Annotated in this window: 57 protein-coding genes, 2 tRNA genes, 1 pseudogene, 1 riboswitch and 1 other annotated feature (1 of these 62 cut by a window edge); of the genes and pseudogenes, 29 read left to right on the top strand and 31 right to left on the bottom strand. The window is 44.7% G+C overall.

Translation table 11 applies throughout. From position 1 onward, the window contains the following. The 4 genes from QZ371_RS04380 to QZ371_RS04365 all read left to right on the top strand — a co-directional run. A protein-coding gene (locus tag QZ371_RS04380; RefSeq protein ID WP_295209959.1) for a histidine phosphatase family protein crosses the window boundary here: on the top strand, positions 1–158 show its end. 511 nt of this gene lie to the left of the window's left edge; the window shows 158 of its 669 coding nt (coding positions 512–669); its start codon lies off the left edge, out of view; its stop codon occupies positions 156–158. A gap of 34 nt (positions 159–192) precedes the next feature. After that, positions 193–1,026 carry a hypothetical protein gene (locus tag QZ371_RS04375; RefSeq protein ID WP_295209956.1) on the top strand — a complete coding sequence of 278 codons (834 nt, stop codon included), beginning with the start codon at positions 193–195 and terminating at the stop codon, positions 1,024–1,026. Further along, the gene (locus tag QZ371_RS04370; protein WP_295209953.1) at positions 1,023–1,859 is read left to right on the top strand and encodes an RluA family pseudouridine synthase; all 837 of its coding nucleotides are present in this window, start codon (positions 1,023–1,025) and stop codon (positions 1,857–1,859) included. The genes QZ371_RS04375 and QZ371_RS04370 overlap by 4 nt, the downstream gene beginning before the upstream one ends. Positions 1,860–2,158: 299 nt before the next feature. After that, positions 2,159–4,063: a GGDEF domain-containing protein gene (locus QZ371_RS04365; protein WP_295209951.1), complete on the top strand. Its 1,905-nt coding sequence runs from the start codon at positions 2,159–2,161 to the stop codon at positions 4,061–4,063. A gap of 71 nt (positions 4,064–4,134) precedes the next feature. On the opposite strand, the gene QZ371_RS04360 is transcribed toward QZ371_RS04365, so the two are convergent. Beyond that, positions 4,135–4,719, bottom strand: coding sequence for a manganese efflux pump MntP family protein (locus QZ371_RS04360; RefSeq protein ID WP_295209949.1), 585 nt, complete (start codon positions 4,717–4,719; stop codon positions 4,135–4,137). Between the two features lie 426 nt (positions 4,720–5,145). Next, a complete protein-coding gene (locus QZ371_RS04355) occupies positions 5,146–7,299 on the bottom strand; it encodes a Tex family protein (RefSeq protein ID WP_295209947.1) in 2,154 nt (717 codons plus the stop codon). Between the two features lie 215 nt (positions 7,300–7,514). Between QZ371_RS04355 and QZ371_RS04350 the strand changes: the two genes are divergently transcribed. Beyond that, a complete protein-coding gene (locus QZ371_RS04350) occupies positions 7,515–10,196 on the top strand; it encodes a cation-translocating P-type ATPase (RefSeq protein ID WP_295209945.1) in 2,682 nt (893 codons plus the stop codon). A 198-nt stretch (positions 10,197–10,394) separates the two neighbouring features. On the opposite strand, the gene QZ371_RS04345 is transcribed toward QZ371_RS04350, so the two are convergent. The 9 genes from QZ371_RS04345 to QZ371_RS04305 form a co-directional block, all read right to left on the bottom strand. Beyond that, positions 10,395–10,583 carry a PspC domain-containing protein gene (locus QZ371_RS04345; protein ID WP_366558691.1) on the bottom strand — a complete coding sequence of 63 codons (189 nt, stop codon included), beginning with the start codon at positions 10,581–10,583 and terminating at the stop codon, positions 10,395–10,397. Positions 10,584–10,623: 40 nt separating this feature from the next. Next, positions 10,624–11,427, bottom strand: coding sequence for a DUF4097 family beta strand repeat-containing protein (locus QZ371_RS04340; RefSeq protein ID WP_295209943.1), 804 nt, complete (start codon positions 11,425–11,427; stop codon positions 10,624–10,626). Further along, entirely contained in the window at positions 11,428–12,057 is a 630-nt protein-coding gene (locus QZ371_RS04335; RefSeq protein ID WP_295209941.1) for a DUF1700 domain-containing protein, read from the bottom strand. Further along, positions 12,054–12,377: a PadR family transcriptional regulator gene (locus tag QZ371_RS04330; protein ID WP_295209939.1), complete on the bottom strand. Its 324-nt coding sequence runs from the start codon at positions 12,375–12,377 to the stop codon at positions 12,054–12,056. Before QZ371_RS04330 ends, QZ371_RS04335 begins: the two co-directional genes overlap by 4 nt. A 361-nt stretch (positions 12,378–12,738) precedes the next feature. Next, complete coding sequence (gene rplL / locus QZ371_RS04325) at positions 12,739–13,110, bottom strand: 50S ribosomal protein L7/L12 (protein WP_295209937.1); 372 nt, start codon at positions 13,108–13,110, stop codon at positions 12,739–12,741. A gap of 81 nt (positions 13,111–13,191) precedes the next feature. Further along, on the bottom strand, positions 13,192–13,701 hold the full coding sequence (rplJ, locus tag QZ371_RS04320; RefSeq protein ID WP_295209935.1) for a 50S ribosomal protein L10: 510 nt from the start codon (positions 13,699–13,701) through the stop codon (positions 13,192–13,194). 41 nt (positions 13,702–13,742) lie between these two features. Continuing rightward, positions 13,743–13,876: a sequence feature (ribosomal protein L10 leader region), on the bottom strand. A 69-nt stretch (positions 13,877–13,945) separates the two neighbouring features. Beyond that, positions 13,946–14,383: a hypothetical protein gene (locus QZ371_RS04315; RefSeq protein ID WP_295209933.1), complete on the bottom strand. Its 438-nt coding sequence runs from the start codon at positions 14,381–14,383 to the stop codon at positions 13,946–13,948. Continuing rightward, entirely contained in the window at positions 14,367–14,930 is a 564-nt protein-coding gene (locus QZ371_RS04310; protein WP_295209932.1) for a sigma-70 family RNA polymerase sigma factor, read from the bottom strand. Before QZ371_RS04310 ends, QZ371_RS04315 begins: the two co-directional genes overlap by 17 nt. A gap of 574 nt (positions 14,931–15,504) precedes the next feature. Beyond that, complete coding sequence (locus QZ371_RS04305) at positions 15,505–15,711, bottom strand: DUF378 domain-containing protein (protein ID WP_295209930.1); 207 nt, start codon at positions 15,709–15,711, stop codon at positions 15,505–15,507. A 398-nt stretch (positions 15,712–16,109) separates the two neighbouring features. Between QZ371_RS04305 and QZ371_RS04300 the strand changes: the two genes are divergently transcribed. From QZ371_RS04300 to QZ371_RS04285, 4 genes are all read left to right on the top strand, one after another. Beyond that, positions 16,110–17,114 (top strand): aldose 1-epimerase, encoded by a 1,005-nt coding sequence (locus QZ371_RS04300; protein WP_295209928.1) that lies wholly within the window; start codon positions 16,110–16,112, stop codon positions 17,112–17,114. Positions 17,115–17,196: 82 nt separating this feature from the next. Beyond that, positions 17,197–19,656, top strand: a complete 2,460-nt coding sequence (locus QZ371_RS04295; RefSeq protein WP_295209926.1) for a glycosyl transferase — start codon at positions 17,197–17,199, stop codon at positions 19,654–19,656. Positions 19,657–19,682: 26 nt separating this feature from the next. After that, positions 19,683–20,195, top strand: coding sequence for a hypothetical protein (locus tag QZ371_RS04290; RefSeq protein ID WP_295209924.1), 513 nt, complete (start codon positions 19,683–19,685; stop codon positions 20,193–20,195). A 174-nt stretch (positions 20,196–20,369) separates the two neighbouring features. Further along, positions 20,370–20,516 (top strand): hypothetical protein, encoded by a 147-nt coding sequence (locus QZ371_RS04285; RefSeq protein WP_288736599.1) that lies wholly within the window; start codon positions 20,370–20,372, stop codon positions 20,514–20,516. 120 nt (positions 20,517–20,636) lie between these two features. On the opposite strand, the gene argF is transcribed toward QZ371_RS04285, so the two are convergent. From argF to QZ371_RS04240, 9 genes are all read right to left on the bottom strand, one after another. Continuing rightward, a complete protein-coding gene (gene argF, locus QZ371_RS04280) occupies positions 20,637–21,551 on the bottom strand; it encodes an ornithine carbamoyltransferase (RefSeq protein ID WP_295209920.1) in 915 nt (304 codons plus the stop codon). Positions 21,552–21,629: 78 nt separating this feature from the next. Then, entirely contained in the window at positions 21,630–22,814 is a 1,185-nt protein-coding gene (locus tag QZ371_RS04275; protein WP_295209918.1) for an aspartate aminotransferase family protein, read from the bottom strand. Positions 22,815–22,855: 41 nt separating this feature from the next. Further along, positions 22,856–23,713 carry an acetylglutamate kinase gene (gene argB / locus QZ371_RS04270; RefSeq protein WP_295209916.1) on the bottom strand — a complete coding sequence of 286 codons (858 nt, stop codon included), beginning with the start codon at positions 23,711–23,713 and terminating at the stop codon, positions 22,856–22,858. A gap of 212 nt (positions 23,714–23,925) precedes the next feature. Further along, positions 23,926–25,200: a bifunctional glutamate N-acetyltransferase/amino-acid acetyltransferase ArgJ gene (gene argJ / locus QZ371_RS04265; protein ID WP_295209914.1), complete on the bottom strand. Its 1,275-nt coding sequence runs from the start codon at positions 25,198–25,200 to the stop codon at positions 23,926–23,928. Between the two features lie 322 nt (positions 25,201–25,522). Beyond that, the gene (gene argC / locus QZ371_RS04260; protein ID WP_295210326.1) at positions 25,523–26,470 is read right to left on the bottom strand and encodes an N-acetyl-gamma-glutamyl-phosphate reductase; all 948 of its coding nucleotides are present in this window, start codon (positions 26,468–26,470) and stop codon (positions 25,523–25,525) included. Between the two features lie 161 nt (positions 26,471–26,631). After that, positions 26,632–27,084, bottom strand: coding sequence for a hypothetical protein (locus tag QZ371_RS04255; RefSeq protein ID WP_295209912.1), 453 nt, complete (start codon positions 27,082–27,084; stop codon positions 26,632–26,634). After that, complete coding sequence (gene argH / locus QZ371_RS04250) at positions 27,065–28,438, bottom strand: argininosuccinate lyase (protein WP_295209910.1); 1,374 nt, start codon at positions 28,436–28,438, stop codon at positions 27,065–27,067. Before argH ends, QZ371_RS04255 begins: the two co-directional genes overlap by 20 nt. A 169-nt stretch (positions 28,439–28,607) precedes the next feature. After that, on the bottom strand, positions 28,608–29,042 hold the full coding sequence (locus QZ371_RS04245; RefSeq protein WP_295209908.1) for a pentapeptide repeat-containing protein: 435 nt from the start codon (positions 29,040–29,042) through the stop codon (positions 28,608–28,610). 42 nt (positions 29,043–29,084) lie between these two features. Next, entirely contained in the window at positions 29,085–30,320 is a 1,236-nt protein-coding gene (locus tag QZ371_RS04240; RefSeq protein WP_295209906.1) for an argininosuccinate synthase, read from the bottom strand. 509 nt (positions 30,321–30,829) lie between these two features. Here QZ371_RS04240 and QZ371_RS04235 point away from each other — a divergent pair. From QZ371_RS04235 to QZ371_RS04220, 4 genes are all read left to right on the top strand, one after another. Further along, on the top strand, positions 30,830–31,369 hold the full coding sequence (locus QZ371_RS04235) for a flavin reductase (protein ID WP_295209904.1): 540 nt from the start codon (positions 30,830–30,832) through the stop codon (positions 31,367–31,369). Between the two features lie 26 nt (positions 31,370–31,395). Further along, positions 31,396–31,593 carry a ferredoxin-thioredoxin reductase catalytic domain-containing protein gene (locus QZ371_RS04230; protein WP_022288146.1) on the top strand — a complete coding sequence of 66 codons (198 nt, stop codon included), beginning with the start codon at positions 31,396–31,398 and terminating at the stop codon, positions 31,591–31,593. Then, positions 31,563–31,934, top strand: coding sequence for a thioredoxin (gene trxA, locus QZ371_RS04225; protein WP_366558690.1), 372 nt, complete (start codon positions 31,563–31,565; stop codon positions 31,932–31,934). Before QZ371_RS04230 ends, trxA begins: the two co-directional genes overlap by 31 nt. 252 nt (positions 31,935–32,186) lie before the next feature. Beyond that, complete coding sequence (locus tag QZ371_RS04220) at positions 32,187–34,001, top strand: beta-L-arabinofuranosidase domain-containing protein (protein WP_295209896.1); 1,815 nt, start codon at positions 32,187–32,189, stop codon at positions 33,999–34,001. Between the two features lie 177 nt (positions 34,002–34,178). Here QZ371_RS04220 and QZ371_RS04215 read toward each other — a convergent pair whose 3' ends face one another. The 4 genes from QZ371_RS04215 to QZ371_RS04200 form a co-directional block, all read right to left on the bottom strand. Next, positions 34,179–35,057, bottom strand: coding sequence for an AraC family transcriptional regulator (locus QZ371_RS04215; RefSeq protein ID WP_295209893.1), 879 nt, complete (start codon positions 35,055–35,057; stop codon positions 34,179–34,181). Positions 35,058–35,083: 26 nt separating this feature from the next. Continuing rightward, entirely contained in the window at positions 35,084–36,034 is a 951-nt protein-coding gene (locus tag QZ371_RS04210) for a hypothetical protein (RefSeq protein ID WP_295209889.1), read from the bottom strand. 40 nt (positions 36,035–36,074) lie between these two features. Continuing rightward, positions 36,075–37,283, bottom strand: a complete 1,209-nt coding sequence (locus QZ371_RS04205) for a cation:proton antiporter (protein WP_295209886.1) — start codon at positions 37,281–37,283, stop codon at positions 36,075–36,077. Between the two features lie 370 nt (positions 37,284–37,653). Beyond that, positions 37,654–37,760: riboswitch (Fluoride riboswitch) on the bottom strand. Between the two features lie 31 nt (positions 37,761–37,791). After that, positions 37,792–38,943, bottom strand: a complete 1,152-nt coding sequence (locus QZ371_RS04200) for an MFS transporter (protein ID WP_295209882.1) — start codon at positions 38,941–38,943, stop codon at positions 37,792–37,794. A 251-nt stretch (positions 38,944–39,194) separates the two neighbouring features. Between QZ371_RS04200 and QZ371_RS04195 the strand changes: the two genes are divergently transcribed. Together QZ371_RS04195 and QZ371_RS04190 are read left to right on the top strand one after the other, a co-directional pair. Continuing rightward, a complete protein-coding gene (locus QZ371_RS04195; protein WP_295209879.1) occupies positions 39,195–39,386 on the top strand; it encodes a helix-turn-helix transcriptional regulator in 192 nt (63 codons plus the stop codon). After that, entirely contained in the window at positions 39,358–39,708 is a 351-nt protein-coding gene (locus tag QZ371_RS04190; RefSeq protein ID WP_295209876.1) for a hypothetical protein, read from the top strand. Before QZ371_RS04195 ends, QZ371_RS04190 begins: the two co-directional genes overlap by 29 nt. A gap of 75 nt (positions 39,709–39,783) precedes the next feature. Here QZ371_RS04190 and ppk1 read toward each other — a convergent pair. Next, positions 39,784–41,916: pseudogene (gene ppk1, locus QZ371_RS04185) on the bottom strand (polyphosphate kinase 1); the annotation flags it as partial. Positions 41,917–42,193: 277 nt separating this feature from the next. On the opposite strand from ppk1, the gene QZ371_RS04180 reads away from it, so the two are divergent. Continuing rightward, positions 42,194–42,270: transfer RNA gene (locus QZ371_RS04180), tRNA-Met, on the top strand. A 21-nt stretch (positions 42,271–42,291) separates the two neighbouring features. Then, positions 42,292–42,366: transfer RNA gene (locus QZ371_RS04175), tRNA-Glu, on the top strand. Between the two features lie 154 nt (positions 42,367–42,520). Here QZ371_RS04175 and QZ371_RS04170 read toward each other — a convergent pair. From QZ371_RS04170 to QZ371_RS04150, 5 genes are all read right to left on the bottom strand, one after another. Next, a complete protein-coding gene (locus QZ371_RS04170) occupies positions 42,521–43,795 on the bottom strand; it encodes a site-specific integrase (RefSeq protein ID WP_118124619.1) in 1,275 nt (424 codons plus the stop codon). 122 nt (positions 43,796–43,917) lie between these two features. Further along, positions 43,918–44,103, bottom strand: a complete 186-nt coding sequence (locus tag QZ371_RS04165; protein WP_038670583.1) for an excisionase family DNA-binding protein — start codon at positions 44,101–44,103, stop codon at positions 43,918–43,920. A 513-nt stretch (positions 44,104–44,616) separates the two neighbouring features. After that, complete coding sequence (locus QZ371_RS04160) at positions 44,617–45,897, bottom strand: AAA family ATPase (RefSeq protein ID WP_242992477.1); 1,281 nt, start codon at positions 45,895–45,897, stop codon at positions 44,617–44,619. Between the two features lie 886 nt (positions 45,898–46,783). Next, entirely contained in the window at positions 46,784–47,656 is an 873-nt protein-coding gene (locus tag QZ371_RS04155; RefSeq protein WP_366558696.1) for an IS3 family transposase, read from the bottom strand. A gap of 44 nt (positions 47,657–47,700) precedes the next feature. Beyond that, entirely contained in the window at positions 47,701–48,039 is a 339-nt protein-coding gene (locus QZ371_RS04150) for a transposase (protein WP_118124621.1), read from the bottom strand. A 127-nt stretch (positions 48,040–48,166) separates the two neighbouring features. Between QZ371_RS04150 and QZ371_RS04145 the strand changes: the two genes are divergently transcribed. The 12 genes from QZ371_RS04145 to QZ371_RS04090 all read left to right on the top strand — a co-directional run bounded on the left by QZ371_RS04145 (position 48,167) and on the right by QZ371_RS04090 (position 57,186). After that, a complete protein-coding gene (locus tag QZ371_RS04145; protein WP_295209865.1) occupies positions 48,167–48,769 on the top strand; it encodes an IS3 family transposase in 603 nt (200 codons plus the stop codon). A 95-nt stretch (positions 48,770–48,864) separates the two neighbouring features. After that, positions 48,865–49,416 carry a histidine phosphatase family protein gene (locus tag QZ371_RS04140; RefSeq protein ID WP_117957788.1) on the top strand — a complete coding sequence of 184 codons (552 nt, stop codon included), beginning with the start codon at positions 48,865–48,867 and terminating at the stop codon, positions 49,414–49,416. Between the two features lie 817 nt (positions 49,417–50,233). Next, a complete protein-coding gene (locus QZ371_RS04135) occupies positions 50,234–50,767 on the top strand; it encodes a sigma-70 family RNA polymerase sigma factor (protein WP_117957789.1) in 534 nt (177 codons plus the stop codon). Then, a complete protein-coding gene (locus QZ371_RS04130) occupies positions 50,760–51,437 on the top strand; it encodes a DUF4367 domain-containing protein (protein WP_117957790.1) in 678 nt (225 codons plus the stop codon). Before QZ371_RS04135 ends, QZ371_RS04130 begins: the two co-directional genes overlap by 8 nt. Positions 51,438–51,532: 95 nt before the next feature. Beyond that, positions 51,533–51,958 (top strand): hypothetical protein, encoded by a 426-nt coding sequence (locus tag QZ371_RS04125; RefSeq protein WP_022127446.1) that lies wholly within the window; start codon positions 51,533–51,535, stop codon positions 51,956–51,958. A 168-nt stretch (positions 51,959–52,126) separates the two neighbouring features. After that, positions 52,127–52,531 (top strand): hypothetical protein, encoded by a 405-nt coding sequence (locus QZ371_RS04120; protein ID WP_022127447.1) that lies wholly within the window; start codon positions 52,127–52,129, stop codon positions 52,529–52,531. A 69-nt stretch (positions 52,532–52,600) separates the two neighbouring features. Beyond that, a complete protein-coding gene (locus QZ371_RS04115; RefSeq protein ID WP_118124625.1) occupies positions 52,601–53,491 on the top strand; it encodes a hypothetical protein in 891 nt (296 codons plus the stop codon). 11 nt (positions 53,492–53,502) lie between these two features. Beyond that, the gene (locus QZ371_RS04110) at positions 53,503–54,258 is read left to right on the top strand and encodes a DUF2705 family protein (RefSeq protein ID WP_022127449.1); all 756 of its coding nucleotides are present in this window, start codon (positions 53,503–53,505) and stop codon (positions 54,256–54,258) included. Between the two features lie 10 nt (positions 54,259–54,268). Beyond that, entirely contained in the window at positions 54,269–54,904 is a 636-nt protein-coding gene (locus QZ371_RS04105) for an ABC transporter ATP-binding protein (protein WP_022127450.1), read from the top strand. Position 54,905: 1 nt separating this feature from the next. Then, on the top strand, positions 54,906–55,634 hold the full coding sequence (locus QZ371_RS04100) for a hypothetical protein (protein WP_117859548.1): 729 nt from the start codon (positions 54,906–54,908) through the stop codon (positions 55,632–55,634). Between the two features lie 945 nt (positions 55,635–56,579). Beyond that, positions 56,580–56,846, top strand: coding sequence for a DUF4314 domain-containing protein (locus QZ371_RS04095; protein ID WP_117896759.1), 267 nt, complete (start codon positions 56,580–56,582; stop codon positions 56,844–56,846). A 67-nt stretch (positions 56,847–56,913) separates the two neighbouring features. After that, positions 56,914–57,186, top strand: coding sequence for a DNA cytosine methyltransferase (locus tag QZ371_RS04090; RefSeq protein WP_117858182.1), 273 nt, complete (start codon positions 56,914–56,916; stop codon positions 57,184–57,186). Between the two features lie 29 nt (positions 57,187–57,215). On the opposite strand, the gene QZ371_RS04085 is transcribed toward QZ371_RS04090, so the two are convergent. Further along, a partial coding sequence (locus QZ371_RS04085) for a DUF3795 domain-containing protein (RefSeq protein WP_295209846.1) occupies positions 57,216–57,517 on the bottom strand: 302 nt, incomplete at its 5' end.

Raw genomic sequence — 57,517 nt, 5'->3', positions numbered from 1 at the left:
ACTATGCCTGCGATTTCGGCGAGGGCTTTGAAGTACTCGTGACGGCTTCAATGTGGCAACGTTCAAACGCTTTCGAGGTCATCGGAACTTATCCGCCGAGATACGAGGAAATGCCCGATTACACTATCGAAGATTACGAACAGGGCGAGAACAAATAAACAAAAAATCAATTTTTAGAAAGAGGGGAAAGCTTTGAACAACAAGGAGATAAGACAGGCTGCGGCGCAGCGTATCGCAAAAAACAGCGGAAACTGCATATCGCTGACGGCGTTTATGTTTGCGGTCTTTGTATTTCTGGGGCTGTGCGAGCTGACCCTTTGGCTTATTTTCAAACAGCTTGGCTGGGGATATGTTTTCACATTTGCAGGACTGAAAAAATACGCAAGCGTGAAAATATTCTGGATAATAAACGCAATGCTCGTTTTGCCCTTTGCGGCCTTTGAGATGTGGACAGTCCGCAGACTGTTCGTCGATATCTCACGAAACGAGAATTACGTCGCCACAAGGCAGTACATAAACGCACATTCATTCACCTATTACCGCAAGACTATTTTCGCTTCTCTTATCATAAATTCGCTGAAATTTTTCTCAGCCGTGCCGCTGATAATATGTATCCACGGCGTTTATTACTGGGGCTATATGTGCAAACTCAGCGAGCTGACCTCTATGGGTCTGCTGTGCTTTATGTTCTCGCTGGGGCTTTCCCTTGTTATGCTGGGGCTGACTGTGCATTACTGGATATCACTTGCCCTTGCACCGTATATAATGACCCTGAACCCAAGGACGAACGTTTTTGACGCCTGCGACCTTTCCGTCAGACTTATGGACGGCCAGCACGGACGATACATTTACTTTATGCTGTCCTTTGCAAAATTTATCCCTGCGATGCTGTTTATCTACCCTGTTTTCGGCATTTATCCATTTTACAAAATGTGCTATGTAGTGCTTATGGAAGATATCCTCGGCGATTATTGGCAGGACAAAATGCCGGGAATGATAAAGCGCTGGAGAAAATACAGCGTATGATACTGACAATAACGACAGCGGAAAACGGCAGGAGCCTTGAAGATATCCTCCGTGGGCGAGGCTTTTCAAAGCGGCTCATAACAAAGCTCAAACGTACTGACAACGGAATGACACGCAGTGGAAAGCTTATTCGCACCATTGATATCGTGACGGCAGGCGAAAAAATCGAGATCCGTGAAGCAGACGGCAAAGCCCTTGAGCCAAACTGCGATCTTCACGCCGATATCCTTTACGAGGATGGGGAATGTGTGGTGTTCTCAAAACCGCCTTTTATGCCCTGTCACCCTTCCATAAAGCACCAAGGTGACACGCTTGGCAACCTCTTTGCAGGGCTTTATCCCGATCTGACTTTCCGCCCTGTCAACAGGCTCGACCGCAACACGAGCGGCTGTGTGCTTGTGGCAAAAAGCCAGCGGAGCGCATTCGCTCTCCAGCAAAGCTTTGAAAAAACCTATCTCGGCATAACAAAGCTCCTTCCCCTCAGCGGCGGACGTATCTGTGTGCCTATCGCAAGGGAGCAGGAATCTATCATAAAGCGCTGCGTGCGTTCCGACGGGCAGTATTCCGCCACGAATTTTCTTGTGAAGCTGAACACTTCAGACTATTCGCTCATAGAATTTTACCTTGAAACAGGGCGAACACATCAGATAAGAGTGCATATGGCGCACATTGGCTATCCCCTTGTGGGCGACGATCTTTACGGCTCTGACTGCACCGCAATAAAAAGGCAAGCGCTCCATTGCGGCGAAGTGAAGTTTGTAAGCCCAGAAAGCGGCACGCTCATAAATGTTAAAGCGCCCTTGCCGCAGGATATGGCGGAGCTTTTACGATGATTCACACAATATAAGCGACCTGAATATAATAAGCAGAGCTGTTTTTGCGGCTCTGCTTTTTTTGTTTGCAAAGAGAACATAGGATTGTGCATAATAAACATATTTTCAAGCTGAAATCGTTGCCATTTTTCTTGACATACTGGAAAGAATGTGGTAAAATCAGATGTAGTGTTTATTTATAACGAACGTATTATTTTCATTTTCTTTATTTATGATTTTGCAATTTTATGATCTTAAGATTTAGCGTGTGGAGCGAAGAATCCAAAAATAGAAACTGTATTTAGAGGGCGCTTGCTGAAATGTTCAACGGAGAAAAAAAGGGACACAAAATAATCGGCATATGCGTCGCAGGTGTTCAGTCTGACTATGTGAAAGATATCACTATGTCAATTTGCAGCCGTGCAAAGGAAAAAGGCTATAACGTCCTTCTTTTCAACGCATTTTCGGATATCTATTACGATACAGCATACACAAGAGGCGAGGCCAGCATTTACGATCTTGTAAGCTATAAAATGCTGGACGCATTGGTGATATTGGCGGAATCTATCAAAAATGAAGGCGTTTCAAATATGATAGTCCGGCGTGCAAGGGAAAACGGCGTGCCTGTTATAAGCGTCGATAAACACCTTGATGGCTGCTGCAATATCGTGTTCAATTATAAGGATACCTTTGAGCAGATCGTGCGGCACGTTATCGAGCACCACGGCTGCCGCAGAGTTAATTTCATTGCAGGCATAAAGGGCAACGACTTTTCAGAAGAGCGTGTGGAAGCTTTCAAGAAAGTGCTCCGTGACAATGATATCGATTTCGAACCGGAAAGGCTCGGCTATGGCGATTTTGGGGATACGCCGACTATCAAGGTGGTGGAGGACTTTTTGCAGAGCGGTCTTGAATTACCCGAGGCTATCATATGTGCAAACGATTCAATGGCGATATCCACTTGCAGCGTGCTGAAAAAGCACGGATACAGAGTGCCCGAGGACATTATAGTAACGGGCTTTGACGGCATTGAGATAGAGCAGTATAACAACCCAAGGCTTACAACGGCGGCTGTCGATATAAGCAAAATGGGCGAGCTTATAATTGCGGCGGTGGAGGATATCCAAAGCGGCTGCCAGCTGCCCGACAGTGTTGAGATACCATATGAAATGCGGATATCCCAGTCCTGCGGCTGCGAGAAAGTTGACCCTAGTCAAGTGGGAGACAAGATAATGGAGCTTTTCCACCTTATAACCGACTCCGACGGCCACGAGACCCATATGTTTTCCTATCTTGCCAAAACTGTGGAATGCCACACCGTCGAGGAAATTGCAAGGGTTATGTCACATTACAGCGATTATTATTGCTGGGTGTGCACAAATTCCGATTTCCTAAAAAGTGAAAAGAGCAAAGAGCGTTATAACGAAAGCTTCACTCGCCAAATGCGTGTTTTTATGCAGAGCTTTGATAATAAATATACCTACGGCGATATATATGATGTAAAAGAGCTTTTGCCCGACCTTGACCAAGTCCTCAGCGAGCACAACAACATTATGTTCTCTCCATTGCACTTTCAAGATGAGGTCATAGGCTATGTTGCGGTGTCCTTCAATTCAGGAGGGTTCCTTTTTCAAAACACACGGCGTTTTATCAACAACACCAATCAGATAATGGAAAGCTTCAAGAACCGCCAGCGGCTCGAAAAGGCAAATAAAGAGCTTGCAAGAGTGCATATGCTCGACCCTATGACGGGGATATTCAACAGGCGTGGTTTTTACAAGCACGCAAAGAAGCTTATGAAAAAGGCAGATAAAGAGGGCATTTTCTCGGTGGTGTTCTCGGTGGATATGGACGATCTCAAAGGCATAAACGACAATTTCGGACACACCGAGGGCGACAGGGCTATCAAAGCGCTCTCGTCAGCCCTTGAAAAGCTCACCGAAGACGGTGGAATATGCTCACGTTTCGGCGGCGATGAATTTGTCGTGATGATGGCGACAGATGACGTTGACAAATGCAAGGAAGAGCTTGAGCAAAAGCTTTCTCACATACTAAAAGACTACAACCGCAGGAGCAAAGCGCCTTATAATGTTGAGGTCAGCATTGGTTGTGCGGCAAGAAAAATGACTCTTCTAAAAGAGCTTGACGAATGTATAAGCTCAGCGGACGGCGAAATGTATTGTCACAAACGTCAGCACAAATCGTCACGCAGAAGCGCTATATAACGATACAACAAAGTAATAAAACAGGCGGAGCATTATTGAACTGCTCCGCCTTTATGTTTGTGAAAATTCGATTATTTAAGTATGCCAACGCCCTCGAGAAGAATTTTCAGACCGATAAGCACGAGAATGATTCCGCCTGCGATCTCAGCCTTGCTTTTATATTTCGCACCGAAGAGGTTGCCTATCACAACGCCTGCGATAGAAATGACAAATGTTGTTATGCCAATCGTTGTTATAGAGAACACGATATTGACATTCAAAAATGCGAAAGTCACGCCAACGGCAAGGGCGTCGATACTGGTAGCAACGGCAAGCATAAAAAGCTCCTTGATATCCAGCTTGTCGGGACAGACTTCTTTTTCATCATCATCTTCATCATCGCCGCCTTTGATTGCTTCCATCACCATTTTTCCGCCGATAAATGCAAGCAAAATGAAAGCTATCCAATGATCGACAGACTCTATATACTGCTCAAACTGGCTGCCCAGCGCCCAGCCGAGGAAGGGCATCAAAGCCTGAAAACCGCCGAAAAATGCAGCGATAATAAATGCGTGCTTGTAATTGATCTTCCTCATATTAAGCCCCTTGCAGACCGATACCGCAAAGGCGTCCATTGAAAGACCTACTCCGATAAGCAAAAGTTCAATAAATCCCATTTTGATTTTCTCTCCTGATCTGTTTTTTCTGGTTTTCTGGTTTGGATCTTTGGTTTTCGGACAAAAAATAAAAGCCCGATACAAAGCTTGACAGCCGTATCTGACTTAGAAAAGTTCTCAGCATACAGCTATCCCGTCAGCCGTATGTGAGTCTTGTTAAGAGCTTATTATGACCCCGACAAGCCAGACCGCATAAACGGTCAGTATGTTGACTTGCCCCACAGTATATCCTGCGCCAACTACTCCCTCACAAAAAGGAATAAAATAATAAAATGCGTATTCTCCGAACGCATCAAAGTAAACTGATTGTACCACAAAAGTTTCCCTGTGTCAACTATATTTTGAGATTTTTACGTTTTGTACAATTTGCAGAAAAAAAGTTCCTCCGACCTTTACGTCAGAGGAACTTTTTCTGTCTTTGATTCTTTAATTGCCCTTTGGCTTTTTCATAGTCAGCGAAATGCGCTTCTTTTTGGTGTCAACATTGAGCACCCAAACCTTTACGACCTCGCCCACCTTAACAGCCTCGAGCGGGTGCTTGATGTATCTGTCGCATATCTGCGAAATGTGTACAAGTCCGTCCTCGTGTACGCCGATATCGACGAATGCACCAAAGTCAATAACATTGCGCACCGTTCCCATAAGTTCCATACCAGGCTTGAGGTCGCTAAGCTCCATTATGTCGCCGCTTCTCATAAGCGGTGGAGGCAGCTCGTCACGAGGGTCACGGCCGGGCTTTTCAAGCTCGCCCACGATATCCGAAAGTGTCGGCGCACCAACGCCTATCTCGGCGGAAAGCTTTTTCAGACCTGTCGCCTTCACCTTTTCGGCGATCTCCTTTACATTGCCCATATCCGCAAGACTAAGTCCGCACTTTTCGATAAGAGCTTTGGCCGCTTTGTATGACTCGGGGTGAACGGCTGTGTTGTCGAGAGGGTTCTTGCCACCTTGAACACGCAAAAATCCTGCGCATTGCTCAAAAGCCTTCGCGCCAAGCTTCGGCACTTTCATAAGCTGTTTTCTCTCGGTAAATGCGCCGTTTTCCTCACGATAAGCAACGATATTCTTCGCCACGGTGGAATTTATTCCCGAAATGTATGAAAGCAGAGAGAATGAAGCCGTGTTAAGATCAACGCCAACAGAGTTAACGCAGTCCTCAACAACGCCCTTGAGGGCTTCGTCCATTCGAGCCTTGGGCATATCGTGCTGATACTGACCAACGCCGATAGCTTTCGGGTCGATCTTTACAAGCTCTGCCAACGGGTCTTGAAGTCGCCTTGCGATAGACACCGCCGAACGAAGTGAAACGTCATAGTCTGGAAACTCTTCCGCCGCAAGCTTTGAAGCGGAATAAACGGAAGCGCCAGCCTCAGATACCACCATATATGAAACCTTCTGCGGAATTTCCTTTATAAGCTCTGCCGTGAACTGCTCGGTCTCTCGTGAAGCCGTGCCGTTGCCGATGGCGATAGTCGTAACGCCGTATTTCTTTATAAAGCCCGATATAATGCGCTTTGCACGCTCCGTGTCCTTTCTTGGGGGAGTGATGTATATTATTGCCGTGTCAAGAACTTTTCCCGTCTCGTCAACAACAGCAGTCTTGCAGCCGTGAGCATATCCGGGGTCAAGACCCAATGTCACCGTGCCCTTAACAGGGGGCTGCATAAGAAGCTGACGGAGGTTTGAAGAGAACACTTTTATCGCACCCTCCTGCGCATTTGAAGAAAGCTCCGCCCTTATCTCTCGCTCGATAGACGGATAGATAAGACGCTTATAGCTGTCAACGCAAGCGGCTTCACAAAGCTTTCCGCAAGGGCTGTCGTTTTTCACATAACGCTTTGTGCAGGCTCTTTCACCTGCCCCCTCCGCAACATCAACGGAAACTTTCAGCACGCCCTCTTTCTCGCCACGGTCGATAGCAAGAACTCTGTGTCCTGCGATCTTCTTTACGCTTTCCGCAAAGTCGTAATAATTCTCATAAACAGTCTCGGCGGTATCGTCTGCCGCCTTTGATGAAATTATGCCTATCTGATTGAACAGCTCACGGATATATTTTCTCAGCCCTGCGTCGTCTGAAACGTCCTCTGCGATGATATCCATTGCCCCCTGCAAAGCAGCTTCTGCGGTGTCAACGCCCTTTTCGCCGTCGATATATTTTTCAGCCTCGGCGTTAGGGTCGGCGTTTTTATCCTGCGCAAGCAAAAATTCCGCCAGCGGCTCAAGTCCCTTTTCTCTTGCGATAGAAGCCCTTGTTTTGCGCTTTGGCTTGTAAGGGCGGTAGATATCCTCCACCTCCACAAGGGTCTTTGCCTTTTCGATAGCCGCCATAATCTCGTCGGTCATTTTCTCCTGCTCGGTGATAGACGATATTATTTCCCCTTTGCGCTTTTCAAGATTTCGCAGATATGTGAGCCTGTCGAAAATTTCTCTCAGCACCTGATCGTCAAGAGAGCCTGTAAGCTCCTTGCGGTAACGAGCGATGAAAGGGATAGTCTTGTCATCGTCGATAAGTGCGACTGTATTGTCGATCTGTTCCTGACGAAGCTTGAATTCCTCCGCCAAAGTTTTGTTAATGTCCATTTTGTATCCTCGTATCCATAAAGTAAAAAATAAAGGCTGAAACGAAAGTGTTTTATCAGCCCTGTGCGATTTTGCCCTTTTATTATACCACATTTTCGCCGAAAGCGCAAGGCGAAAACAGGCGGCATTATTTACCCCTTGTCCGCATATATTTTCATAGGCAATAACCGCAAACCAAATCTACAAATCTACAAAAACAGAAAGGAAGATACATCGTGCTGGAACTTTTGGAAAAGAAACTCCCCGAGGCGGCGGCTTCGCAAAAGGGGCTGACCTCCGCAGAAGCGCAAAAACGCCTTTCCGCCGACGGAGAGAACCGCCTTGCGCAGAAAAAACGCACCTCGCCGCTGAAAATATTTGCAGGTCAGTTTCACGATATAATGGTGATGATACTTCTTGTGGCGACGGTAATATCCGTTGCGCTGGGGCAATACACCGACGCTATACCCATCGTGCTCATCGTTGTGATAAATGCGACCCTTGGGTTTATCCAAGAATATCGCTGCGAAAAGACCCTTGAGAAGCTTGAGAATATGACCGCCCCCACCGCCCGTGTTTATCGTGACGGAAAGCTTGTTAAGATACCGGCGGCGGAAGTCGTTGCAGGGGACGTTTTCTCCGTTGAAGCTGGCGACAGGATACCTTGCGACGGCTACATAAACTCAGCCAAAGCCCTTTTGTGCGATGAATCCGCTCTGACGGGAGAGTCCGTTCCCGTGCAGAAAAAAGCCCGTTCGCAGGAGATAGATTTCACCGCTTTGAACAAAGATTATATGGTCTATATGGGGGCTGTTGTGACAAAGGGCGTGGGCGAAATGACCGCCGTTGCAACAGGTCAGCGCAGTCAAATGGGCAGGGTATCCACAATGCTTGAAGAGATCGCAGAGCCCGAAACGCCTTTGCAGAAAAAGCTTGGTGAGCTTGGCAAGACCTTGGCGATAATTTGCATCGCCGTTTGTATCGTAGTTTTCCTTGCAGGCGTGCTGAGGGGCGAACCTGTCCTTAATATGGCAATGACCGGTATCACCATCGCTATTGCCGCTATCCCCGAAGGTCTGCCTGCGACTGTCACCATCGCCCTTGCCTTGGCGGTGCGAAAAATGCTACGCCGACAAGCGCTTGTCCATAGGCTTCATTCCGTTGAGACCCTTGGCTGCGCAACAGTCATCTGCACCGACAAAACAGGCACGGTGACAATGAACAAAATGACCGTCACGGATATTTACACCTGTTCAGATCAAAGCCGTGAATATGCTCTCGACAGCGAGGGCGTAACGTTTGCAGGCAAACAGCTGAAAGCTTGGGACAGCCCCGACCTTACCGCCATTATGCTATGTGCGGCGGCGTGCAATAATGCAAAGCTTGCCGAGCCGAAACTTTGCCGAAAGCGCAACCGAGATCAAAAGCCCTCAGACATTTGCGCCGACGGCGACCCCACCGAAGCGGCTATCCTTATAGCCTGCGCAAAAAGCGGGATCAACACCGCCCAGCTTGGCTACAAGCGCATTGACGAACTGCCCTTTGACAGCGATTCAAGGTCGATGACTGTTATATGTGCAGACGAGCAGGGTGAGCGAACTGCGTTCAAAAAAGGCGCATTTGACGTTATCATCAAAGAGTGCGGCTATATCCTCACCTCAGAGGGGTATATCCCCCTCAGCGGAACAAAGCGTCTTGCGGTATCGTCAAAGAGCGATGAATACGCCGCAAAAGGCTTGCGTGTTATCGCATTTTCGCAGAAAACTGAGAAGACTAACAACAAATGGGTGTTCCTCGGGCTAATGGCGATGAAAGACCCACCGAGGGCGGAAGCCAAAAAAGCCGTTGCGGAATGTGAGCGTGCAGGCATTAAGACCGTTATGATAACAGGCGACCACAAACTTACAGCGGTGGCTATCGCAAAGGAAGTGGGCATAATGAAAGAGGGTGCAGTTGCGCTGACAGGCGATGAGCTTGACAGAATGGACGACAGCCAGCTTGACAATGTTATCGAGAACTGCCGTGTTTTCGCAAGAGTGACCCCTGCCCACAAGCTTCGTATCGTCAAGGCTTTCAAAGCCCGTGGAAACGTATGCGCAATGACAGGGGACGGCGTTAATGACGCACCTGCGGTTAAAGAAGCCGATATCGGCGTATCAATGGGCATATCGGGAACGGAAGTAACAAAGCAGGCCGCCGACGTCATACTTCTTGACGACAATTTCGCCACCCTTGTGAACTCTGTCGAAGAGGGCAGGACGATATATCAGAACATACGCAAATTCGTGCGGTATCTGATATCCTGCAATATCGGCGAGGTCATAACAATGCTGGGGGGAATCATAATGGGTCTGCCAATGGTGCTGCTGCCTGCGCAGATACTTCTTGTGAACCTTGTGACGGACAGTCTCCCTGCCATTGCATTGGGGCTTGAACCTTGTGAAAGCTCGGTAATGAAAAAGCCCCCGAGAAAAGAGGGGGACAGCTTTTTCAGCGGCGGACTTCTTTGGCGCATCGTCATAAGAGGGCTTCTTATCGGCATTTGCACACTTGCCTGCTTTACAGTCCTGCTGACCCAGACCCAGTCACTTGAAGTCGCCCGAACAGGAGCGCTCATAACTCTTGTGCTCAGCCAGCTCATTCACGTTTTCGAGTGCAAATCAGAAGAAAAGACGCTTTTCAGCGTGCCGTATCTCTCAAATCCCTTCCTGCTGTTTTCAGTATTCATTTCAGCTGCGGCACTTTTCGCAGGGGTATATATCCCCTCATTGCAGGGAATTTTCCTCACCGCCGTGCCGACCATAAAGCAATTTTTGACGGCGCTTATATGTGCGGCTGCCGTGCCTGTTGTTGCCGGACTTATACCAAAGCTTTTTTCAAGGCGCAAGGCTGATAATGTTATCACTAATGAAAAATAAATAGCAAAAGACCGACTGCATTTTGTTATGCAAGTCGGTCTTTTAAATCAATGCAAATAAACCAATTTGCGCCTACAATTGGCGTAAATACGCTGTTTATATTTAGGGGAGAAAAATTGTTATTCGACTAAGTTCATAACAATTTGCGGTCGCCCGTTGATTTGCTGCTTTTCCGTTACGACATATTTGATTTTATTTTTAATCTCTAAACTGCTTTTCGGGCAGGATAATTGCGGCGACGATATACGCCATTGTGCCTGCGCCAGTGCAGCCCAGCAGGACTGTTGCAAGTCTTATGATATTCACGTCAAGGTTAAAATACTCGCTCAGACCGTTGCATACGCCTGCGATTATTCTGCCGTCTCTTATCTTGTAAAGTGTTTTCATAGCTATTCGCTCCTTTTCAAATATTTATTGTATTATCAAATTATTCTGCGATATTGACTTTTATTTCTCCGATACCGCTGTTTACCTTTATTTTGTATTTTGCAAAAAGATCGGAATGTTTCTTTTCGCCGTCCTCTATTATCTGATAATCGGCTCTGTCGCCTGTTATGTTGAGGGTAATTTTTCCTATGCCGCCGTCAACTTCACAATCGCCGATGATCTTGCCTGTGAATGACATTTCGCCAACGCCGCAGTCTATATCGGTCTGACCGAGCTGGCAATCTTCAAATGTTGTCTGTCCAACGCCGAGGTCTAAGTCTGCCTTTGACTTGCAGACGATATTGCGGCAAACTGATTTACCTACGCCGAAGTCCATTTCAAGCACGTCGCACTCAAGGTCGGAGATATCCAAAGTGCCTGCTCCGCCGTCGATATCGACATATGAATACTCTTTTGCAGGAAGCTGGATATCGAGGACGGGGTCGTTGCCGTCGATATTCACATAGCCTGTATTGAACCAGCTGGACTTTTCTTCAAGCTCGAACCTGCCCGAATTGTTTTTGACTGTTACCTCGTTTGGAAGATACTCGCCCTTGACGTGAATATCATCATCGGCGCTTTTTGATATCGTCACTCTTGAAGCGCCGATATCAAGCTTTATATCCTTTATATCAGCGCTGCTCAAAGTTTCATCGATAGAATATCTTTTGCCGAAGCTCTCCGTGCCTGTGGCTTTCATAAGCACAATGCCGATGACAAATATCACTATACCGACGATAAGAGCGACAAGTGACTTTGGAACTCTGCGGCGTTTTACGTCGCCAACGTTATCATACTTTGCCATTTACGCTGCCCTCCTTACGCCAAAAAGCTTACCAATGCCGTTCGCAGCCCAATTGAACACCGACACCGCCGAATGCCATATGCCTTTTATGATCGGCACAAGGATAAGAGTTCCAATGCTCATAAGGATAATTCCTGCGCCTATAAGGGTCAGACCTGCGGGGAAAACTGAAAACAGCGTGGCAATTCCGCAGGCAAATACTGTTATTCCTGCTGCGAATATTGCAAAAAGCACGGCGGCGATGGCGGCCACGAAGCCCATTGCGATACCGAAAACCACGCACACAAAGGATATCCACAGCGGTGATGTTACGATAATAATCACAAGCTTCATAAGATTGCTGTTGCGGTCGGACTGCGTATTCTGCTGATTTTGTGCATTTCTCGGGTCGGCGGCTTCCTCCATTTGGAACACGGCGTCGCCCTGTGAATGTATGCCGCTATCCTGCAAAATCTTATCCGCAAGCTCCTTTGGCGAGCCGAGATTACGGGCTGTTTCCTCCTCGTGCTGCACGCCTGCGTCGAGGAAAATTTCCTCATAGAACCCCATTGCGTCGCTGATATCCTCCGCTGACAAGCCGCCCTCTTCGAGATATCTGCGCAGCGCAGTCAAATACTCAAGTCTGTTCATTTATTTTCTCCACCCTCGTTCAATAATATACTATCCACCATTTTCTTGTGGACTTTCCATTCTCTGCGATACTCGGTCAAGGCTTCCTCGCCCTTTTGCGTGACGTGGTAATACCGACGGTTCCTTCCCATATACTCCTTATCATAAGTTTCAAGCAACTCATTCTTTTGCAGCCTTCTCAGCACAGGATAAAGCGTAGACTCAGAAATATCCACCGCCCGACGTATATACTGCGTTATCTCATAGCCGTAGGTATCTTCCCTATCGACCACGGAAAGCACCATCGAATCAAGCAGCCCTGCGCTTATCGGAAAACCCATATCATCGCTCCTTCCTTTTTGCATTTTATATTATACTTTGCTGTAATATTATATCCTTGCATATATTATACGTCATATAATATTGTTTGTCAAGAGGGGTGGAGAAATTTTTTATATTTCTCATTTGCACATAAAAAAAGACCAATATTCTGTCTGCAGCTTTTGCGTCAGACTGCGGGCGACCAATAAATTGTTGTGAGCATTGTCGAACAGCAATTTTCCCCTACAATTGACAGGTTTAAAGTCTGTCCAATCCTCGGGCTGAGTCGAACGTCTCCCGCAGTCCAGCCCTATGCGAATTAAAAAGAAAAAAAGAGACCCCAAATAATTGGAGTCTCTTATGTGAACTATTGTAAATAAATTACTTGAGCTCAACAGAAGCGCCAGCAGCTTCGAGCTTAGCCTTGATTTCTTCAGCGTCAGCCTTAGAAGCGCCTTCCTTGATAGCCTTAGGAGCACCCTCAACGAGTTCCTTAGACTCCTTAAGACCGAGGCCTGTAACTTCCTTAACAGCCTTGATAACAGCCATCTTAGCGTCACCAAATGAAGTAAGAACTACGTCGAACTCTGTCTTCTCTTCTACAGCAGCACCAGCAGCGCCAGCAGCAGGAGCAGCAGCGATAGCAGCTGTTACACCGAATTCTTCCTGGATAGCGTCAACAAGCTCGGAAAGCTCGAGAACGGAAAGTTTCTTGATTTCTTCTACAAAATTCATAATCTTCTCTGAAGCCATTATAAAAATCTCCTTTTTATTAAATAAATTTTCGGGTCAATGCCCATTCGTCAAGCAGCATAAAAATCGCAGTTGTCGTTATTATGCAGCCTCGTTGTCCTTGTCCACAACAGCCTGGAGTGTTGCAGCAAGCTTCTGGATAGGACCCTGAAGGGAACCAACCAGCTGTGCAAGCAGAGTTTCTCTTGAAGGGATCTTCGAGAGAGCCTTAACGCCTGCCTCGTCATAAGTGTCTTCGCCGATGTAACCAGCCTTGAGGAAGAACTTTTCGTCCTTGCAATCTTCAGCAAACTTACCAAGAATTCTTGCAGGTGCTGTCTGGTCATCATTGGAAATTGCGATAGCTGTTGTACCCTCGAGTACGTTTGTGATATCGTCAAGACCAGCTTCCTTCAGAGCAAATCTGAGGATAGTGTTCTTCTCAACGAAATAGCTAACGCCAGCTTCTCTCAGCTCTTTTCTGAGCTTTGTATCCTCTTCAACAGTAATACCCTTGTAATCAACGAGTACGCCTGCGGCAGAGTTCTTGATCATCTCAACGAGCTGTGCTACTCTTTCCTTCTTAGCGAGCAATGTCTTTTCGCTTGGCATTTCAATTTCACCTCTTTGAACTAATTTACGCAAACCGTAAACTAACAAAAGAAAAATCTCTTTCGTCACAAGACAAAAGAGATACAAAGTCATAATTACTTTGCTATTCCTTTCCTCGGCTGGACTTCCGCAGTTTCCTGCCGCCAACTGTCTTTAGATACGAATGCTCTAATATTATAACAGACCCTTAACGCTTTGTCAAGGGTCTGCGCAGCTTATATTGTAAACTTTTTGTGAACTGACATTATTCAGCGATATCGACTTCGCCCTGAACATTAATGCTTCCGCCGTCAGCAACATCTTCGTCGGCCTCGACTGAAACTTCGCTGTCCGTATCTTCGTTGACGTGGAACTCATAGTATGGATCGCCGTTCTCGTCAACACCCGTCTTGATGTTCGAGCTGTCGATATCCTGCTCCTCGCCGTTAATGAAAAGTCTGATCTTTTCAACAAGCTGGCCGTCCGTGGCTGCGTTTACCGACAGCATTGAAACTGCGGCGGTTGCGGCAACTGCTGCGGCGATAACAAGCGGCTTTATTCTTCTTTTATTTGTTCTCATAGTAATGACCTTGCCTTTCTTTGCTTCAATTCTGTCTCTGACAGAATCCGCAATACGGTGGGGGTCGCAGCTTTTTATTTTCATCGGTGCAATGTCCTTTGCCCAATCATTTTGTTTTTTCATCTCTGTAATAGCCCCTTTCTGTCAGGTGATCTCTGAGCTTTTTTCTTGTTCGGGATAGTCTTGTTTTGCATGCGTTCTCGCTTATACCGAGCCTTGCGCTGATATCTGCAAGCTTTTCACCATAGTAATAAAATCTCACAAAGATCTCTTTATCAACTTTTGAAAGCTCCTCAAGGCGGTCGGACACAAGCTCTATCTGCTGCGCTGTTTCAAGCTCATTCTCAACGCTCTGACCAGACACAAGGTCTGCCATAAGCTCGTCCGAATGTATCTCGAGCTTTGCGGAGCGCAGCTTATTGAGGGCACAATTTCTTGCGCAGGCAGCTAAATAAGGCGACAGCTTTCTGTCCTCGTCGAGACTTTCGGCGCTTTTCCATATGCTGAAAAACACGTCCGACGTGACTTCCTCGGCGTCCTCATTTGTAAAAGCTCCCCCGAGGATATTCCGCACGATGGTGTACACATAAGCGGAATACTCCTGCACAAGCTTTTCAAGTGCTTTATCCGATCTTTTCTTTAGCTTAATAATCAAACGTTTGTCATTCAAGCCGTGAACCTCCTGTCTTTTGGCTTTCACTTATATATACACGATTTTCCCTTTAAGGTTACAGCGTATTTTTGCCTGCGGCAAAAAATGCAAAAAAATAAGCTGAGCAACGGTGCTCAGCTTGCAAAATAAAATAAAAAAACTATGTGTAGAACAAAAGAAAGGAGACAACAAAACGGATGTTAAATCAAACAAAATAATGTTTAATATTCTTAACATCAACTAAATTATAAACCCTTTCGACCGGATAGTCAAGAAAAAGTTGCAAAGAACCTGTTAATTTTCTGAAAATTCGGAGATTTGCACAAATATTTCAGCCCATTTATGCCAATACTTACAGCAACTCTGCGCCTTAACTTAAACGGACCTTAAAAAGTCAAAAAAGTTATCGTTTTTGATTTTCTAAATGTTCAAATTTTTATACGGCCGTATGTGGATAAGCATATGTAATGCGCCGTGGAAGCAGGAAAGAGAGCCGGCTTTGAGAAATTGGTACTGTGCAAACCCGTGATAATTGATAATGATACCGCTTTCTTAAAGTAAGCTCCCTTTCCTGCCGCCACGGCATAGAAAGCTATTCTTCCTGCAAAAGGGTGTTGTCCTTGAAAAACAGGGAAATGCACCAGATCGCCGAAAGAGCCACCAGAACGTATACTATCCTGCTGAGGATCGCAGCCGAGCCGCCGAATATAAACGCCACAAGGTCAAACTGGAATATGCCCACCAGCCCCCAGTTTATGCCGCCGATCACAAGAAGTATCAAAGCTATCCTGTCCAGCATTTTTAATTCCTCCTTTTTAACGCCGCAAGCCTTGCCGCCTGCGGGCTTCTGTCTTTATTATCGCCACGGTCTGCGGTTTTATTCATATATCTTTATAATTTTATTTTTGAGAGCAAAAAATTTTCTTCCTGCGAATTTTCGTAAACGTTCACATTTATCATCGCAAAAGGGCGGTATATGGGCGTTTGACCTACGAAAGATATTTTTATCAGCGAAAACTTTCGGATATCTTAATATTTTTCTTTGGTAAAAACTACTTAAAAACAGCGGTAAAATTCTATGCAAAAATCAGCATTTTCTACTAGACAAAATCTCTGCCATATGTTATAATAATGTATATTAAACGTTTACGCTGTAAGCGTTTATCCACCAAAATAAAGAAATGGGGGCGTAGTTTCTTGAATAAGATCGACCTGAAATTTATGTTCAAGGAAACTGAATGCGTAAGATTGCAGTCGGGGAAATATACCTGTATCATCGCTCCGTCGCTGGGTTCGGCCGTGCTGAGGCTCAGAGATGAAGAGAACGGTATCGAAGTCTTTAGGTATAAGGAAGACTGCACGCTGAAAACTATCAACAAAGCGCCTGAGATATGGGGACTTCCCACGCTGTTTTTACCGAACAGATTCGACAAGGGCGTTATAAAAACTTCTGACAGCGTTTATCAAATGCCGATAAACGAGAAAAAGCTTGATAACTTTATCCACGGCTGGGTCCACAAGAGGGCTCACGAGATAGAATGTTACTCAACGCAGGAAAACAAGGCCGTGCTGGTCACTTCTTATACATTTGATAAGAACGATGAGATGTACAGCTTTTTCCCTGTTGATTTTAAAATATCGTATACGTTTACATTGTCTGAAAACGGGCTTTTGCAGGAGATATATCTCACAAACAACAGTGAGAAGGCTCTGCCTGTTTCTATCTGCACACACACCTGCCTTAATGCGCCGATGTGCGACGGCGGCCGTGAGGACACGATGAGAATGTGCGTGCCTGTTGTTGAGAGGTGTGAACTTGACAAGAGGTGTTTGCCGACAGAGAAGCTTCTGCCGCTGAAAGCAAAGGATCAGGAGTACAACGAGGGCACGAAAATGCCGACCCTGCACAATATCTCAAACGATATGTACACAGCCGGTATGAACAAGCTGAATGGCAATGACTTTTACGGATCATATGTAAAGGACACGGCAAACGGCCATATGATATGCAACGAGGTATCGAAAGAATTCAAGTTCTGGAATATGTGGAACGACAAGGGTCACAAGGGTTATTTCTGCCCCGAGCCTATGACGGCGATGATAAATTCGCCGAACCTTTCCCTGCCAAATGAAGTCAGCGGATACCAAGAGATAACCAAAGGCCATACCTTCAAGTGCTGGCAGAGATTTTTCACGATATAATGATTAAATATCGTTAGAGGCTTTACAGTCATTAATTAAGAAATTAATTAACAATAGATAAATTACGAAAGGTGGATTTTTAATGAAATTCGGTTTCTTTGATGACGTTAAAAAGGAATATGTCATCACCAACCCCAGAACTCCATACCCTTGGATAAACTATCTTGGCACGCAGGAGTTCTTCTCGCTCATTTCCAACACGGCAGGCGGCTATTCCTTCTATAAGGACGCAAGACTGCGCCGTATCACACGTTATCGTTACAACAACGTGCCTATCGATATGGGCGGCAGATACTTCTATATTAAGGACGGCGAGACTATTTGGAACCCCGGCTGGTCTCCTGTTAAGACTGAGCTTGACGCTTACGAATGCCGCCACGGTATGGGCTACACTATCATCACAGGCAAGAAGAACGGACTTAAGGCTGAGGCTACATTCTTTGTTCCTCAGAACTACAACGGCGAAGTTCAGCAGATCGTGCTCACAAACGAGAGCAGTGAGGAAAAGACTTTCTCATTCTTCTCATTTGCAGAGTGGTGTCTTTGGGACGCACAGGACGACTGCACGAACTTCCAGAGAAACTTCAGCACAGGCCGTGTTGAGGTAGTTGGTTCGACTATCTACCACAAGACTGAATACAGAGACAGAAGAGATCATTTCGCTTTCTACACAGTAAACGACGAGATCGACGGCTATGATACTGACAGAGATTCATTCATCGGTCTTTACAATGGTTTCCACAACCCACAGGCTGTTGAAGCAGGCAAGGCAAACAATTCATTTGCTGACGGCTGGTCTCCTATCGCTTCACATTACAAGAAGATCACACTTGCTCCGGGCGAGACAAAGACGCTGGTATTTATCCTTGGCTATGTTGAGATGCCTGTTGACAAGAAGTTCGAGGCTGACGGCGTTACTATCAATAAGGAAAAGGCTCTCGCTATGATCGAGCAGTATAACACTCCTGAAAAGGTAGCCGCAGGTCTTGAAGAGCTCAAGGCTACTTGGGACAGACTTCTCAACGTTATCAATGTTGACACACCAGATGACAAGGTCAACAGAATGGTAAACATTTGGAACCAGTATCAATGTATGGTAACATTCAACCTTTCACGTTCCGCTTCATATTTCGAGAGCGGTATCGGCAGAGGTATGGGATTCAGAGATTCAAATCAGGATATCCTCGGTTTCGTTCATCAGATACCGGATCGTGCAAGACAGCGTATCATCGACATCGCTTCAACACAGCTTCCTGACGGCGGCTGCTATCACCAGTATCAGCCTCTTACAAAGAAGGGCAACTCCGACATCGGCGGCGACTTCTCAGACGATCCGCTGTGGATGATACTTTCAGTTTCCGCTTATATCAAGGAAACAGGCGACTGGTCTATCCTTGACGAAATGGTGCCATACGACAACGATGAGTCAAAGGCTCAGCCAATGCTCGATCACCTCAAGGTATCGTTCTATCACGTTGTAAACAACCTTGGTCCTCACGGACTTCCTCTTGCAATGAGAGCTGACTGGAACGACTGTATCAACCTTTCCTGCTATTCAGACACTCCGGGCGAGAGCTTCCAGACTTACACAAATCCAAAGTTCGCTGCTGAGGGCGGCTACTCAAAGGTAGCAGAGTCAGTAATGGTAGCAACGCTCTTTACATACACAGGTCCTAACTATGTTGCTATCCTCAAGCACCTTGGCAAGGACGATGAGGCTTGCGCTGCGCAGGCTGAGATCGACAAGATGAAGAAGAACGTTATGGCTTCTGCATTTGACGGCAACTGGTTCCTCAGAGCTTACGATTCAACAGGCGCTAAGATGGGTTCAAAGGAATGTGAAGAGGGCAAGATATTCATCGAGCCACAGGGCTTCGCAGTTATGTCTGAAATAGGCAAGGACGAGGGCGCTGACATCAAGACACTTGATTCTATCGACAAGTACCTCAATACAAAGTATGGTCTTGTTCTTAACAATCCTGCATACTCAAAGTATTATATCCAGTATGGTGAGATATCCACATATCCGGGCGGATATAAGGAGAATGCCGGTATCTTCACACACAACAATGCTTGGATAATCTGCGCAGAAGCATATGCAGGCAGAGGCGACAAGGCGTTCGAGTATTACAGCAAGATAGCTCCTGCATTCAACGAGGAGATATCTGATCTTCATAAGACAGAGCCTTATGTATACGGTCAGATGATAGCTGGTAAGGACGCAAGCAGATTTGGCGAGGGCAAGAACAGCTGGCTCACAGGTACAGCCGCATGGAACATGGTAGCTATCTCACAGTACATTCTCGGAGTACAGGCTGACTTTGACGGCTTGAAGATCGATCCATCTATCCCTCACGAGTGGGACGGCATGACAGCAACACGTCAGTACAGAGGTGCAACATACAACATCACTGTTAAGAACCCTGACCACGTTTGCAAGGGCGTAAAGAGCGTAACAGTTGACGGCAAGGCAGTAGAGGGCAATGTTCTCCCTGTTGCTGAGAACGGTTCAACAGTTAACGTTGAGGTCGTAATGGGCTAAGCAATACAAATTTTAAAGGCGAGATTATGTTTTTTTGGAAAGACAAAGAAAAAAATAAACCAACTACAATTGAGCATCCTGTATTAGGAACTTTGATTAAAAAAACAGATTGGTACACAAAGAAGAGCTTTATCATTACATTATGGGATAAAACTTTTGACCTGTATCTATGTATATACTCAAATCAAAAAGATGCTGTAATTTCATATGAACAAGAAGAAGCAATCAGATATTATCTTGATAATCAGATTCAAATCGAACGAGATATTCAAAAAATGTTGTTGAATTTTTTTCACACTTCAGATTGTTCTTTGATTGAAAAGAGTATACAAATTGAAGGATTGAATTTTACAAGGAATGGAGCTATCAGCATTGGTTTAATAGCTGATTTTTCTGATGAGTTTCTTGAAAAACATATTGGAGAAGATGTTATTTTTACAGATTCTTTTGGGATGTCAGTTTATCCGATTAAGGCGGTGCTTCCAAATGAGAAAGTATATTACAACTTCAATAATAAATACGAAGGAGACCAGCTTTAATATGAATGTGTTTGACAGCATAATTACTGGACTTAACGAGGCAGTTGACTACGAAAAAGGTAAAATTTCTGCTAAAAAACAACTCTTAGAATAGAGCCTTTGCCTGATATATCTGCTGAAGATATAAAAGCGATCCGAAAAAAGCTGGGATTTACGCAGGCGGTATTTGCCGCGGTGATCGGAGTTTCGACAAAAACTGTTGAGGCGTGGGAAACAGGTACGAACCAGCCTATCGGTCCTGCACGCAGAATGATCTCACTCATTCAGTTTGACCCAGAAATTCTGCAAAGCTACCATATCGTAAATGAAAATGTTATTTAACTATGACCGCAGTTCTTTGAGGACTGCGGATCTTTTTATCCCGTCACATCAAAGACCTTTTTGATGTGTTCAACACAAAAAAGCCGCCCACCAGCGTGGACGGCTTTTGTCATATGCGAATTATTCCTGCGGACCCATTACCTTGACCATAACGGCTTTCTGTGCATGAAGTCTGTTTTCTGCTTCCTCGAAGATCTCGTTTGCGTGAGCCTCGAACACCTTCTCTGTGATCTCTTCCTCACGGTGAGCCGGCAGACAATGCTGAACCATTGCGTCTGGCTTTGCAACTGCCATAATATCGTCGTTGATCTGATATCCCTTGAATGCGATCTTTCTCTTCTCGGTCTCAGCTTCCTCGCCCATTGAAGTCCAAACGTCTGTGAAGAGCACGTCTGCATCCTTAGCAGCTTCCAGCGGAACGTCTGTCATAGAAAACTTGTCGCCATAGCCCTTGGCAAATTCAAGCACCTCAGCGGCAGGCTGATAATCCTTAGGGCAAGCGATGGAAACTTCCATTCCCACCTTGAGGCCGCCCACGATAAGAGAATTTGCCATATTGTTTCCGTCGCCGATATAGCACATCTTGAGACCATCGAAACGACCCTTGAACTCTCTGATAGTCATAAGGTCAGCAAGCACCTGACAAGGGTGGCAGAAGTCTGTCAGACCGTTTATTATCGGGATAGAACCGTACTTTGCAAGATCCTCAACTTCCTTCTGCTCGAAAGTACGGATCATAATGCCGTCGAGATAACGTGAAAGAACACGGGCTGTGTCCTGTACAGGCTCGCCTCTGCCGATCTGAAGATCACGGTTTGAAAGGAACAAAGCCTGTCCGCCGAGCTGGTACATACCTGTCTCGAATGAAACTCTTGTACGGGTCGAGGACTTCTGGAATATCATACCCAAAGTCTTGCCCTTGAGAACGTGGTGCTCAATGCCGTTCTTGTTCTCATACTTGAGCTGGTCTGCAAGATTAAGAATGTCGAGAATTTCCTCCTTGGAAAGGTCGAGCATTTTAAGTAAATGTTTCATAATATTTCCTCCGTAATTTGATTTTTATTTGGTATTGCGTATCAAACGGGCGAACACTGTTCGCACCTACACACTTTGTTATTTCTCGTCAAGAACTTTTTTCAGAATAGCAAGTCCCTTATCTATCTGCTCATATGAGATATTCAGCGGTGGCAAAAATCTCAGCTTGTCCTTTGCTGTGAGGATAAGAAGTCCGTTCTCAAAGCACTTTGTCAGCACGTCTGCGGCTTTCTTTGTTTTGAGCCTTACGCCAAGCATAAGTCCAAGGCCGTCAACGCCCTCGACCTCGTCGATCTCTGATAGCTTGTTTCTGAAATACTCGCCCTTCTTTGTGACTTCCTCAAGAAACTCAGGCTTTGTCACCTTGTCAAGAACTGCGTTTCCGCCTGCGCAGGAAATAGGATTTCCGCCGAATGTTGAGCCGTGTGTGCCCTTGCCGAGAACGTTGCTGCACTTTTCGTCAGCAAGGCAAACGCCGATAGGAATACCGCCTGCAAGACCCTTTGCAAGTGTTGTGATGTTAGGCTTAACATTGAAAATCTGCGAAGTCAAAAGCTTGCCCGTTCTGCCTGCGCCTGTCTGAACTTCGTCGGCGATAGTGAGGATATCCCTCTTTGCGCACTCAAGCATAATGGTGTTTACAAAGCTCTGCTGAAGTGGGATAACGCCGCCCTCGCCCTGAACGAACTCGAACATTACTGCGCAGACCTTGTTGTCAAGGGTGTTGAGCTTGTCCATAAAGTCGTCGACGTCGTTTGCGATAACGTTGACGAAGCCGCCCACGAAGGGGAAGAAGTAGTTATGGAAAACGTCCTGTCCTGTGGCAGAAAGGGTCGCCAAAGTTCTGCCGTGGAAGCTGTTCACAAGGGTGATGATGATATTTCTCTCGGCGTCCTTTCCGTATTTGTCAAAGCTGTATTTTCTTGCAAGCTTGATAGCGCATTCGTTAGCCTCTGCGCCGGAGTTGCCGAAAAACATCTTGTCATAGCCTGTTGCTTCGCAAAGTCTCTTTGCAAAGTCGGCCTGAACCTTTGTGTAGTAATAATTCGAGGTATGCTGTATCTTGTGCGCCTGATCGCAGATAGCCTTTACCCAATCGTCATCGCAATAGCCAAGGCTGTTTGTGCCGATACCGGAACCGAAGTCGATATACTCTTTTCCGTCCTCGTCAACAGCCGTCTGACCGTGGCCGCTTTCCATTACAAGACCGAGCCTGCCATAAGTCTGCATAACGTGTTCGTTGAACTGTTCTATGGTGTTCATTTTTATCACTCTTTCAATATGTAAATGTAAATATAATTATATCAAATAAACTGCGTACCGATACCCTCGTTTGAGAGCAGCTCGATAAGTATCGAGTGCGGTACTCTGCCGTCGATGATAGTGGTCTTTTTAACGCCACGTCTTACGGCCTCTACGCAGCAGTCGATCTTTGGTATCATTCCGCCGCTTATGATGCCCTTCTTTTTAAGATATGGCACATCGCTGACATTGACCTGCGGGATAAGGGTGGAATCGTCCTCTTTGTCCTCGAGAAGTCCAACGATATCTGTCATAAGGATAAGCTTTTCAGCTCTCAGGCAGGAAGCTATCCTTGCTGCAGCGGTATCGGCGTTGATGTTATAAGACTGGCCGTCCTCGCCGACGCCGACAGTTGAGATTATCGGCACATAGCCGCCGTTCAAAGCGTCGATGATAGGCTTTGTCGTTACTTTCTTGATATCGCCCACAAAGCCGAGATCGACTTCGCTTTCAAGCTTCTGCGCAAGTATCATCTGACCGTCGCAGCCGCAAAGGCCAAGCGCCTTTCCGCCGTGGAGCTGCAATGCGCAAACAAGCTCTTTATTGACCTTGCCGCAAAGCACCATTTTTACGATATCGATAGTTTCAGCGTCGGTATATCTAAGGCCGTTTATAAACTTGCTTTCAACGCCAACTCTCTTGAGCATTGCGTTTATCTCCGGACCGCCGCCGTGGACTAGCACGACCTTTATGCCGACCTCGCTGAGCAGCACGATATCGCTCATAACAGCTTCCTTCAGCTCAGCGTTTGTCATAGCGTTTCCGCCGTATTTTACAACGACTATCTTGTCGTGATATTTCTGAATATGCGGCAGAGCGTCGATAAGTATCTGACTTCTGATCTTATTGCTTATATCCATATCTCATTCTTCTTTCCTTAATATGTAATACTGTATCAGCTTATTGAAAAGGCACAAAACAGATGTGACGTCGAGGACGCCGTCCAAGGGGACGTAAATACGTTGTTTTTTGTAAGGGCGAAAAATTGTTATTCGACTAAGCTCATAACAATTTGCGGTCGCCCGTTGATTTGCTGCTTTTTCGATAGACTGTAAGCTGCTTTTTCAGCAATTTAGCTTCTATAATCGCCGTTTATCTTGACATAATCGTAAGTAAGGTCGCAGCCCCAAGCGGTGGCTGTGCCCTCGCCGTCGCCGATCGAAACGCTGATCGTTATCTCGTCCTCGAGGAGCACTTGTTTAGCGATCTCTTCCGAGAAGTCTATTCCAGCGCCGTTGTGGCAGACGTGAATTTCTCCTGCCTTTGATGACAGCGAAACGTCAACTTTGTTGATATCGAAATCGGCTTCGGCATAGCCAACAGCGCAAAGGATACGTCCCCAGTTTGCGTCTGCGCCGAACATTGCGCACTTGAACAGCGGCGAACAAATCACGCTCTTCGCAACGATTATAGCCGTGTCGAGGTCTTTTGCGCCTGTAACTGTGCACTCGAGGAGCTTTAAAGCGCCCTCGCCGTCCTTGGCGAGCATTTTTGTAATGTTCATCATAACGATATAAAGGGCTTTCTTGAAAGTTTCATAGCTTTCGCCCTCGGCTGTTATCTCGGCGTTTCCAGCAAGTCCGTTAGCCATAACGGCGCAAGTATCGTTCGTTGACTGGTCGCCGTCGACTGAGAGGCAATTGTATGTTATCTTCACGATATCTGTGAGCGCTTTTTTGAGCATTTTGGGTGAAACAGCACAGTCGGTGGTGATAACGTTGAGGGTCGTTGCCATATTCGGGTGTATCATACCGCTGCCCTTGCCCATTCCGCCGATGTGGCAGGTCTTGCCGTCGAGGGTAAATTCAACAGCGACTTCCTTTTTGACTGTATCGGTGGTCATAATAGCGATAGCGGCCTTTTCATTTCCGTCATAGGAAAGTCCCTCGTAAAGCTCGTCCATTTTGGCTTTGATAGGCTCCATCGGGAGTATCTGACCGATAACGCCTGTTTGAGCGATGAGGATCTCCTCGGGTTTAACGCCCATTTTCTCGGCGGTCATTTGGCACATTTTATAAGCTTTTTCCTCGCCGTCGGCGTTGCAGGTATTGGCGTTTTTGGAATTAAGGATAAAGCCCTTAGCTTTTCCGCCTGTTTTCGCAAGGTTCTTCTGCGAAACTGTAACAGGGGCGCCCTTGACTTTATTCTGCGTAAACACACCGGCTGCGGAACACATAACGTCCGATTCCACGAGGCAGAGGTCGGGCTTTTTAGTTTCGCTTTCCTTTATTCCGCAATAAAGTCCGTTAGCTTTAAAGCCTTTAGCGGCACACACGCCGCCCTCGATATATGTATAGCCGTCAAAATTCTTTTTAGATATTTCTTTCTTTGGATTCGTTGCTGTCATAGCTATCTCTCCTTACCAATTTACAAGCTTACCAAATTTACAGGAAGCTTTTATACTATAACATATTTATGTTCAAGCGCTGAGATAAATTTAAGCAGGTCGTCAAATTCCAGCGCAACAGTAGCTTCATTTGTACAGGGGTGGACAAGGAATTGTGGGGGCTCTGCCCCCTTGTGGGTTGCTGTTGCTACCGCTTTCTTTTTGCCCCCGCTGGGGCTGCTCGCCAATTTCATTCGAGCCTTGTCGAGAATGAAATTTTCCCTCGGCAGGGCTAACGCCACCCTGCACCGGCGACTTTTTGTATCTTACACGTTTGCTGGTTTTATTCTAATCCTGTTGCTTCGTCGATCCCCAACATTATATTCATATTCTGTATTGCTGCGCCGCTTGCGCCTTTTCCAAGGTTATCAAATCTCGACATCAACAATATTTGCTCTTCATTTCCGCACACGAATATCTGCATATTATTCGTACCTGCCAATGTATTCGCTGCGATAAATCCGTCCGCCAACGTTTCCGTTCCGCCAAGTTCCATTACTTTCACAAAATGCTGTCCAACATAATGCTCCGACATTATCTCGTGTATATCCGCAGGCGTATACTTCTTCGTCAGACACCTCGACACCAGCGGCACGGACACTACCATGCCATTATAATAGTCGTCCACGATTGGATTGAACATCGGCTTATATTTCAGTCCGCATATCTTCTGCATTTCGGGGATATGCTTATGCTTTTGCGCCAGCGCATACTGACGTGGCGAGAACATTTCCTTTGTTTTATTTTCGCTTTCCATTGCTGCGATCATTTTCTTTCCGCCGCCGCTATATCCCGAAACTGCGTGGCTCGTTACAGGGTAATCCTCAGGCAGCACGCCTGCTTTCACCAGCGGATACACAAGGCTTATAAAGCCGCTTGCATAGCAGCCGGGGTTTGCAACTCTTTTTGAATTGCGGATATTTTCTCTATGCTTTTCCGAAAGCTCAGGGAAGCCATAGTCCCAAGCGGGGTCGGTTCTATGAGCTGTTGAGGCGTCGATTATTCTAACGTCGGGGTTTGTACAGAGGTTCGCCGCCTCGATAGCTGCGGCGTCGGGCAGACAAAGGAAAGTGATATCAGATGAATTTATCATCTTTGCACGTTCATTCACGTCCTTGCGCTTGTCCTCGTCGATAGCAATGATCTCGACGTCGTTTCTGTTCTGAAAACGCTCATATATCTGAAGGCCTGTTGTTCCTTCTTTTCCGTCAATAAAAACTCTTGTTTTCATCTTTTTCATATCCTTCTATAAAACTTATAATATTATAATAATTTATAATGTAAATAAAGTTGTCACCAAGTTCGGTGTCAACGGGCGACCTCAGGTCGCTCCTACAACCAGCCTACACATACCATTTGTTTGCCAGTTCTTTCGATATTCACATACTTGGTTTAGTCGTCCAAAATATTCTTATACTGAGGCTCTTCACGTCTTTTCTGACGTTTTTTCTCTTCCTTTGCGGCGTTTATTGCGTCCTTATCCGCAAAGCAATTTCCTATCCCTGCGGCAAAGCCTGCTGTCAGAACAGTCAGCACGATAAAGTTCGGCACGACTGATCTTGCCTCGGTGACAAATATATATTCCGCCACCGCCACCGCTATCATCACGGGGGCGACGTACCATTTCAAGCCGAATTTCTTTGCGTGGCGATAGCAAGCCCACCAAGTATAAACGGGATATCCCACCGTAAAGCCCACCGCAAACAGCGGATAGATTACGAACAGCTTTGCGCTGAAAAGCCACATCAATACTGTTGCCGCTTCCCACAGCGCAATATAAAGCACCGCTGCTTTGACAGGGGAATTATCAATATTTTTCATTGTATCAAAGCTTGTTCTTGACATACTCGATCTGAGCCTTTACCGATTCGGGAGCAGGGCCGCCAGCGGCTTTTCTCTGCATTACGCAGGTCTCAAGGCTGATAGCCTCGTAAACGTCATTATCGAAATTATCTGTAAGCTTCTTGTATTCCTCGATAGGCAGCGTTTCAAGTGTGCAGCCCTTTTCAATGCAAGTATGCACAAGTGTGCCTGTTATCTTATAAGCGTCTCTGAAAGGCATACCCTTCTTAACAAGGTAGTCGGCGCAGTCGGTGGCGTTGATAAAGCCCTTTGCTGCGGCGTTTCTCATATTCTCAGGGATAACTCTCATCGTTGCGAGCATTGGGTCGAAAGTTTTGAGGCAAAGCTTAACTGTGTCGATTGCGTCGAAAATAGCTTCCTTATCTTCCTGCATATCCTTATTATAAGCAAGGGGCAGACCCTTCATCATAACAAGCAGGGTGTTGAGGTCGCCGTAAACTCGGCCCGTCTTGCCTCTGATAAGTTCGGTAACGTCGGGGTTCTTTTTCTGCGGCATAATAGACGAGCCAGTTGCGTAAGCGTCGTCAAGCTCGATGAACTTGAACTCCCAAGAGCACCAAAGGATTATCTCCTCAGAAAATCTTGAAAGGTGCATCATAAGGATAGATATTGCAGAGCAAAGCTCGATGCAGAAATCTCTGTCCGAAACGCCGTCCAAGGAGTTCTGTGTTATCTCGTCAAAGCCCAGCAGGTCGCAAACTCTCTGCCTGTTGATAGGATAAGTTGTTGAAGCCAGCGCACCGCTGCCAAGTGGCATAAAGTTTGTTCTCTTATAGCTGTCCTCAAGTCGGGAGATATCTCTCAGCAGCATATTTGCATAAGCCATAAGGTGGTGAGCAAATGTGATAGGCTGCGCTCTCTGCAGATGAGTATAGCCCGGCATAACAGTTGTAAGATTTTTCTCGGCGATATCGAGGATAGTATGCTCAAGCTTTTTAACAAGCTCGATTATCTCCTTTGTTTCCGCTCTGAGTATCATTCTAACGTCAAGAGCCACCTGATCGTTTCTTGATCTTGCGGTGTGAAGTCTCTTACCTGTGTCGCCAAGTCTCTTTGTGAGCTCCGCCTCAACAAACATATGCACGTCCTCTGCTGTTGGGTCGAACTGGAGCTTGCCGCTGTCGATATCCTCGAGGATACCTTTAAGGCCTTCAACTATCTTCTCGCTTTCGTGCTTATCGACTATCCCGCACTCGCCAAGCATAGTTGCGTGCGCCATCGAACCTTCTATATCGTAGCGGTACATTCTTGCGTCAAAGGAGATAGACGAGTTGAAATCGTTGACCCTTTCGTCGACTTCCTTTGTAAATCTTCCTGCCCACATTTTACCTGCCATTTTAATACCGTCCTTTATGATTATTTTTGGATTTTTGAATTTTGTGCTTTTTATTTTCGGGATAGAGCGCCAAAGTTTCACGATAGCCATTACGCTCTATGCCGAAAATAAAAAAACGTATGGGCAAAATGACCTCGCAAAAGGTCATCCTGCCCCGATACATTTTTATTTAAAGCTCCTTCTCGTGCTGTTCAAGAAGCTTCTGGATATCAACGCCGTTTATTTTAAGTCCGTCGATCTTGCAGTCGTTGATCTCAACGTTTGTAAGGTCGCAATGGATAAACTGCGAATTTTTAAGATCGGGATTCTTAAACTCTACATTATTCATTATAGAGCAGCCAAATCTTGAATTGCTGAGATTAACGCCCAAGAACTTTGAGTTCACCATATAAAGGTCAGCGAAATCGCCGTCCTTCATACTAACGTTATTGAAATGGGTCTCGTCCATATTCACATCATCAAAGAGTGCGTCCTTGAGATTAACGTTTGAGAACTTTGCTCCGCCAAGGTTTACGTCCTCGAAAGAGGAGTTCGGCAGGCTGTCGTATGATATCTCAACTTTTTTATCAATTGCAGGTTCAAAAATGCTGTTGTTATCTGACATATTAAAACCTCCTAATATTCCGATATTTGATACGCTTTAGAATTAGTCCTTCTTAGCGTTTCTCTTCTGCTCGAGCTTAGCTCTGACCTTGATCGGCAGACCGAAGAGGTTGATGAATCCTGCTGAATCAGCCTGATTGTAAACATTGTCCTCATCGAATGTAGCAACTTCCTCATCATAGAGTGTGTATGGTGAAGTTACGCCTGCGTTTATCATATTGCCCTTGTAGAGCTTGAGCTTAACATCGCCTGTAACAGTCTTCTGTGTTTCTGTTACGAATGCGCTCATTGCTTCACGGAGAGGTGTGAACCACTGACCGTTGTAAACAATGTCAGCGAACTTGATGGAAAGATACTGCTTAACTCTTGCAGTTTCCTTATCAAGTGTGATAGTCTCGAGAACTTCGTGAGCCTTGTAAAGGATAGCTCCGCCAGGAGTCTCGTAAACGCCTCTTGACTTCATACCAACAAGTCTGTTCTCAACAAGGTCAGCAAGGCCGATACCGTTTGCGCCGCCAAGTTCATTGAGCTTTGTAACGAGATCCTTGCCGTTCATCTCAACGCCGTCAACTGCTGTTGGGATACCCTTCTCAAAGTGGATAGTTACATAAGTTGGCTTGTCCGGAGCCATAATCGGTGAAACGCCCATTTCAAGGAAGCCCGGCTTTTCATACTGTGGCTCGTTAGCCGGATCCTCAAGGTCAAGACCTTCGTGTGAAAGGTGCCAGAGGTTCTTATCCTTTGAATAGTTTGTTTCTCTGTTTATCTTAAGTGGGATATTGTGTGCTTCTGCATACTCGATCTCCTGCTCTCTTGACTTGAGATCCCAAATTCTCCAAGGAGCGATGATCTCCATATCAGGAGCGAAAGCCTTGATAGCAAGCTCAAATCTTACCTGATCGTTGCCCTTACCTGTGCAGCCGTGGCAGATAGCGTCAGCGCCTTCCTTAATTGCGATCTCAGCGATCCTCTTAGCGATGATAGGACGAGCAAATGATGTACCAAGGAGATACTGATTCTCATAAACAGCGCCAGCCTGTACTGTTGGATATACATAATCCTCGATGAACTCTTCTGTGAGGTCCTCGATATAAAGCTTTGAAGCGCCTGTCTTGATAGCCTTTTCCTCAAGTCCGTCAAGCTCTGTGCCCTGACCAACGTTACCGGAAACAGCGATCACTTCGCAGTTGTTGTAGTTTTCCTTGAGCCAAGGAATGATGATCGAAGTGTCAAGTCCGCCGGAATAAGCGAGGACAACCTTTTTGATTTCTTTTGCCATAACAATTCCTCCATTGTATGTAATAAAGTAAAATGTAAAATTTGTAAACGATGTATCATTTCGATACGGCCGCAAGCCACCGCCTGCGCCATAAGGATATTATACACCTTTATACAGCATTGTCAAGGGCTTTTGCATAAAAATTTTATATTTATACACATTTTCAGCTGTCTTAATGTATATTATTAATTTTATACATTGATTTACGCATAAAATACAATTAATATACACATCGAGCGGCTTTGAAGCATAAACATAGAAAGTATCACGCAAAAGGTTGAGCGCAGCTTTACAAATACTTAAACACATTATACCACAATATCCCGAAAAAAGCAACACACAAAAGCCAGTTTCACGGCATTTTTGTACAACTTTTCACGATTCTTCACGGGGTTGCAATTTGTGTTGAAATGGTATATAATATAGTTATACAATTTTGGTGTACGATCGGTGCGATAATGTGCCGACTAAAATCATAAAGTCATAAAATCAGAAAGGCGGTAAACAATATGAGTAATTTGAACGGTTTCACAGAGGTAGCAGCTGACAAGGTTGACGCTCTCGACTTCAACCCATATAAGAAGATAGGCAAGGAGTGGTTCCTCGTTACGGCAGGCGACAACAGCGGTTGGAACACTATGACAGCTTCTTGGGGCTTTGCAGGCGTTATGTGGGGAAAGAACACATTCACAACTGTTATAAGACCTCAGAGATACACAAAGGAATTTATCGACAAGGCTGAGTATTTCACTATCTCATTCTTTGGCGAGGATATGAAAAAGGCGCTGTCATTCTGCGGTTCACACAGCGGAAGAGACTGCGACAAGGCAAAAGAAACAGGTCTCACTCCTGTATTCATCACAGAGGACGGCGCACAGGTAACGACATTTGAGCAGGCTAAGCTCGTGCTTGTTTGCAAAAAGGCATACGTTCAGGAAATGAAGCCTGAGTGCTTTGTCGGCACAGAGGAAGATGAAAAGTGGTATCCTGACAAGGATTATCATTATCAGTACATCGGTGAGATTGTAAAGGCATTTGTCAAGGAATAATCCACCGCAAAAAAGGGATAATAAAAATGGTACGTTTGAACGATGACAAGGAAATGGTAAAGAGCATAAAAGAGGGGCTGAAGCGCACAGGTGGATACTGTCCTTGCAGGATACAGCGCACAGAGGAAAACAAGTGTATGTGCAAAGAGTTCCGTGAGCAGATCGCCGACCCGAATTTCGAGGGCTTCTGCCATTGTATGCTCTATTACAAAAGCAAAGACTGAAAAGCGATAAGGAGGCTGTAAAAATGGCTGTACAAGTTATAACAAAGGATAATTTTCAAGAAGAAGTAATGAAGTCCGACAAGCCTGTTTTGCTGGATTTCTGGGCTGCTTGGTGCGGCCCTTGCAAAATGCTTTCGCCGCTGGTGGATAAGTATTCGGAAGAGGACGGCTCTGTAAAGGTCGGCAAAGTAAATGTTGATGAGGAGAGCGAGCTTGCAAGCGCATTCAACATCACAAGTATCCCTGCACTTTTCGTTGTGAAGGACGGCAAGATCACTGCTTCAAAGGTGGGCTTTATGCCTGAGGAAGAGCTTAAAGCTTTTGTTCAGTCGGCGAAATAGGACACAAGATGTCGTAACATATCAAATAACAAATAGCGAAGCAAAGCGGGCGACCTTTGGTCGCCCGCTTTTTTGCGCACTCTGTCCCGAAATATCTGATTTGCGTTTTAAAGGCTCAAACGCCTACACTTTGTCCATAAAATATCGGGTTTTGTCCACTTGAAAAAACTCTGCTTTGCTGGTATAATCAGTATAGACGGACTAAATGACAACAACATCACAATAGATAAACAAAAATCGGAGGTATATACTATGCTCAATAAAGTGAACAGACACGATGTCACACTTCTTTCGGGTCTTTTCCGTGAGAGAACTGACTTGAACAGAAATTATCTTTTTGAACTTGATTCCACCTGCCTTTTGCAGAATTTCTATCTTGAAGCAGGTATAATAATGCCTGGTCTTCAAGTGGTGGACGATCCTGCCGGTGCAAAGCTCCATTGGGGCTGGGAAGCGCCTACCTGTCAACTTAGGGGACACTTTCTTGGTCATTGGCTTTCTGCCGCTGCGGCTTACTGCGCTTCAAACGATGATATCGAGCTCAGGGCTAAGCTTGACAAGGTCATAAGCGAGCTTGCACGCTGCCAGCAGCTCAACGGCGGCGAATGGATAGGCTCTATTCCGGAAAAGTATTTCGATATGATCGCAAGAGGTCAGTATGTTTGGTCGCCCCAGTATGTAATGCACAAGACTGTTATGGGTCTTTGCGATGTTTACAAGTTCACGGGCAATGAGCAGGCTCTCGACGTTGTTAGCAAGCTTGCTGACTGGTATGTGCGCTGGACGGACGAAATGCTCAAGCGCAGCCCCGACGCTATCTACAAGGGCGAACAGGGCGGAATGCTGGAAGTTTGGGCTGATCTTTACGGCATAACAAAGGACGAAAAGTATATGAAGCTTGCGGAGCGTTACAGCGGCAACTGCGTTTTCGACACTCTCGACAAGGGCGGCGACGCTCTCACAAACGATCACGCAAACGCCGGTATACCGCTTTCTCACGGCGCTGCAAGAATGTACGAGATAACTGGAGACGAAAAGTGGAAAACACGCACAGAGAGATTTTTCCGCTGCGCAGTTACAGACCGTGGAACATATGCCACAAGCGGCGCAAACTCGGGCGAATTTTGGGTGCCGCCACATCAGCAGGGTCACTTCCTCGGCATATCTAATCAGGAATTTTGCACAGTTTACAACCTTGTGCGCACAGCTGATTATCTCTTCAAGTGGACGGGCGACACAGAATACGCCGACTACATCGAGCGCTGCCTTTACAACGGCTTCCTTGCACAGCAGAACGCTTTCACAGGTATGCCTACATACTTCCTGCCGCTGAAACAAGGATCAAAGAAAAAATGGGGCAGCAAGACACATGATTTTTGGTGCTGCCACGGCACAATGGTACAGGCGCAGACGCTTTATCCCGACCTTATCTACTTCACAAATTCTGACAGCGAGATCATCGTGAGCCAGTATATCCCATCAAAGGCTAAGGTGATTCTCGGCGGAAAGGATATCAACATCGAGCAGACCACGGATATGAAGAATTACAACAGTCAGACATTCTTTGACGAACATTCCGACGGCACGATGTCACGCTGGTCGATGAAGTTCACTATCTCCTGCGAGGAAGGCACAAAGTTCGCTCTCAAGCTCCGTCTGCCTAAGTGGGTAAGCGGCGAGCCAGAAGTAACTCTCAACGGCGAGGCTGTCAGCGCAAATGTATCGGACGGCTATATCACGATAGAAAAGGCTTGGGGCAGCGACGTAATCAGACTGTTCTTCCCGTCAGAGATAAGAATGGAGCGCCTTGACGATATGCCAAACCTTGCCGCCGCTGTTGACGGACCTATCGTTTTGGCAGGCATTACAAGCTGCGACTGCGGGCTTCACGGCGATTACGCAAAGCCGACAGACATTTTCGAGCCGCAGATCGAGCACACCTACTCAACATTCCCTTGGAAGCAGAACGAATACATCACAAAGGGTCAGCAATACAACATCACATTCAAGCCGCTTTATGATGTAAATGATGAGGAATATACGATTTATTTCTCCGAAAAGAAATAGTATTTTATCAAAACTTTAGCTAACAATATTGTGAAGATCTACGAATAACATAAAAGCGATACCACACAAAGTTTTGTGGTATCGCTTTTATTTTGCTCGGTGAAATTCCACGCCATTGTTCGAGTAAAACGGGCGAACGCTGTTCGCCCCTACGGCAGAAAAGCACGCATTTGCGAGTTATTTGCTATTGATATTGCGTTTTCGGAACGCTTCTTTATATTGGAGAGGCGTTACGCCTTCCAGTTTGCGGAACATTCGCATAAAGTATTTTTCGTCTGAAAAACCGCTTGAATACGCCGTTTCCTTTACGCTTATGCCCTCTGTTTCAAGCAGCCTTTTGGCAACGTCTATCCTTGTGCGGTTGAGGTACTGGATAAGGGTCAGGCCTGTTTCCTTTTTGAAAAGCAGGGAAAGATACTCGGCGTTATAATGAAAGCGCTCTGCGATGGTTTCAGCCGTCAGCTTTTTTTGACAGTTTGATCGCAGCCACTCGCATATGTTATAGACCCTTGCAGGGACTTCTTTAGCGTTGCGCTGCTCGTCCAAGGTCTGCTGGGTAAGCTCCATTAGGAGCATTGAAAGTGCGCAGGTGAGAAAATTCTCGCTGTAAAGTCCGCCGTGTCGCTGCAAGTCAAGAAGCTGTCGAAAGAGTATGCTCACCCTTTGCGGATCGGGCGCTTTGCCCACCTCTGGGATAAGATATGCGAAACCGTCTTGTGGGATATTGCGGTCACGGAGCTTTTGTCCCTCAAAATGCGCCCACATATAGGTTAGCGCACCTTGTGAAGCCTTTGTTCCGAAATGATCGCAGCCTGCTTCAAGGAGAATGTATTCTCCGCTTGTGACGGCATATTCTCTGCCGCCCTTTGTGATGAAAAGCTCCCCCTCCTGCACTAAGATAAACACATCGCAATTAAGGGTTCGGCGGACGTGGACAAAGCCGCCCTCGTTCACAAGACAGCCGCAGGTATAAAACCTTAGTCCGCCCTTTTCGCCGCAGCTTTCAGAATAAATGTTGTATAAGTTTGTATTTGTGTTTGTATTATTCTCCACCATTGCTTTTCACCTCCTGTTTGGTATTCTTAATTATCGTCCTTGAAGATAGTCATTGCAAGGATAGTCATAATTATAAACCCTGCGGCGACCTCGAATGGGAAGCGCACAAGGGCGTTTTGCGGAATTATAAAAGGCAGGGTCGCTATTGCTCCGCAGGGTGGGAAATAGAGTTTCAGCTTTGCGACGAGAAGTATTATCCCAAGCACAGACACCGCCGCCGCTGCAAATAGGGGCAGGCCTGCGATCTCGGCGATAAAACGCCTTGACAACACGCCGATAACTGCCGCAGATATTATCAGCAAAACGGCTTGGGGCGCACGTTTGCGCAGCTTTGGCCTTGGCGAACTCATTTCCACAAAGCCCACCATTAGGGGCGGCGCAATAAAAAATATCTCGTGAAAATATGCCGGCAATATTGAGATTATGCTCAGCACGGCTATCTGTTTTAAGCGCAGGATAAGCAAATTTTTGTTAGGCGCAACAGGGTGAAAATCGTATTTTTCACGGAAGTCTAGCTTTTCCAAAAACGCTTGTGAAATTAATATAAGCCCTGTCATAACTATGACGGAAAGGACGTAAACAAGGCTTTTTGTGCTCATCAGTATAGGCAAAATGCAGGCGGATATTGCTGGGACGAAGCCTGTTTTTGATATTGTGATGATACAAACCGATATCACCAGCCCTGCGATAATTTTCACAATTAAAGGCAATGGCAGCCGCACTATCAAAACGCCAAACAGCGCCGAGGATGTTATCGCCGCAAGAAGCCGCAGCCGTGAAGTGTTCCAAGACTGAACAGGGGCGACCAATGCGCCTATGGCAATGGCGGTTATCTCGGGGAAGATTATTTCCTTTTCGCCAAAAAGCTCCGCACCGCCCACCATTATCGCCGCCAACAGGACGGACAATATTATCGGAATGAGCCTTTTTATTTTTGTGTTCTGTTCAAATTCAAATTCTAATTTTGTATTATTCATACAATGATTATATCACATTAGCCGCACAAGGGCAAGTCCGTCACGAGGCAATATTTTCTTTTTCGAGAAGCTTTTTATATGAAGCGTCAATGCCCAATGCGCCGAGAGGTGCGGTTATGACTATCGCCATCACCGCAACGGAGAGGACGAGTTTTCCGCAGCCGAGGCCTGCCGCAAGGGGAACAGAGCCTATGGCCGCCTGAACAGTCGCCTTTGGAAGATAGGCGATAACGCAGAAAATGCGCTCTTTTATGGTGAGAGAAGTTTTAATGGTGCAGAGCCATACGCCGACGCTTCTGAAAATAAGCGCCAAGAATATCATCGCAACTGCACCAAGACCAGCCTTGAGGGTGTACCTGATATCCACCGCCGCACCGACGAGGACGAACAAAATGACCTCGGCGGCTATCCAAAGCTTGCCGAACTTTTCGGAAAGGCGCTTTGAGACAAATTCCGTGCTTTTGAGCTTTATCACGCAGGCCATACTAACGACGGCGATAAGTCCCGAAACAGAAATTTTGCCCTCGAGCCAGCCCTCAACGGCGATAAGAAGCAGGGCAAAGCCGAGGATCACTATGACCTTTGTGCTGTTGCGCACGCAATGCTTGTGGGCGTATGAGGTCTCGAAAAACTGATAGAGCAGCCAGCCTGTCAATGCGCCAAGGACGATTCCGAGTATGATCGACACGGGGACGTTTACGAAGTCCATAACCTTTGCGCTTCCGCCCTGCGCCATATTAAGGAAAGTTGTGAAGAGGACTATGACGAAAATATCGTCGCAGGAAGCGCCTGCCATAATCATCTGAGGGATACCCTGCTTTGTGCCATAGTGGGTCTCCATAAGCTGAACCATTCTCGGGACGACGACTGCCGGAGAGACTGCGGCGAGGACAGCGCCCATAACGGCGGCGTCGATATGGGATATATCCAACAGGTGAGGGGCTAGGAGCACATAGGCGATGATCTCGAAGCTTGCAGGGAGGAAGCAAAGCAAGACGGCAGGACGGCCAACCTTTTTGAGGTCGCCGAGGTCGAGGGAAAGGCCAGCCTTGATGAGTATGATCACGAGGGCGAGCTTTCTGAGGTCGGCGGAGATAGATAGGATAGATGGGTCGAAGAGGTCTAGGACATAGGGGCCAAGGACGATACCTGTGGCGAGCATACCGATGATACGGGGGAGCTTGAGGCTTTGACAGATAGCGCCCATAGCAAGCCCGACAATAAAAATAAGAGCAAGTGAAGTTAACATAGTTTCTCCTTTTTAATTCGCATAGGATTGGAAAAATCGTAAACAGAACGATGCAGTCAAATGAGGAATGAGGAGTGAGGAGTGAGGAATGAATGTATCGCCTAGCGGCGATGAATTTTGAAATGGGGAAAAGAAAAAGTGCGGATTTGCAATTGTACCAAAAACTAGCGCAGCGAAATTAAAGCGGAGGCTCAAGCGCGGCGCCAGAGCGCTTGCGGGTTCTTAGGGCAGCGATTTTGCGACACAACTCCGTCAGCATTAGCACCACGCAAACGTAACGTCCATAATAGTATCCACACAAAACAAAAAAGCCGACAACATTCCGCAAAAGGCATAACCACATAAACGCATAAAGCGCCAATAGTTAAACCTGTTCGCAGAAGTCATCAGCTTGAAAATCCTCAATCTTGCTTTTCAAAGCGGTTCTGACGGCGGAATATCCGCCAGCCAAGGGAGAACCTCATTCCCTGTGTGTTATTATACCACCTGCGCCAAAGCTTGTCAAGTGCTATTTCCTGCACTTCTTTTCAGTTTTGGATATCATCACAAACAGCAAAATGAAAAATACCGCAAGATATATCGGCATAAGACGAATGTTGACGTTGTTTGCGATAACGCCGAAAACCGGTGGCATAAAGGTCGAGCCAACGTAGGCGCTCGCCATTTGTATGCCTATTATGCCCTGTGAATTCTCTGCGCCGAAGTTCGCCGGGGTGGAGTGGATTATGCAGGGGTAAACAGGTGCGCAGCCAAGGCCTATCACAACAAAGCCGATTATTGCGCAGATGTTCACGGGCAGGGCGATGAGCACAACGCCGCAGAGGGCTAAGCTTGTGCCAAGGCGTATCATTCGGTTGTCGCCCACCTTATCGGAAATGAAGCCCGAAAGGAAACGTCCGACTGTTATGCCGATGAAAAACAGCGAGCCGAAAGCGGCGGCCTTGTCCTTTGAAATGCCCTGCGTACACTCAAGGTAGCTGCTTGCCCAAAGCATTGTGGTGGCTTCTGCCGCACAATATGCGTAAAAGCCGATAAGCAGGGTGGGAACGCCTTCTATTTTAAGTGCGCCTTTCAATCCAAGGAGCGGCTTGTCCTCTTCCGTTTGCCCAGGGTCTTTGTTTATTTTCCAAAGCGGGAATGAAAGGAGGATAACTGCGAGGATAAAGAACTGGATGACCGAAACGTTGCGATAGCCCTTTGACCAGCTTGAATGGGTGAGGGCGTAGCTCATAATATAAGGGCTGACGATAGTTCCAACGCCCCAAAAGCAATGGAGCCAGCTCATATGCCGTGAATTATAATAGAGCGCAACGTAGTTATTAAGAGCGGCGTCGATGGCTCCTGCACCCAGTCCGTAAGGGATACCCCACAGGCACATTTGCCAAAAGCTATCCACAGTTGAGAAGCCGAACAGGGCGACGGCTGTCAAAAACACGCTGAAAGCCGTGACGGCTTTTGTGCCGAATTTTTTTGTAAGTCTTTCAGACATAAGGCCCGAGATTATCGTGCCCCCTGCGATTATCATTGAGACGATACCCATATAGGATATCGGTACGTTGAAGTCCACACGGATAGTTGGCCAAGCAGACCCCAGCAGCGAATCGGGCAGGCCGAGGCTTATAAAGGCGAGATATATGACCGCCAGCAGCAATGTATACATAAATTTTTCCTCTCTTTTATTTATCTTGCTTTGATTCAAAATGCAGTATAGCACAGGCAAAGTGCGTTGTCAAGGGGTTTTGCATATGTTTTTATTTATTCAAATGTTGGGGTGGTCGCAAGATCCATCGCCAACGGCGATTCCTTCATTCCTCACTTAAACGCACTCTACTAAGCGTTTATTGACAGCGTGGTTTCTCTATTGTATAATCATCTTAACGCCACTACTCTATTCTTTGAAATGAGATCACTATGGATTATAAAAAGATCGGTGAACTTATTTGCCAACTGCGCAAGGAAAAAGGTCTCACTCAACTCCAGCTTGCCGAAAAACTCCACGTCAGCGACAAGGCTGTTTCCAAGTGGGAACGTGGTATCGGCTGCCCGGACGTTTCTATCCTTAACGCCCTTGCAAATGAACAAGATCAAATTTTTTGTATGTGACAAGTGCGGCTCTGTTTTCACAGCCACAGGCGCAGGCGAAATTTCCTGCTGCGGCAAAAAGCTTTCGCCCCTTGTGCCAAAGGAGGCTGACGCTGAGCACAGGCTCAATGTCGAAAAGGTCGAGGACGAATTTTACCTCACAAGCGCCCACCCTATGACCAAAGATCACTACATCGCATTTATTGCGCAGGTGAATTTCTACAGGGTCAGCCTTGTCAAGACCTACGCCGAGCAGAGCCTTGGCGTGCGTTTTCCGCAGACTGGCGACGGCTATTTCTGCTATTACTGCACAAACGACGGATTTTACAAATTCAAGCCATAACTTTGCACACACAACAAAAACAGCGAAAGCGTTTGTATTGCTTTCGCTGTTTTTTCGTATATTTATGGTATATGATTATTTCTTTACTTTTTTCGATTTATCAGCCTTTGAGGACTTGCCTTGCTTGTCTGACTTGTCCTCTTTTTCGACAGCTTCCCCAGCCCTTGCGTATTCCATATCATAGAAAACTTCCTGCGAGCTTACAGCCTTGCCCTCTGTTGGCACGAGGGTGTATTCGCCGTTGCTGTCAAGTTCTCTAGCCTGCACGTTGTCGCTGAGCATAATATCGAACATTTCGCTGAGCTGCGCCTTGATATCCTTATCAAGTATCGGTGCGGCGACTTCCACACGGCGGAGGGTGTTTCTTGTCATAAAGTCGGCAGAGGCGATATAGATTTTTCTATCCTGACCCTTGCCGAACATATAAATTCTCGAATGTTCAAGGAAACGTCCCACAATGCTTATAATTCTGATATTGTCAGTTTCGCCCTTTACGTTCGGGATAAGACAGCATATGCCTCTTACCACAAGGTCTATCTTCACGCCTGCCTTTGAGGCTTCGATAAAGCGGTCGATTATCTTCTTGTCGGTGAGCGAATTTATCTTCACGCCGATATAAGCTTCCTTGCCCGACTGTGCAAGGGTTATCTGCTCGTCGATCATATCGAGGACTTTATTTTGCAGGCAATTCGGCGCAACGAGAAGCTTGTCTGTGGTCTTGACTGTATCGTCAGCGCAAAGAGCGTTGAAAACGTTGATAGCGTCCTGTGCGATAGCTTTATCGCAGGTCATAACGGACAGGTCGGTATAAAGTCGTGAGGTCTTTTCGTTGTAATTTCCCGTGCCTATCTGAGTGTAATATTCTGTCTTTGTGCCGATACGCTTTGTGATAAGGCAAAGCTTTGAGTGGACTTTATAGCCCTCAAGGCCGTATATAACTGTACAGCCTGCCTTTTCAAGTCGGCGTGACCATTCGATATTATTTTCCTCGTCAAAACGTGCTTTTAGCTCCACCAACACAAGAACGTCCTTGCCATTCTCGGCGGCTTCGCAAAGTGCTTCCACAACTTCGCTGTGCTTTGCCACACGATAGAGCGTCATTTTTATCGACACGACCTCATCATCGTCAGCGGCTTCACGGAGCATTCTGATGAAAGGCTTTATGCTGTCAAAAGGATATGAAAGCAGGCGGTCTTTCTTTTTGATCTGCGGCAGAACAGGCTTGTTTTCGTCGAAAACTGTGTTTTTCTGCGGCAGTCTTTTTGCATAGAAAAGCTCTGTTTTCTGTCTGAGGATATCCTGTATCTGGAACAGGAACGACAGATCAAGCGGAGTGCTGTTGCGGAAAACGGAGCGCTTGTGGACTTCAAGATACTTGCAAAGAAGCTCCACCACGCCGCTGTCAAGCTCTCTTGAAAGCTCCAAGCGGACAGGGGTAAGGCGCTTTCTTTTCTTGATAAGGTCTGCCATAAACTCTCTGTAATCGAGGTCTTCATCATAAAGGGCGTCTGCGTCGATATCGGCGTTCCTCGTCACTCTGATAAGAGATTTTGAGGTGACTGTATAGCCCTTGAAAGCCTTTGGCGCAAAGTGGAGGATAAGCTCTTCAGAGAGCATATATTTGCCCTGCGAACCCACTTTTATGAGCCTTGGGAACACCTCAGAGCCGCAGGATATCATACCGAGCTTGTCCTTTGAATTTTTTCTTGAAAGGACGAATGCGGCGTAAATTTCCTTATTTTTCAGGAACGGGAAAGGCTGTCTTTTGCCCACAACAACTGGCGAAAGCAGCGGTGCGATCTGCGTGAGGAAATACTGTTCAAGCTGGGCGTTTTCCTCTGGGGTGAGGTTTGAAAAGTCCACAAGCTCCACGCCCTGCTTTGCAATCTGCTCCATAAGGTTTGCATAGATGGCATTTTTGCGCTCGTTAAGCTCACCAACACGGGTGATAACAGCCTTGAGCTGTTCCTTTGCGGTCATATTGGTCTTATTTTCTCTGCCGCTTGAATCGACTTCCATTTGGTCGGTGAGAGAGCCCACACGCACCATAAAAAACTCGTCGAGGTTGCTCTGATAGATCGAAGCGAATGAAAGCCTTTCGCAGAGCGGCACGCACTCACGATCGGCCTCTTCCAGCACACGCTCGTTGAATTTGAGCCAGGAAAGCTCACGGTTCATATACACGCTTTTCATTTTATATGTCTCCTTATTATTATAGGTTGATAGTTTTGAACTATTTAACTATGTATTTTACTTATTATATCACATAATCGTAAAGACGAAAAGTGTTTTTGAACAAATTTGCGTAAAATTTTGCGAAAAAGGGCATAATATCATTGTGACAAGTGACATAATGTTTAAAAATGCAACCCGAATTATATGCACGATAAACAAAATAGAATTTTTTGAAGATTTTTTTGAAAAAGGGGTTGACAAGTTGGGGCCGTTGGTGTATAATAATTAAGTCGCTATGAGGAAAACATATGGCGGTATAGCTCAGTTGGCTAGAGCACTTGGTTCATACCCAGGGTGTCACCGGTTCAAATCCAGTTACCGCTACCACATTTCTCATAGCGAAAAATCGGCCCGTTGGTCAAGAGGTTAAGACGCCGCCCTTTCACGGCGGAATCATGGGTTCAATTCCCGTACGGGTCACCAAACCATATGCTCGGAAACAGCGTAAATACGTTGTTTCCGAGTTTTTATTTATTCAGAAATTGTTCTCAACCACTTATCTGCCACTTGTTTTGAAAATTACTGTTTAAAGATATGTTATTGTGTCACTCGCAGGACGCTGTCTTGCGGGTGATTTTTATGTCCCAAAAACTTGTACGAGTTGTTCTTCCTCTTGCTCGTCCTCATTTACATATATATCTTCATAGCTATCCTTGGCAGGCTTTTCTTCCTCTGTGTTTGCCTCGTTTGTGAAGCTCAGCGCATTGCTTATCGCATCGCAGTTTCTTGCTTTAGCCTCTTGGAACATATGACTGTACAAGTTCAAAGTCGTTCCGACGACGCTATGACCCATATCTTCTGATACCGCTACAACATCCACGCCCTCAAAAATCAGAAGTGAGGCGTGCAAGTGACGTAGAGAATGAATATTTCTAAACGGTATTCCTATTCGCTCGCAGTAGCCTTTTAGCCACTCAAAAGGAGTCTGCGGATTCATGGGCGCGCCGTTCCATTTGGTGAACAGCCTGTCGTGATCTTCCCATTTCGTCCCAAGCCGCCTTGCTTCTTCATCCTGCTCTGCTTTGAACTGCCTGAGCAAGTTCATTATCGAGGCAGGCATTTTGGATACACGTTTTGATTTTCTTGTCTTGGTGGTGTCGGTGTATATCCCTTTTTCCGCAGTGTACTGCGAGGTGCGACGAACGTGTATCAGATCATGCTCAAAGTCAATATCCTTCCACTCAAGTCCTAGCATCTCGCTGCGGCGATAACCGCTGTATATCGAAAGAAGCAGGTACACCTGATATTTCATAGGCTCGCTTTTCAGATTTTCATAAAGTATCTTTACTTGCTCGATCGTGTAGATCTGCTTTTCCTCCTGCTCCTGTTTAGGCACGAATACTCGCCTGCAAGGGTTGTCGCACAGCATTCCCATACGTACAGCGTAGCTGAATACGTCGCTTATGAAGCTTAGATGATGCACTGCCGTTTTCCTCGACAGCGGCTTACCTGTGTTCATATTCTTGCCGTTGACAAGCATATCTGTCACGAACTTCTGAATATCACGAGCAGTTATCTTATCAAGCCGCTTGTGACCGATCGCAGGATATACCCGCTTGGTAAGCTGTTTCATTCGTGCGTATGATGTAGGGCGAAGATTGACTTTTGCATATTCCTCAAACCACTGCTCAGCAAATGTTTCAAACTTTACTGCCGCAGTTATCTGTCCACGCTTGCAGTCTTCTTCGAACAGTATAGCCTGCCTTTGCATCTCCTTTTCTATCTGCCTTTTCGTCATACCCGGTTCAGGCTTGTAGCTTTTGTACTGGTTGCGCTGCTTTCCGTCCACGCCGTAACCGCATGACACTTTAATTTCGTAAGTCCCGTTGGGACGCCGTCTTATTGTCGCCATATATAAACCTCCGTTTCAAAACTATGGCGCATTTCTGCAACCGACATTATACTACATCTCTGCGGAAATGTCTAACAGAAATGCGCCTTCGTTATTAAATTCTACCTAATCAACAAAATTTCTCACACAGTTTCGCCACGGAGATAACTCAAAAACTTATCCCGATTGATGAGATACTTTTTTCCTGCCATGATGTGTGGGATCTGATTGTTGATACACATCTGGCGGACTCTATACTCTGTCAGTCCTTCGACAAGCGCTGCCGCCTCCTTGATTGTAAGCATTGTGATCTTTGTGTTGTTATCCATTCTGTTATCCCCCTCCTTGTTGTCTTTCCGATTGTTCTGCCTTTGATTTTTCTTCCGATCATTTTAAACAGTCCTTTCCTGATATTCTCTTAGACGTCATCGACAACGCCTGTAATCACGCCGATTTTACGCACTTTTCAGCCCTTGCGACCCCTGAATCATTCAAAACTCAAACTTATGACCCCATAAAAATTATGCACAATCATTTTGCTGAAACTGCGTATTTTCGGCACTTTTGCGGCGAGCTTTGCTCGTTCGCTGTGAGTGTTTCGGGGGCTGTGACCCCGAAACTTTAACTTGCAATGAAATATTTCACTTTCTTCGTTATACGGCAAATCGGGGATTTGTGCATAACTGACATATCCGGTTTCGACGTGCTTTCAAACTGATTTCAGAATTCTTCGGTTATCTACTCGTACACCGCTCACAAATCGGCGTGTGTTGCCCTCTGATGCCCCGAGTGGTATGTTTACCCTACCGCAAATGAGGAGGGCACAAATCGCCCCACATTCGCTAACTCTTAAATGGCGGAACTTCAATGCCTTGACTTGCAAGTGTGCTTCTGATTTTTCTTGCGGATTCATTCAGAATTTCATCAAGCGTTGTCCACCTTACTTCACATATCTTTTCACCTTGGACAGGGTCAGTAGAATTACAAACAGGGACAGTAGCTTTGCGCACAGGGTCAGCAGAATTTTTATCTTTTTGATTTCCATAATCGCCCTCAAACAACGTATTTAAAGGCTTTTCGGAACCTTCCGAACTCATTTCAGTGACAGCAGGGTCAGTATATTTAACAGCTTCGGGCATTAGATTTTTACCGTCACCGGTGTCACTGCTTTTATCATATTTCAGAATAATTACTCGCTGACCGTTGCTGCGTCTGGATTTAAAAGTCACACCGTAACTTTGCAATTCATAAGCGTGCTTCATAAGTTCTTTTTTGATATGGTTTGCGAAAATTTCTTTACAAAGTATTTTGCTTAGCATGATTGCAAGCTCCGTTGCAGAGCCTTTAAAATAATTGCGTTCCAACATGAAATCATGCACAGCGAAAGAGAAAAAGTCCGCTTCTTTAGCCGTCACTTCGTCAACAACTTTCCAGCGACTATTTTCAAACACAAGATTTATTTCTTGGTTTTCAATATCACGTCCTACACAGTAAAGTTTTGCGTTTCGGCTGCCACGCTTTGTTTCTACAAGAACCATGCTTCCGTCAACGCAGCCCGACAAACCTGTGCTGCCCGATATCATATTGAATGGATCGCTGTCGGAACACTTTCGTGTGTGATGAACAGCTACGATTGCAATTTCAAGCTTGTCCGCAAGACATTTCAGAATAGATAGCTCTTTGTAGTCCGAACCATAACCGTTATCGGTTGACTCACGAATCATTTGCAGAGTATCAATGAACACAACTTTTAAATCGCTATGCTCTTTCTTGAAATTCTTGATCTGCTCTTCAAGTCCGCTGCCTATTGATTCTGACATGATTACAAAATGCAATCGCTCTGTCGGCTCGTCTGTAATTTCATAGAGACGATTTTGGATTCGTACATAGCTGTCCTCTAAACACAGATAGAGCGCAGTTCCTTGTGTAGTTTCCTGATCTAAAACTTTTTCTCCTTTCGCTATCGACAAGCACATATCAAGTGCCAGCCATGACTTTCCCACCTTCGGTGCGCCTGCTAAGATATACAGACCTTGTGCAAGCAAGCCGTCTACAACAAACTCTATTGGCTTGTACACGGTTGTCATAATTTCTTCGCAGGACTTTGAGTTGAACTTTTTCAAGTTATCAAGCCTCCTTTTCTTTTTTTCTTCTTCCCCACAACAGTACAGTTCCTGTCAGAAAGCCTTGTTTGACCTAAGGACGTTTTTACAAGCTTGGTACGCTCCTGCTCCTCCCGCACGATCTTCGCTGTACTTCGCCGCTTGGTATCTCTCCTGCGTGGGATTTAGTTTTCAAGATTCTTTTTGCCTCTCAATCTGTAGCCGACGAAAAGAAGCTTTTTATGCGTGCGTGAAAAAAAATTTGTAGGGTTGCACAAGTCTGCTCATATGACTTCGGCCATTTTAACTATGCTCTTCCGCTTGTATAGGGGAAGAAGTTGAGGTTTTGACAACCATTTTGACAGCAATTATTTTAAAGTTTGTATCTCTGCACAAAATCAGAACAGAAATCTTGTATGGTTTGCTCTCATATGTATAGGGGGAGAAGTAGCTATTTTGCAACCGGATTTGAATTAATAATTTTCAAATTATATGTCTTCTTTTTGTTTTTCAAGATTCTATGTTTTACTCTTTCTTCCACTGGAGATATCTATCCAAACAAAAAAGCCCACAAAGACTTTTAAATCTTTGTGAGCTTATTACTCCCCAATTCTATGGTATCTCAAATTGAAACAGTTGTCAATAGGTTGCCGCAAGATTTGTAAGGTACGACAAATATCAGAAATTTGACACAGGGGCAAGTTGTGAATTTAAAACGTTGCACAGTGACACACCCCCTATGTCAAAGTGGTATTTGTTTAACGAATGATCTTTGACGTGCTCATGAAATCCTTTTTTTGATATTGTCAATAAAACTTGACACATTTTTTGAAAATCACGCAGCGACTCGCAACTCCTCATAATACCTCCTGATATTGTCAATAAAACTTGACACATTTTTTGAAAATCACGCAGCGGCTCGCAATTCCTCATAATACCTCCTGCGTTTAACTGCCGAAGGCAATCCACCATTTGCGGAACATATCCTTCTATTATTCCAATAGCTCATATAATACCGCCAAATCATCGTTTTCAACTCTGCTGCGGTATAGTTGTCCGGTTTCCTGTTTCTGCTGTAAAAAAGCTCCTCCTTCATCCTTGCCCACATACTCTCGCATCTTGCATTATCATGACACCTTCCTCCAGCACTGTTCATGCTCTGTACTAACCTTGCCGATTTCAATGCTTCACGATATTTTTCACTTGTATATTGACTGCCCCTGTCCGAATGAAGTATCGCACCCTTTAATTCAGGATATGAGCTGATGGCGTTCTTTACCGTTTCAATGCAAAGCTCTGCTTTCATATTTGTATCCATGGCAAGACCGACTACGGTTACATCGTAGCAATCAAAAATCGCCGATACATACAGCTTGCTGTCCTTGCCTTTGAGCTCCGTTATGTCGGTTATGCACTTTTCACCGGGCTTATCTGCCTTAAAATTACGGTGCAGAAGGTCATCTGACTTCATTGCTTCACGGTCTGCCTTTGTGATACCATTAGGCTTTCTGCGCGGTTTATGAATCAGTCCTATCTGCTCCATAACCTTGCGGACAGTAGCTTCACTGGGAATTGATATGTTAATTTCCCCGGCTTCCTTTTTCAGCTTTAACGCCATATACATACGTTTCCTGCCATAACAATCGTTACATTCATCCTCATTATGTATTTTCTGCATTTCCACTGAAAGCTGCTCATATTTCCACGGATTATTCTTGCGGTCAAGATAGTCATAAAATGCCTGTCTGCTGACTTCAAGAGCCATGCAATAAAAGCTGATTTTTCCATTAACTCTGCCGTCATCGGTGCGGATTGCGATATATTTCAGTCTTTGCTCTTTCCCGGCTTCTGACGGCTCGCTGCGAAAAAAGCGGACGCCTCCTCCAGAAATTCATTCAGTTCCTCCAGCTGCCGATTTTTCTTTTCAAGCTCTTTTATCCGCTTGTTTGCTTCCTTCAGCTGCTGCGCAAGGCTAAGAGATTCTTCGGGTGTACGTGTGCCGGCACCTGTGTCTATTTCACCGGCTTTGGCTTTGCTTACCCATGTCCCGATAGTTCCTTTGGGTATGCCAAGTTCCTCGGCTGCCGCCTTATTTCCTATCTCTTTTGCAAGCTTCACCGCTTCTTTTTTGTATTCCTCACTGTACTGTTTTCCTGTTCCCATTCTAAACACAACCTTTCTTTTTTTTATTATATTTCCTTTGGCTTGGTTGTGTCAAGTTTTATTATACTACATCAGATATGTTCCGCAAATGGTGGATTGCCTTCGGCAGTTAAACGCAGGAGGTATTATGAGGAGTTGCGAGTCGCTGCGTGATTTTCAAAAAATGTGTCAAGTTTTATTGACAATATCAAAGAACAGTTTAAAATTTCCGTATCTGCTGAAAAATCTAAAAATTGACCGACCAAATCAGGTATGGTCAATTGACATCACCTATATCAAAATGGGGCGCAGCCATATGTATCTGACAGCGATTATTGATTGGTACAGCCGTTTTATCGTGGGCTATGAATTGTCTGATACGCTGGATACTGCACCGGTTTTAGCAGCAGTCACAAATGCCATGGAACAATACGGCAATCCTGAAATTATCAATTCTGATCAGGGCAGCCAGTTTACAAGCAATGACTATATTGAATTCCTGAAAGCGAAGAATATCCGCCAGAGTATGGACGAAAAAGCTAGATGGGTGGATAATGTGGTAATTGAACGCTGGTTTCGCAGCTTGAAAACGGAGTTGATTTATATCAATGAATACAGCAATCCCAGAGAGCTGCGCCAGCAGATTGGTGGTTACATCAAGGATTACAACAACGAAAGACCCCATCAGGCGCTTGGCTACAAGTTGCCTGTGCAGGTTTACCAAACCAAGTCTGTATGCAATGCTGCATAAATTTTGCTTACGTTTTTTGGATGGCTATACAAAGTTTTCGCTGTCACGATAATTTTTTTCATTTGTGTCTTGACAAGGGGGACATTATAAATATTATGTTATATATTATGCGTCACGGAAAAACAGAATGGAATCAACAACATAAACTGCAAGGCAGAACCGATATACCGTTAAATGATGAAGGACGCAAAATGGCTGAAGCTGCACACACTGAATATCTTGATGTGCATTTTGATGTTTGCTACACATCACCACTTATTCGGGCAAAAGAAACGGCAGAGATTGTTTTGAGGGATAGAAATGTTCCGATAATAACAGATGATAGACTTGTCGAGATGTCATTTGGTTGCTATGAGGGACTAGCGAATAGCTTTCAGATACCTGACTGCCCGATAAACGTACTTTTTAAGGAACCTGCATCATACACTGAATCTGTTGGTGGAAGCGAGACTTTTGACGAATTGTTCGCACGTACTGGTAGCTTTATTTCAGAGGTTGTAACTCCAACAATTAATTCAGGTAAAGATATACTTATTGTCGGGCACGGCGCTATGAATTCCGCTATAATTTGTCAGATAAGAAAGCTTGAAATATCGGATTTCTGGAGCAATGGAATTGAACAATGTAAATTAGTACGTCTGATATAACTTCTGTTTTTCAATTTAATCAGCCTGACACACATTTCAAAAATCGCATTTCCCGACCTTTGAATAATCCAAGCAAGTTATCATACGACCGATTTCCCAAAATGGTAAGTCTGTCTTTACGCAGGGGTGAACGTTTCGTTCATTCCTTTTTTGCTGTTACGCCAGCTTCAAGGGGTCACCCAAATGATGACTCCCGAAACCGCCGCCCCGATTTAGTGCGTTAGTTTACAACAGAAATTCAGAACGCTATTTTTATGGGTAGGACGTGAAACACGACCCACTCAAAAGCTAACGTCAATCAGACTGACATCAACTCTCACGCTGTATATTTCCGTCGCAAATCATGATGAAAAACCACTGCTACGATTTAGTGCGTTTGCTGCCGTCATATGAGTGGTCAGCAGTTCTTTTACTTCCGGGTAGAGCCACACCGCCTGTCTGTGCATAGACCGTTTCATTACTCACCTCCAGCCTGGTCTGCATGATAGCGTGGCATATCAGAAGGCTTGGTGGGCGGTTGATAATATGACGAAATGAGTTGTTTTTACCATTGGAAGTTCAATGTTTACCATTCATGCCAAAATGCCTGCATTTTTATAATAATTATACATTTAAGACTCTTTGTGCCGATCGGGTCAGGCTGACGATAGACGCACCTGCAAGCAGGGCAAGGATATTACCCGTTATGAGTATTCCGATTGGCTGAAGAATTTACATGTGGCTAAGTCTGAGTTTTCTGTATCTTTACGCTTGAAATATTTAACTTTTAGTGATATACTTGTTATATACTAACAAATGAAGTCAAAGGGGAGATTTTATGTTAACAGTTTGTCTGACATTGATAAACGATGATGAAGATAAAAAAAGTTTTGAACAACTAGTAAAAAAGTTTGAAAAAAAGCTATATACCGAGTCGTTTAAGATTTTAAGATCACATGAATTAGCGGAAGAAGCTGTATGGGAAACATTTTATAGAATAGCCGATAATTTTCATAAAATTCACAATTTACCCGTGTACAAAATGGAAGCTTACTTGATTATAACTATTAGAAACGCTTCTTATAGACTTTATAACAAAGAAAAAAAGCATTTCTACAATGACATTCATGAAGAAATGAGAGATATTCCTTCCGCCGATGAATTTAACGATTATAATGTTGCCGATTTATCTAAGGCAATCAGCGAACTGGAAGAAAAATACAGAGTTGCAATTACATATTTTTATTATTACGGACACAATGCCGATGAAACCGCCAAACTTATGGGAGTTTCACGGAACGCTGTATATAAATATCTGAGAAAGGCTGAACAGATTTTGTTTGAAAAATTACGAGGTGATATTAGTGAATGAAAATACAGCATTGTATAGAGCTATCGAACAAACTATCATACTGCCGTGTGCAGGAGAAATGGAATCTATCGCAGATGTTGAATATAAATTTTCAGAGACTTACAAAAAGAAAGTAAACAGGCTCATAAAGGACAGAAGCAGACCATATTATCCGTTGATAAAAACAACTCTGAGGAAGACTATTTTTATTATAGCGGCAGGTTTAATGATGGGTACAATTACAGTTGCCGCTGTTCCACAGTTAAGAGAATGGTTCGTAGGTTTGTTTGTCTCGCAAAATGAAAATAACGCTGATGTGCATGCTGTTCAAGGAGCTATTCCCGCAGATGATATGAACGATGAATTTATCTATTATGAGCCGACGTTTATTCCAAAAGGATTTGTAGAAGAAAGCAGAATTGAGGATATCGCACATTTAGGCATTGATTATCGTTTCAAAAATAAAATCATTTTTTATTCTCAAAGTCCATTAACGGCAACCCATAATATTGATACTGAAAATAGGAAAACAGAATATGTTACCGTATCAGGCTGTGAAGCGTTTTTATCCTATGATGACAACTCATCTATCATTGTTTGGAATGATGGAGATTATGTATATTCCATAAACGGAGATTTGTGCAAAAATGACATAATTGAAATGGCAAATTCGGTTAATCCTACAAAATAAAATATTTTTTACGAAAAGTGTGTACAAATTTACTCAAACTTGTATCTCAGTATATAAAGGGAACAAAATTTTGAGGAAAGGAGTGCACATTTTTTATGAAGAAAATGATTTCTGCGATAATGGCTATATGCATTATGATGTGTTCGCTTAGTATGAGTGTTTCGGCGAATAGCGTAATCGATTATGTAGAACCGGGTATAGAATTAATGTATCTGTACACAGACAATGTTAGTACAAGTGTATATCGTTCAGGCTCAAATATAGCTTATAAATGTGATGCTAAGGGCAAATCCACAGCAACAAAGATAAGCATTTATCTGTATCTACAGGAATATTCAAACGGTGCTTGGAGTAATGTTGATGTTGTTACAAAAGCAGTGAACGGACGCAGCGCATACGTCAGCGATACATATTCATCGGCGGTATCAGGAAGAAAATATCGTACTGAAGCTCATGTATATGTTTACAGCGGAAGTAAATACGAGTATCTGGAAGTCAACAGCGGAACATTGATTTTCTGATACATAACTGGTGTAATAAAAATAGAAAGGTTTGGTGAATCCAATGAAGATGTGAATATTTATTTTGCACAATTATTCATTGCAATAATTGTGTGATATGATGAAATTAAAATACTCTGCAACAAAACTTAAAGAAAATTACACTTATATTGAGAAAGGACGTTTAATATGAAAAAGATCGTTAAGAGAATTGCAGCTATGGGTGCTGCTGTTATGATGATGGCATCGATGTCGGCTATAGGTGTAAACGCTTATGGTACAGCTTCGTTCAGCAATGAACTTGCACATTCTGACGACTATAACCCTATTACAACTACATCAGGCTATTCAATTGACTATGCGTATGGTGTATGGGCAACATCAATTTCAAGCGTAAGCGGCTATAGCAAAGGAACACCCCGATTTAAGGTTAAGACGGGGGGCTATTCCGATTATGTTGATGTATATAACACTAACCAGTTATATTCGTTTGATTCATCCATGTGCAGAGGTAATAAAACCTATTATGGATATGTTAAGAACAAGACTTCAGGCTGCAAATGCAAGGTGTCTGGTGAATTCAGGTTTATGTAAGGATAATACATCGGAGGAGAAGTGAATCTTCTCCTCTATGTATTAATATAAACCTACGGAGGCAAATATATGATCAAAAGTATACTTACCCAAACAAAAATAATGCTTAACAAAAAGGGCTTTATGTTCGGCTTTTCGGCAATGATGATGATATGTCTCTTAGAGGTTGTTTTCAGTTCATACGGTGTTACCGCCCTACGAATGGAAGGAGACGGCTTTCCCGGGAACGACCCATCGTCGGTCATAACCTCCTTTGAAGCATTTATCCTCTGTGTACCCTCAGGACTGCTCAGCTATCTTGAGCTGCTGTTCCCATTTCTGTGTGCTCTGCCCTTTTCTTTTTCGATACTTACCGACAAGGCAGCCAACACGGATACTCTGTTGTGCGCCTACTGCGGTAAACAAAGGTACATCATATCAAAGATCACAGCTGCATTTATCGGCTCATTTCTGATATTTTTCGTTCCGCTGATGATAAACAGCTGTCTTAATTATCTCATCTTCGATAATTCCATGGGAGCAAATCTATTCAACCCGAACTGGCGTTTTAACGGCTTCGGCGTTATGCGTGCCACAGATTACCCCAATGCTCCCTTTGGAGAACTGCTGGCGGCTTCGCCCTTTCTGTACAGTATGCTTCATGCTTTTATGTTTTCTCTGATGTCGGGAGTGTTCGGGGTGCTTGCTCTTGCCTGTTCGGTGTTTTGCAGAAGGAACAAAGTGCTGACCTTCGGGGTCGGATTTCTTATCATAAACATAATGCAGTTCCTTGAAAACTACAGCATGAATGATGATATAGATAAAAAATATACCGCACTCGATCCATTCAAATATGTTACTTACTATTACTGTGACGGCAGGAGTGGAGTGAACTATTTAGCGTTTTTCATTGCTATGGGTGCGGTGATAGTCGTGAGTTCGGCTCTGCTGCTTTTCTGTGGCAGAAAAGACTATATCTAGGGAGTGAGAGAATGAAGAAAATGCTTCTAATGATCGCATCTATTGTCCCATTGTCACTGATATTCAACGGTCGTAATTTTTTCAACATTCTCGCAGAGCGCAGTCTGGGAGAATACGATGAGAGTTTTGATCTTTTGTTTATCGGAAACGCTTTCGGTTTTACAGCACTTCGTGATGCAAGCCTGCCCTTTATGCTGTACACATTGACTGTGGCTGTTGTCTATCTTTTTATGTTCGGACATACCATGTCTGATAACCTGAACGTCAGCGATATTTATGTTTTTATCCGAGAGAACAAGAGAACAAAATGGTTCGTCAAAAACTCGGCTCGTATATATTTGCAGAGCGCTGTTATAGTCCTTGTCAACGTGGTTGTGATATGGTTAATGACTGCCAAAATGGGCGTTGCAAATCAGCCCGGGGATATAGGAAAAATAGTTGGGATAACCATGATGATGATACTGTACATTTGGATACTTATTACCACCACAAATCTTTTCTCGGCATTGTTCGGCAGTACTATCGGATTATCTGTCGGAGCGGCAGCACATTATGCCTTTGTTATATCTGCAAGGTACGGCTTTGAGAATACCCTCATAAAAAACATAAACCCTTTGGCTGTCATTTTTAATATGTCAGAAAACAGGCGGAGCATTGTAACGTCAGTAATAGTAATGGGAGTGATCTTATTTGCGGTGTGTGTCATATTCTGCACCTATGTGAACAGATCTGATGTTAGCCTTAACAACAAAGAGATATTAGTGTGAGGAGATAGAAATGTCAACGATAACAGTTAAAAATGCAGTTAAAAAATTCAAAAACAGCACAGTGATCGACAATGTGTCTCTTACACTGGAGGGCGGAAATATCTACGGATTTGTAGGGCGAAACGGCAGCGGAAAGACCATGCTTTTCCGTGCAATATCGGGACTTATACATCTTACAAGCGGCAGCATTGAGATAGACGGCAAGGTGCTGCACAAGGACATTGACGCTCTGCCCAGTGTGGGTATTGCTATTGAAAATGCAGGACTATTTCCGGACTTGTCGGGATATAAAAATCTGAAGCTGCTGGCAGGGATAAAAAAGAAGATAAGCAAAGACAAAATTCGTGAGACTATCTCGGAGGTAGGGCTTGATCCCGACGATAAGCGCCCAATCAGAAAATATTCCCTCGGTATGCGGCAGAGGATACTTATTGCACAGGCTATTATGGAGGAACCCGATGTGCTGCTCCTCGATGAACCTACAAATGGTCTTGATGACAGCGGTGTTGACGAAATCAGAAAGCTGATCTCTGCACAGGCAAAGCGAGGGGCAATAGTCTGTGTTGCAAGTCACAACAAGGAGGATATCGCCCTTCTGAGCGATAAGATATTCAGAGTTGACAATGGCGCTGTCCGGGAGGAATGATATGAAAGTATTTTTGACCTTACAGGCGGCTTTGATCGCAGTCACTCTTCTGCTTTGCTTACATGCAAAGGGCTTGTCAGAGGACGTAGGAATAACCCGCATGGACACTATCGAGAAGATACATAACAGCAATTGTGACTATATTGCTGTGATCCATGATACAGAGGAACTGTATGATCGCTTTTCTCAGTTTGACAGTGAGAATGCAGACTACGGCATTGGGCTTTACGGAACAGCCATATTTGTAGGAACTCCACAGGACAGCTTTTCCTTTTCAAAGGGCAGTACCTTCTGCACCCTTGATGTGGATAAGGTCATAAAGGGTAATATCAAAACAGACAGCATTGATGTTGAAATCAAAGGCGGCTTTCACTACGAAACAGAGGCTGAGTTCAAAGAGCGGTTAATGAATGCTGAGGACATGGAGATAGAGACACCTTCTGAAAAACTATTCTCGCTAGATTTTGGCGGCATGAATTTTATGGTACCAGGGAAGAAATATCTCATCATTGCGCAGACTCTTGATTTTAAAGAAAAAACTGTTTACAGGATAAACGGTTATCAGATAAGCTGGCTGTGTCTTGATGAAACACAGAGCAAGATTATGAAAGAAGAATATGTTTATTCAGAATGTTGCAATAATGAGATATTTTCACCGGATCATAGTATTATCGAAGCATTTTATGCTAAAAAGGACGATATACTTAAAACTTATAACATAGTACTGTGATTTATTCAGTGATTCCTTAATATGTGGTCATCTCTAAATTCTGTTGGCTTGTCTGCGGCAAATCTTTATCCGTCATATTGTCCAAAATTCCCTTGACATACGCTAGTATACCTGCGAAAATTTAGTACAATCTGCCGAATAAATCTGCACCGCATCCAAACGACATATGAAGTTTATGCATTCACATGGGATGATGTGATTAAAAGTTTTGAATTATGACATAGTTTTATACTTGATAAATTAAAGTGTGATCGTGAAGCTATTGCTATGGAATTATTTAAAGAAGAGGAAGAGGATGGAAAACAATTGGTTTCTGATCTCACAAAAAAGCAGTATTAATAAAAAATGACAGCCTGCTGTCATTACGCATACGGTACTCTTCCTGGTAGAAATGCGCCACTTTCAACCACTTGTTTGCCACTTATTTGTGCTAAAAATCACCGAAATCGGCTTAAAATCACTACAATTGCATTGCTCTAAAACGCCGCAAAATCGGGCTTTTTCGCATTTTACTAAAGACCGCATCAGGTGTGCGGATTAATTCAATTCCCGTACGGGTCACCATACTTGTGCAATGAAATAGATGCACACCTCGAAAAGCTCGTATTTACGAGCTTTTTTTGCGTTTTGAGGGTAAAAATTTCAGGTGTAAAACCATAGATGCTTTTTCGTAAAAAAAGGATCTGAACCCTCAACAATTAAACATCGTCAAACAAAACGGCAGACTTTGAGTATATTTTGCTTTAAGCCTGCCGATTTGTATATAAAAAAACTTTCACAAAGTTTTCAATACAAATTTATTGGATCTGCCGATTTTGTTGGTATCTCTTAAAACAGAGAAACCAATAGGATCGGCTTTTTTGTTTTTTAAGAGAGGTGGTGATCCCAATGTGGCAGAGGCTGTATTAACAGATGAGAAAATAAATTTGACAGGAGGAATGTGAAATGTATTACAATAAAGAAAACGTTGAAAGGCTGCGACAGAGATATCCGGAAGGAACTCGTATCTGCCTTGACCAAATGAACGATGACCCGTTCCCTGTTGAGTCGGGAACGTTTGGCAAGGTCGATCACGTGGATGATATCGGCACTGTGCATTGTATCTTTGATAACGGCAGAACGCTCGGAGTTATCCCAGGCGTGGTCGATTTTCATATCGTAAGTGAAGATAGTGAGCAAACAGAAGATGAAGAAATGAATATATCAATGTGACGGTCAAGTTTTGAAAAAAGCTTGACCGTTTTTTTTGTTTGAAAAATCGGAAAGGAGATGATTCGTACTGATAAAATGTTTCGATATCTTTGCAGGTATCGGCGGATTTCGCTCAGGGTTTGAAAAAGCAGGCGGATTCAAGTGCGTCGGTTACTGCGAGATCGATAAGTATGCAAAGAAAGCCTATGAAATTTTGTATGATACAGAAGGTGAGGTGTTTTATGATGACGCAAGAAAAATCGACCCAAACGAGCTGCCCGATCTCGACCTTATATGCGGAGAAATTACCAAGCACAAGTTTTACGAAAAAAAATCACAGCACCTGTTATGGGTGCTGTGATTTTTGATTCCGATAAACTGGAATTTTAATTACTTTTTATACGGTTTATAATGCGGATTTTCGGAATTATTTTTCCAATATGCCTCTATACCGTATTCTCTAATTTGTTGATTTCCTTCCAGCCACTGCCGGTATACTATTTCTTCAAACAATCCCTGCGTTTTTTTACATGGAAACTCATTGCACTCTCCACAAAAATCAACACCATGGTTCTTTGTACATTCAAGTAAAAAACACCCTTCAATGCTACAACCATTATGTTCTGTGCTGCGGCAACCTGAACAAGAAGCACCCGCATATATGCTAAGTACTCCCTCAAAGTTGTTATAGC

This window comes from Ruminococcus sp., assembly GCF_019423705.1.
In the GTDB taxonomy this organism is placed as follows: Bacteria; Bacillota; Clostridia; order Oscillospirales; family Ruminococcaceae; genus Hominimerdicola.
Note: the sequence above shows the minus strand (reverse complement) of the source record. Positions and strands in the feature narration are given on the sequence as shown.

What these genes read in the sequence shown, in the direction of transcription:
- QZ371_RS04370 (WP_295209953.1), top strand. Translation starts at nt 1,023, where the DNA reads ATGATACTGACAATAACGACAGCGGAAAACGGCAGGAGCCTTGAAGAT.
- QZ371_RS04365 (WP_295209951.1), top strand. Translation starts at nt 2,159, where the DNA reads ATGTTCAACGGAGAAAAAAAGGGACACAAAATAATCGGCATATGCGTC.
- QZ371_RS04360 (WP_295209949.1), bottom strand. Translation starts at nt 4,719, where the DNA reads ATGGGATTTATTGAACTTTTGCTTATCGGAGTAGGTCTTTCAATGGAC.
- QZ371_RS04355 (WP_295209947.1), bottom strand. Translation starts at nt 7,299, where the DNA reads ATGGACATTAACAAAACTTTGGCGGAGGAATTCAAGCTTCGTCAGGAA.
- QZ371_RS04345 (WP_366558691.1), bottom strand. Translation starts at nt 10,583, where the DNA reads ATGAAAACACTTTACAAGATAAGAGACGGCAGAATAATCGCAGGCGTA.
- QZ371_RS04340 (WP_295209943.1), bottom strand. Translation starts at nt 11,427, where the DNA reads ATGGCAAAGTATGATAACGTTGGCGACGTAAAACGCCGCAGAGTTCCA.
- QZ371_RS04335 (WP_295209941.1), bottom strand. Translation starts at nt 12,057, where the DNA reads ATGAACAGACTTGAGTATTTGACTGCGCTGCGCAGATATCTCGAAGAG.
- QZ371_RS04330 (WP_295209939.1), bottom strand. Translation starts at nt 12,377, where the DNA reads ATGGGTTTTCCGATAAGCGCAGGGCTGCTTGATTCGATGGTGCTTTCC.
- rplL (WP_295209937.1), bottom strand. Translation starts at nt 13,110, where the DNA reads ATGGCTTCAGAGAAGATTATGAATTTTGTAGAAGAAATCAAGAAACTT.
- rplJ (WP_295209935.1), bottom strand. Translation starts at nt 13,701, where the DNA reads ATGCCAAGCGAAAAGACATTGCTCGCTAAGAAGGAAAGAGTAGCACAG.
- QZ371_RS04315 (WP_295209933.1), bottom strand. Translation starts at nt 14,383, where the DNA reads ATGAAAAAACAAAATGATTGGGCAAAGGACATTGCACCGATGAAAATA.
- QZ371_RS04305 (WP_295209930.1), bottom strand. Translation starts at nt 15,711, where the DNA reads ATGCTGGACAGGATAGCTTTGATACTTCTTGTGATCGGCGGCATAAAC.
- QZ371_RS04295 (WP_295209926.1), top strand. Translation starts at nt 17,197, where the DNA reads ATGAAATTCGGTTTCTTTGATGACGTTAAAAAGGAATATGTCATCACC.
- QZ371_RS04290 (WP_295209924.1), top strand. Translation starts at nt 19,683, where the DNA reads ATGTTTTTTTGGAAAGACAAAGAAAAAAATAAACCAACTACAATTGAG.
- argF (WP_295209920.1), bottom strand. Translation starts at nt 21,551, where the DNA reads ATGAAACATTTACTTAAAATGCTCGACCTTTCCAAGGAGGAAATTCTC.
- QZ371_RS04275 (WP_295209918.1), bottom strand. Translation starts at nt 22,814, where the DNA reads ATGAACACCATAGAACAGTTCAACGAACACGTTATGCAGACTTATGGC.
- argB (WP_295209916.1), bottom strand. Translation starts at nt 23,713, where the DNA reads ATGGATATAAGCAATAAGATCAGAAGTCAGATACTTATCGACGCTCTG.
- argJ (WP_295209914.1), bottom strand. Translation starts at nt 25,200, where the DNA reads ATGACAGCAACGAATCCAAAGAAAGAAATATCTAAAAAGAATTTTGAC.
- argC (WP_295210326.1), bottom strand. Translation starts at nt 26,470, where the DNA reads ATGAAAACAAGAGTTTTTATTGACGGAAAAGAAGGAACAACAGGCCTT.
- QZ371_RS04255 (WP_295209912.1), bottom strand. Translation starts at nt 27,084, where the DNA reads ATGTCAAGAACAAGCTTTGATACAATGAAAAATATTGATAATTCCCCT.
- argH (WP_295209910.1), bottom strand. Translation starts at nt 28,438, where the DNA reads ATGGCAGGTAAAATGTGGGCAGGAAGATTTACAAAGGAAGTCGACGAA.
- QZ371_RS04245 (WP_295209908.1), bottom strand. Translation starts at nt 29,042, where the DNA reads ATGTCAGATAACAACAGCATTTTTGAACCTGCAATTGATAAAAAAGTT.
- QZ371_RS04240 (WP_295209906.1), bottom strand. Translation starts at nt 30,320, where the DNA reads ATGGCAAAAGAAATCAAAAAGGTTGTCCTCGCTTATTCCGGCGGACTT.
- QZ371_RS04235 (WP_295209904.1), top strand. Translation starts at nt 30,830, where the DNA reads ATGAGTAATTTGAACGGTTTCACAGAGGTAGCAGCTGACAAGGTTGAC.
- QZ371_RS04230 (WP_022288146.1), top strand. Translation starts at nt 31,396, where the DNA reads ATGGTACGTTTGAACGATGACAAGGAAATGGTAAAGAGCATAAAAGAG.
- QZ371_RS04220 (WP_295209896.1), top strand. Translation starts at nt 32,187, where the DNA reads ATGCTCAATAAAGTGAACAGACACGATGTCACACTTCTTTCGGGTCTT.
- QZ371_RS04215 (WP_295209893.1), bottom strand. Translation starts at nt 35,057, where the DNA reads ATGGTGGAGAATAATACAAACACAAATACAAACTTATACAACATTTAT.
- QZ371_RS04210 (WP_295209889.1), bottom strand. Translation starts at nt 36,034, where the DNA reads ATGAATAATACAAAATTAGAATTTGAATTTGAACAGAACACAAAAATA.
- QZ371_RS04205 (WP_295209886.1), bottom strand. Translation starts at nt 37,283, where the DNA reads ATGTTAACTTCACTTGCTCTTATTTTTATTGTCGGGCTTGCTATGGGC.
- QZ371_RS04200 (WP_295209882.1), bottom strand. Translation starts at nt 38,943, where the DNA reads ATGTATACATTGCTGCTGGCGGTCATATATCTCGCCTTTATAAGCCTC.
- QZ371_RS04195 (WP_295209879.1), top strand. Translation starts at nt 39,195, where the DNA reads ATGGATTATAAAAAGATCGGTGAACTTATTTGCCAACTGCGCAAGGAA.
- QZ371_RS04190 (WP_295209876.1), top strand. Translation starts at nt 39,358, where the DNA reads ATGAACAAGATCAAATTTTTTGTATGTGACAAGTGCGGCTCTGTTTTC.
- QZ371_RS04170 (WP_118124619.1), bottom strand. Translation starts at nt 43,795, where the DNA reads ATGGCGACAATAAGACGGCGTCCCAACGGGACTTACGAAATTAAAGTG.
- QZ371_RS04165 (WP_038670583.1), bottom strand. Translation starts at nt 44,103, where the DNA reads ATGGATAACAACACAAAGATCACAATGCTTACAATCAAGGAGGCGGCA.
- QZ371_RS04150 (WP_118124621.1), bottom strand. Translation starts at nt 48,039, where the DNA reads ATGGGAACAGGAAAACAGTACAGTGAGGAATACAAAAAAGAAGCGGTG.
- QZ371_RS04145 (WP_295209865.1), top strand. Translation starts at nt 48,167, where the DNA reads ATGAGGAGTTGCGAGTCGCTGCGTGATTTTCAAAAAATGTGTCAAGTT.
- QZ371_RS04140 (WP_117957788.1), top strand. Translation starts at nt 48,865, where the DNA reads ATGTTATATATTATGCGTCACGGAAAAACAGAATGGAATCAACAACAT.
- QZ371_RS04135 (WP_117957789.1), top strand. Translation starts at nt 50,234, where the DNA reads ATGTTAACAGTTTGTCTGACATTGATAAACGATGATGAAGATAAAAAA.
- QZ371_RS04125 (WP_022127446.1), top strand. Translation starts at nt 51,533, where the DNA reads ATGAAGAAAATGATTTCTGCGATAATGGCTATATGCATTATGATGTGT.
- QZ371_RS04120 (WP_022127447.1), top strand. Translation starts at nt 52,127, where the DNA reads ATGAAAAAGATCGTTAAGAGAATTGCAGCTATGGGTGCTGCTGTTATG.
- QZ371_RS04115 (WP_118124625.1), top strand. Translation starts at nt 52,601, where the DNA reads ATGATCAAAAGTATACTTACCCAAACAAAAATAATGCTTAACAAAAAG.
- QZ371_RS04110 (WP_022127449.1), top strand. Translation starts at nt 53,503, where the DNA reads ATGAAGAAAATGCTTCTAATGATCGCATCTATTGTCCCATTGTCACTG.
- QZ371_RS04105 (WP_022127450.1), top strand. Translation starts at nt 54,269, where the DNA reads ATGTCAACGATAACAGTTAAAAATGCAGTTAAAAAATTCAAAAACAGC.
- QZ371_RS04100 (WP_117859548.1), top strand. Translation starts at nt 54,906, where the DNA reads ATGAAAGTATTTTTGACCTTACAGGCGGCTTTGATCGCAGTCACTCTT.
- QZ371_RS04095 (WP_117896759.1), top strand. Translation starts at nt 56,580, where the DNA reads ATGTATTACAATAAAGAAAACGTTGAAAGGCTGCGACAGAGATATCCG.